The organism is Streptomyces sp. NPDC012508, assembly GCF_042902595.1.
Lineage (GTDB): Bacteria > Actinomycetota > Actinomycetes > Streptomycetales > Streptomycetaceae > Streptomyces.
Map to the genome: position 1 here is coordinate 114,766 of NZ_JBIBEO010000010.1, position 55,041 is coordinate 169,806.

At 72.2% G+C, this 55,041-nt stretch carries 54 protein-coding genes and 1 pseudogene (1 of these 55 only partly in view); 27 read left to right on the forward strand and 28 right to left on the reverse strand.

The genetic code is table 11. The features are described from left to right. Positions 1–593, forward strand: the 3' portion of a protein-coding gene (locus ACFY8U_RS30600; RefSeq protein WP_389575494.1) for a glycosyltransferase. It extends 688 nt beyond the left edge of the window; the window shows 593 of its 1,281 coding nt (coding positions 689–1,281); the start codon falls outside the window, past its left edge; the stop codon is at positions 591–593. Between the two features lie 18 nt (positions 594–611). Here the strand turns inward: ACFY8U_RS30600 and ACFY8U_RS30605 are convergent, their stop codons facing one another. Then, on the reverse strand, positions 612–1,901 hold the full coding sequence (locus tag ACFY8U_RS30605; protein WP_389575712.1) for a TerD family protein: 1,290 nt from the start codon (positions 1,899–1,901) through the stop codon (positions 612–614). A 265-nt stretch (positions 1,902–2,166) separates the two neighbouring features. Here ACFY8U_RS30605 and ACFY8U_RS30610 point away from each other — a divergent pair, with 265 nt between their 5' ends. From ACFY8U_RS30610 to ACFY8U_RS30625, 4 genes are all read left to right on the forward strand, one after another. Continuing rightward, entirely contained in the window at positions 2,167–2,637 is a 471-nt protein-coding gene (locus ACFY8U_RS30610; RefSeq protein WP_361598041.1) for a DUF6643 family protein, read from the forward strand. Between the two features lie 36 nt (positions 2,638–2,673). Further along, positions 2,674–3,498, forward strand: a complete 825-nt coding sequence (locus ACFY8U_RS30615; RefSeq protein ID WP_389575495.1) for an MOSC domain-containing protein — start codon at positions 2,674–2,676, stop codon at positions 3,496–3,498. Between the two features lie 157 nt (positions 3,499–3,655). After that, positions 3,656–4,264, forward strand: a complete 609-nt coding sequence (locus ACFY8U_RS30620) for a hypothetical protein (protein WP_389575496.1) — start codon at positions 3,656–3,658, stop codon at positions 4,262–4,264. 81 nt (positions 4,265–4,345) lie between these two features. Further along, positions 4,346–6,760, forward strand: a complete 2,415-nt coding sequence (locus tag ACFY8U_RS30625; RefSeq protein WP_389575497.1) for a right-handed parallel beta-helix repeat-containing protein — start codon at positions 4,346–4,348, stop codon at positions 6,758–6,760. On the opposite strand, the gene ACFY8U_RS30630 is transcribed toward ACFY8U_RS30625, so the two are convergent. Next, positions 6,730–9,249 carry a hypothetical protein gene (locus tag ACFY8U_RS30630; protein ID WP_389575498.1) on the reverse strand — a complete coding sequence of 840 codons (2,520 nt, stop codon included), beginning with the start codon at positions 9,247–9,249 and terminating at the stop codon, positions 6,730–6,732. The genes ACFY8U_RS30625 and ACFY8U_RS30630 overlap by 31 nt on opposite strands. A 137-nt stretch (positions 9,250–9,386) precedes the next feature. Between ACFY8U_RS30630 and ACFY8U_RS30635 the strand changes: the two genes are divergently transcribed. Genes ACFY8U_RS30635 through ACFY8U_RS30645 form a run of 3 tightly spaced genes read left to right on the forward strand, consistent with a single transcriptional unit; the run spans position 9,387 to position 11,298 of the window. Beyond that, a complete protein-coding gene (locus ACFY8U_RS30635) occupies positions 9,387–10,307 on the forward strand; it encodes a DeoR/GlpR family DNA-binding transcription regulator (RefSeq protein ID WP_389575499.1) in 921 nt (306 codons plus the stop codon). Further along, on the forward strand, positions 10,304–10,741 hold the full coding sequence (locus ACFY8U_RS30640; protein ID WP_361598023.1) for an SRPBCC family protein: 438 nt from the start codon (positions 10,304–10,306) through the stop codon (positions 10,739–10,741). Before ACFY8U_RS30635 ends, ACFY8U_RS30640 begins: the two co-directional genes overlap by 4 nt. 56 nt (positions 10,742–10,797) lie before the next feature. Beyond that, positions 10,798–11,298, forward strand: a complete 501-nt coding sequence (locus ACFY8U_RS30645) for an SRPBCC family protein (protein WP_389575500.1) — start codon at positions 10,798–10,800, stop codon at positions 11,296–11,298. Here ACFY8U_RS30645 and ACFY8U_RS30650 read toward each other — a convergent pair. Beyond that, positions 11,258–12,394 carry a PLP-dependent cysteine synthase family protein gene (locus tag ACFY8U_RS30650; protein WP_361598017.1) on the reverse strand — a complete coding sequence of 379 codons (1,137 nt, stop codon included), beginning with the start codon at positions 12,392–12,394 and terminating at the stop codon, positions 11,258–11,260. The two genes, ACFY8U_RS30645 and ACFY8U_RS30650, sit on opposite strands and share 41 nt — an antisense overlap. A 176-nt stretch (positions 12,395–12,570) precedes the next feature. Between ACFY8U_RS30650 and ACFY8U_RS30655 the strand changes: the two genes are divergently transcribed. Together ACFY8U_RS30655 and ACFY8U_RS30660 are read left to right on the forward strand one after the other, a co-directional pair. Beyond that, positions 12,571–12,930 carry a hypothetical protein gene (locus ACFY8U_RS30655; protein ID WP_361438039.1) on the forward strand — a complete coding sequence of 120 codons (360 nt, stop codon included), beginning with the start codon at positions 12,571–12,573 and terminating at the stop codon, positions 12,928–12,930. A gap of 206 nt (positions 12,931–13,136) precedes the next feature. After that, positions 13,137–13,736, forward strand: coding sequence for an ATP-binding protein (locus ACFY8U_RS30660; protein WP_389575501.1), 600 nt, complete (start codon positions 13,137–13,139; stop codon positions 13,734–13,736). Between the two features lie 118 nt (positions 13,737–13,854). On the opposite strand, the gene ACFY8U_RS30665 is transcribed toward ACFY8U_RS30660, so the two are convergent. From ACFY8U_RS30665 to ACFY8U_RS30675, 3 genes are read right to left on the reverse strand one after another with little or no spacing between them, the layout of a single operon-like run. Further along, on the reverse strand, positions 13,855–16,407 hold the full coding sequence (locus ACFY8U_RS30665) for an ABC transporter permease (protein ID WP_389575502.1): 2,553 nt from the start codon (positions 16,405–16,407) through the stop codon (positions 13,855–13,857). Next, positions 16,404–17,195 carry an ABC transporter ATP-binding protein gene (locus ACFY8U_RS30670; protein ID WP_389575503.1) on the reverse strand — a complete coding sequence of 264 codons (792 nt, stop codon included), beginning with the start codon at positions 17,193–17,195 and terminating at the stop codon, positions 16,404–16,406. Before ACFY8U_RS30670 ends, ACFY8U_RS30665 begins: the two co-directional genes overlap by 4 nt. After that, entirely contained in the window at positions 17,192–17,473 is a 282-nt protein-coding gene (locus ACFY8U_RS30675; protein ID WP_361673065.1) for an SHOCT domain-containing protein, read from the reverse strand. Before ACFY8U_RS30675 ends, ACFY8U_RS30670 begins: the two co-directional genes overlap by 4 nt. A 171-nt stretch (positions 17,474–17,644) precedes the next feature. Here ACFY8U_RS30675 and ACFY8U_RS30680 point away from each other — a divergent pair, with 171 nt between their 5' ends. Both ACFY8U_RS30680 and ACFY8U_RS30685 read left to right on the forward strand, forming a co-directional pair. After that, positions 17,645–18,208 carry a TetR/AcrR family transcriptional regulator gene (locus ACFY8U_RS30680; RefSeq protein ID WP_389575504.1) on the forward strand — a complete coding sequence of 188 codons (564 nt, stop codon included), beginning with the start codon at positions 17,645–17,647 and terminating at the stop codon, positions 18,206–18,208. A 95-nt stretch (positions 18,209–18,303) separates the two neighbouring features. Further along, positions 18,304–18,915 (forward strand): DUF4865 family protein, encoded by a 612-nt coding sequence (locus ACFY8U_RS30685; protein ID WP_389575505.1) that lies wholly within the window; start codon positions 18,304–18,306, stop codon positions 18,913–18,915. Here ACFY8U_RS30685 and ACFY8U_RS30690 read toward each other — a convergent pair. From ACFY8U_RS30690 to ACFY8U_RS30705, 4 genes are all read right to left on the reverse strand, one after another. Then, on the reverse strand, positions 18,888–19,652 hold the full coding sequence (locus ACFY8U_RS30690) for an SAM-dependent methyltransferase (RefSeq protein ID WP_389575506.1): 765 nt from the start codon (positions 19,650–19,652) through the stop codon (positions 18,888–18,890). The genes ACFY8U_RS30685 and ACFY8U_RS30690 overlap by 28 nt on opposite strands. A 166-nt stretch (positions 19,653–19,818) precedes the next feature. After that, positions 19,819–20,694: a sigma-70 family RNA polymerase sigma factor gene (locus tag ACFY8U_RS30695; RefSeq protein ID WP_389575507.1), complete on the reverse strand. Its 876-nt coding sequence runs from the start codon at positions 20,692–20,694 to the stop codon at positions 19,819–19,821. After that, a complete protein-coding gene (locus ACFY8U_RS30700) occupies positions 20,691–21,074 on the reverse strand; it encodes a VOC family protein (RefSeq protein ID WP_389575508.1) in 384 nt (127 codons plus the stop codon). Before ACFY8U_RS30700 ends, ACFY8U_RS30695 begins: the two co-directional genes overlap by 4 nt. A gap of 342 nt (positions 21,075–21,416) precedes the next feature. Continuing rightward, positions 21,417–22,643, reverse strand: coding sequence for an ROK family protein (locus ACFY8U_RS30705; protein ID WP_389575509.1), 1,227 nt, complete (start codon positions 22,641–22,643; stop codon positions 21,417–21,419). An 84-nt stretch (positions 22,644–22,727) separates the two neighbouring features. Between ACFY8U_RS30705 and ACFY8U_RS30710 the strand changes: the two genes are divergently transcribed. The 4 genes from ACFY8U_RS30710 to ACFY8U_RS30725 all read left to right on the forward strand — a co-directional run bounded on the left by ACFY8U_RS30710 (position 22,728) and on the right by ACFY8U_RS30725 (position 26,447). Then, a complete protein-coding gene (locus ACFY8U_RS30710; protein WP_389575510.1) occupies positions 22,728–23,369 on the forward strand; it encodes an endonuclease in 642 nt (213 codons plus the stop codon). A gap of 150 nt (positions 23,370–23,519) precedes the next feature. After that, entirely contained in the window at positions 23,520–24,764 is a 1,245-nt protein-coding gene (locus ACFY8U_RS30715) for an MFS transporter (protein WP_389575511.1), read from the forward strand. 181 nt (positions 24,765–24,945) lie between these two features. After that, complete coding sequence (locus ACFY8U_RS30720) at positions 24,946–25,446, forward strand: SRPBCC family protein (protein ID WP_389575512.1); 501 nt, start codon at positions 24,946–24,948, stop codon at positions 25,444–25,446. 242 nt (positions 25,447–25,688) lie between these two features. After that, positions 25,689–26,447: a maleylpyruvate isomerase family mycothiol-dependent enzyme gene (locus ACFY8U_RS30725; protein WP_389575713.1), complete on the forward strand. Its 759-nt coding sequence runs from the start codon at positions 25,689–25,691 to the stop codon at positions 26,445–26,447. A gap of 35 nt (positions 26,448–26,482) precedes the next feature. Here the strand turns inward: ACFY8U_RS30725 and ACFY8U_RS30730 are convergent, their stop codons facing one another. The 3 genes from ACFY8U_RS30730 to ACFY8U_RS30740 all read right to left on the reverse strand — a co-directional run bounded on the left by ACFY8U_RS30730 (position 26,483) and on the right by ACFY8U_RS30740 (position 28,899). Then, positions 26,483–27,148, reverse strand: a complete 666-nt coding sequence (locus tag ACFY8U_RS30730; protein ID WP_389575513.1) for a response regulator — start codon at positions 27,146–27,148, stop codon at positions 26,483–26,485. Continuing rightward, entirely contained in the window at positions 27,145–28,389 is a 1,245-nt protein-coding gene (locus ACFY8U_RS30735) for a sensor histidine kinase (RefSeq protein WP_389575514.1), read from the reverse strand. The genes ACFY8U_RS30730 and ACFY8U_RS30735 overlap by 4 nt, the downstream gene beginning before the upstream one ends. 345 nt (positions 28,390–28,734) lie before the next feature. Further along, positions 28,735–28,899 (reverse strand): hypothetical protein, encoded by a 165-nt coding sequence (locus ACFY8U_RS30740; RefSeq protein WP_389575515.1) that lies wholly within the window; start codon positions 28,897–28,899, stop codon positions 28,735–28,737. A gap of 33 nt (positions 28,900–28,932) precedes the next feature. On the opposite strand from ACFY8U_RS30740, the gene ACFY8U_RS30745 reads away from it, so the two are divergent. After that, the gene (locus tag ACFY8U_RS30745; RefSeq protein ID WP_389575516.1) at positions 28,933–29,199 is read left to right on the forward strand and encodes a hypothetical protein; all 267 of its coding nucleotides are present in this window, start codon (positions 28,933–28,935) and stop codon (positions 29,197–29,199) included. Positions 29,200–29,258: 59 nt separating this feature from the next. Here the strand turns inward: ACFY8U_RS30745 and ACFY8U_RS30750 are convergent, their stop codons facing one another. After that, on the reverse strand, positions 29,259–29,960 hold the full coding sequence (locus tag ACFY8U_RS30750; RefSeq protein ID WP_389575517.1) for a TetR/AcrR family transcriptional regulator: 702 nt from the start codon (positions 29,958–29,960) through the stop codon (positions 29,259–29,261). Between the two features lie 146 nt (positions 29,961–30,106). Between ACFY8U_RS30750 and ACFY8U_RS30755 the strand changes: the two genes are divergently transcribed. Further along, complete coding sequence (locus ACFY8U_RS30755; protein WP_389575518.1) at positions 30,107–30,568, forward strand: nitroreductase family deazaflavin-dependent oxidoreductase; 462 nt, start codon at positions 30,107–30,109, stop codon at positions 30,566–30,568. Positions 30,569–30,917: 349 nt separating this feature from the next. On the opposite strand, the pseudogene ACFY8U_RS30760 reads toward ACFY8U_RS30755, so the two are convergent. Next, positions 30,918–32,144 (reverse strand): annotated as a pseudogene (locus ACFY8U_RS30760) (geranylgeranyl reductase family protein); the annotation flags it as partial. A gap of 157 nt (positions 32,145–32,301) precedes the next feature. On the opposite strand from ACFY8U_RS30760, the gene ACFY8U_RS30765 reads away from it, so the two are divergent. Beyond that, entirely contained in the window at positions 32,302–33,666 is a 1,365-nt protein-coding gene (locus tag ACFY8U_RS30765) for a dipeptidase (protein ID WP_389575519.1), read from the forward strand. A 69-nt stretch (positions 33,667–33,735) separates the two neighbouring features. Next, complete coding sequence (locus tag ACFY8U_RS30770; RefSeq protein WP_389575520.1) at positions 33,736–34,416, forward strand: MBL fold metallo-hydrolase; 681 nt, start codon at positions 33,736–33,738, stop codon at positions 34,414–34,416. Positions 34,417–34,983: 567 nt separating this feature from the next. Here the strand turns inward: ACFY8U_RS30770 and ACFY8U_RS30775 are convergent. Next, positions 34,984–36,021: an NUDIX domain-containing protein gene (locus ACFY8U_RS30775; protein WP_389575521.1), complete on the reverse strand. Its 1,038-nt coding sequence runs from the start codon at positions 36,019–36,021 to the stop codon at positions 34,984–34,986. A gap of 359 nt (positions 36,022–36,380) precedes the next feature. Continuing rightward, positions 36,381–37,310 (reverse strand): ROK family protein, encoded by a 930-nt coding sequence (locus ACFY8U_RS30780; RefSeq protein WP_389575522.1) that lies wholly within the window; start codon positions 37,308–37,310, stop codon positions 36,381–36,383. A gap of 180 nt (positions 37,311–37,490) precedes the next feature. Between ACFY8U_RS30780 and ACFY8U_RS30785 the strand changes: the two genes are divergently transcribed. Then, a complete protein-coding gene (locus tag ACFY8U_RS30785) occupies positions 37,491–38,471 on the forward strand; it encodes a LacI family DNA-binding transcriptional regulator (protein WP_389575714.1) in 981 nt (326 codons plus the stop codon). 293 nt (positions 38,472–38,764) lie between these two features. Here the strand turns inward: ACFY8U_RS30785 and ACFY8U_RS30790 are convergent, their stop codons facing one another. The 5 genes from ACFY8U_RS30790 to ACFY8U_RS30810 form a co-directional block, all read right to left on the reverse strand. Then, on the reverse strand, positions 38,765–40,054 hold the full coding sequence (locus tag ACFY8U_RS30790) for a DUF6986 family protein (protein WP_389575523.1): 1,290 nt from the start codon (positions 40,052–40,054) through the stop codon (positions 38,765–38,767). 152 nt (positions 40,055–40,206) lie between these two features. Beyond that, the gene (locus ACFY8U_RS30795; protein WP_361437987.1) at positions 40,207–41,169 is read right to left on the reverse strand and encodes an electron transfer flavoprotein subunit alpha/FixB family protein; all 963 of its coding nucleotides are present in this window, start codon (positions 41,167–41,169) and stop codon (positions 40,207–40,209) included. A 57-nt stretch (positions 41,170–41,226) separates the two neighbouring features. After that, positions 41,227–42,012 (reverse strand): electron transfer flavoprotein subunit beta/FixA family protein, encoded by a 786-nt coding sequence (locus ACFY8U_RS30800; RefSeq protein ID WP_361437985.1) that lies wholly within the window; start codon positions 42,010–42,012, stop codon positions 41,227–41,229. A gap of 190 nt (positions 42,013–42,202) precedes the next feature. Then, positions 42,203–42,718: a flavin reductase family protein gene (locus ACFY8U_RS30805; protein ID WP_389575524.1), complete on the reverse strand. Its 516-nt coding sequence runs from the start codon at positions 42,716–42,718 to the stop codon at positions 42,203–42,205. Between the two features lie 198 nt (positions 42,719–42,916). Further along, complete coding sequence (locus ACFY8U_RS30810; RefSeq protein WP_389575525.1) at positions 42,917–43,330, reverse strand: TlpA family protein disulfide reductase; 414 nt, start codon at positions 43,328–43,330, stop codon at positions 42,917–42,919. Between the two features lie 226 nt (positions 43,331–43,556). On the opposite strand from ACFY8U_RS30810, the gene ACFY8U_RS30815 reads away from it, so the two are divergent. Further along, the gene (locus ACFY8U_RS30815; protein ID WP_389575526.1) at positions 43,557–44,279 is read left to right on the forward strand and encodes a lysophospholipid acyltransferase family protein; all 723 of its coding nucleotides are present in this window, start codon (positions 43,557–43,559) and stop codon (positions 44,277–44,279) included. A gap of 58 nt (positions 44,280–44,337) precedes the next feature. Here the strand turns inward: ACFY8U_RS30815 and ACFY8U_RS30820 are convergent, their stop codons facing one another. The 4 genes from ACFY8U_RS30820 to ACFY8U_RS30835 all read right to left on the reverse strand — a co-directional run bounded on the left by ACFY8U_RS30820 (position 44,338) and on the right by ACFY8U_RS30835 (position 48,452). Beyond that, entirely contained in the window at positions 44,338–45,030 is a 693-nt protein-coding gene (locus tag ACFY8U_RS30820) for a B3/4 domain-containing protein (RefSeq protein ID WP_389575527.1), read from the reverse strand. Between the two features lie 151 nt (positions 45,031–45,181). Continuing rightward, positions 45,182–46,261 (reverse strand): low specificity L-threonine aldolase, encoded by a 1,080-nt coding sequence (locus tag ACFY8U_RS30825; protein ID WP_361438103.1) that lies wholly within the window; start codon positions 46,259–46,261, stop codon positions 45,182–45,184. Then, positions 46,258–47,016, reverse strand: coding sequence for an SDR family NAD(P)-dependent oxidoreductase (locus ACFY8U_RS30830; protein WP_361437977.1), 759 nt, complete (start codon positions 47,014–47,016; stop codon positions 46,258–46,260). The genes ACFY8U_RS30825 and ACFY8U_RS30830 overlap by 4 nt, the downstream gene beginning before the upstream one ends. A 29-nt stretch (positions 47,017–47,045) precedes the next feature. Continuing rightward, positions 47,046–48,452: a DUF6421 family protein gene (locus tag ACFY8U_RS30835; protein ID WP_389575528.1), complete on the reverse strand. Its 1,407-nt coding sequence runs from the start codon at positions 48,450–48,452 to the stop codon at positions 47,046–47,048. A 363-nt stretch (positions 48,453–48,815) separates the two neighbouring features. Between ACFY8U_RS30835 and ACFY8U_RS30840 the strand changes: the two genes are divergently transcribed. After that, positions 48,816–49,499, forward strand: coding sequence for a glycerophosphodiester phosphodiesterase family protein (locus ACFY8U_RS30840; protein WP_361758854.1), 684 nt, complete (start codon positions 48,816–48,818; stop codon positions 49,497–49,499). A gap of 21 nt (positions 49,500–49,520) precedes the next feature. On the opposite strand, the gene ACFY8U_RS30845 is transcribed toward ACFY8U_RS30840, so the two are convergent. After that, positions 49,521–50,072, reverse strand: coding sequence for a GNAT family N-acetyltransferase (locus ACFY8U_RS30845; protein WP_389575529.1), 552 nt, complete (start codon positions 50,070–50,072; stop codon positions 49,521–49,523). 144 nt (positions 50,073–50,216) lie between these two features. On the opposite strand from ACFY8U_RS30845, the gene ACFY8U_RS30850 reads away from it, so the two are divergent. The 4 genes from ACFY8U_RS30850 (at position 50,217) to ACFY8U_RS30865 (ending at position 53,424) form a co-directional block, all read left to right on the forward strand. Further along, entirely contained in the window at positions 50,217–50,816 is a 600-nt protein-coding gene (locus ACFY8U_RS30850) for a DUF5134 domain-containing protein (RefSeq protein ID WP_389575530.1), read from the forward strand. 87 nt (positions 50,817–50,903) lie between these two features. Then, positions 50,904–51,839, forward strand: coding sequence for a M56 family metallopeptidase (locus tag ACFY8U_RS30855; protein WP_389575531.1), 936 nt, complete (start codon positions 50,904–50,906; stop codon positions 51,837–51,839). Between the two features lie 55 nt (positions 51,840–51,894). Further along, on the forward strand, positions 51,895–52,596 hold the full coding sequence (locus ACFY8U_RS30860; RefSeq protein ID WP_389575532.1) for a phosphatase PAP2 family protein: 702 nt from the start codon (positions 51,895–51,897) through the stop codon (positions 52,594–52,596). 129 nt (positions 52,597–52,725) lie between these two features. Further along, entirely contained in the window at positions 52,726–53,424 is a 699-nt protein-coding gene (locus tag ACFY8U_RS30865) for a TetR/AcrR family transcriptional regulator (RefSeq protein WP_389575533.1), read from the forward strand. On the opposite strand, the gene ACFY8U_RS30870 is transcribed toward ACFY8U_RS30865, so the two are convergent. Further along, positions 53,376–54,932 (reverse strand): LVIVD repeat-containing protein, encoded by a 1,557-nt coding sequence (locus tag ACFY8U_RS30870; protein WP_389575534.1) that lies wholly within the window; start codon positions 54,930–54,932, stop codon positions 53,376–53,378. The two genes, ACFY8U_RS30865 and ACFY8U_RS30870, sit on opposite strands and share 49 nt — an antisense overlap. Positions 54,933–55,041: the final 109 nt, after the last annotated feature.

The following is a 55,041-nucleotide window of genomic DNA, read 5'->3' on the forward strand; positions in this document are numbered from 1 at the left end:
TCCGCTGGATCAACCGCCGCCGGCGCCCGCGCGCGACCGCCGCGGCCGGAGGCTGTGTGCTCCTGCGCACCGAGACGGCCGAGCGGGCGCGGGTGCCCGAGTCCATCCGGCAGGCCGTGATCGACGACGTGTCCCTGGCCCGTGCGGTACGTCGGGCAGGCGGCCGGATCTGGCTGGGGCTCGCCGAGCGGGTGGATTCCGTGCGCCCCTATCCGCACCTCTCCGACCTCTGGCGGATGATCTCGCGCAGCGCGTACGCCCAGCTCCGGCACAACCCCCTCGTGCTCGCGGGGACGGTCGCCGGGCTCGCCGTCGTCTATCTCGCTCCCCCGGCCGCCCTCGCGGTCGGCCTGTTCGGCGGGGACGCGGTCGCCGGGTGGGCGGGAGGGATCGCGTGGGCGGTGATGGCGGGGACGTACCTCCCCATGCTCCGCTACTACCGGCAGCCCCTCTGGCTCGCGCCCACCCTCCCCCTCACCGCCCTGCTCTACCTCTTCATGACGGTGGATTCGGCGGTGCAGCACTATCGGGGCCGGGGCGCCGCCTGGAAGGGCCGGACCTACGCCCGTCCCGAGGCCGCGCCCGACCGCTGACACGCCGGACGCGACCGCTCACCCCTTGACGGCGGGGGTCCAGGTGAGCCCCCAGCCGTAGGCCTCGTCGGCCGTCTGCTGCATGGAGATTCCGGGCGCGTGCACCAGGAACCTGGCCTCGCGCCGCACGACGAGGTCGCCGTCCTCCTGGGTGATGAGCGCGAGCGCGCACGTCCGCGCGGGGACGGTGCACTCGTCGAGCGAGAACTCGATGGGGGCGCCGTCGGACGGCTGGAGGGTCACGGTCGCGTGCAGACCGGCGAAGTCGCTCGCGCCCTGGTAGATGACGACGAAGACGAGGAGCCGGCGGAACTGGTCCTTGTGGTCGAGGTTGACGGTGAGGTTCTCGCCCTCGGCGCGTGCGCCCGTGCGGTCGTCGGCGTCGAGCTGGATGTACGGCGGCTCGTGCAGCGCGCCGAAGCCCTCGAGTGCCTGCACCACACCCTTCCTGCCGTCCGCCAACTCGTAGAGGACGCACAGGTCGAGATCGAGGCCGCCCACGGCCTGTGCCGCCCCCGCCGCCCGGCGGCGGCCGAGGCCCCAGCGTCTGGCGGGGGCGTCGTCCGTCTTCTCCGCGCGCAGCTGCCAGTTGAGGTTCACCCGCATCACACCACCGGTCGTGCCGGTGTCCTTGGTGAGGGAGACCGTCGGGGACTCCTTCGTGAGGGTGACCTTGGTGAGCCGTACGGGCTGCCCGGCGGCGACGGGTGCGGGGGCGGCGGGCGCCTCGACGGCCGGTGCCGCGACCACCGCCGCCGGTGACTCGCCGACGGGCTCGACGGCCTCCGGCTCCTCGACGGATATGCCGTAGTCCGTGGCGAGCCCCGCGAGGCCGGAGTCGTAGCCCTGCCCCACCGCCCGGAATTTCCAGCCCCCGTCGCGGCGGTAGAGGTCGCCGAGCACGAAGGCGGTCTCGACGGTGGCGTCCGCGCTGTCGTATCGGGCGAGCTCCGTCCCTCCGTCCGCGTCCACCACCCGGACGAACAGTCCCGGCACGCGTCCGAAGTCGCCGCCGTCCGCCGAGGCCGCGATGACGATCCGCTCGACCTCCGGCTCCACGCCGTCCAGGTCGACGGCGAGCACCTCCGTGACGAGGCCGTCGGAACCCTCCCCCGTGCCCTCGTGCCGTACCGCCCCCGAGGCGTGCGCCGGCTGGTTGTAGAAAACGAAGTCGGCGTCGGAGCGCACTTTCCCCGACACAAGGAGTAGCGCCGACGCATCTACGTCCGGGACCCCGTTCCCTGAACGCCAGCCCAATTCCACGCGCACACCGCGCGCCGACACCGGAACATTGGCCCCTTTAAGCATGAACATGCTCGCCCCCCCAACCTGGCTTCCGCGTATCAAGATTTCTTTACGTCAAGCTAATGCCGGGCACGGCGGCGCGTCGGGCGACCCGTGGGTAACCCCCTCCTCAGCTCGCCTTTTCAAGATCGACGGCTCATCGAGGCGTCTGAGCGCGACCGTTTTTGTCACGTTCGCTCGCATTGTGGATCGACAGTCACTCAGAACCCGTCAAACAACCCTCTTATCGGGCTCCCCAACCAGCACATCGTGGGCTTAACTTATGGCCATGACCTCCCCCCGCTCCACCTACGGAGGCGGTTACTACACCGCGCCGTCGTTCCCCGACACCCCGATCTACGACTCCCTGGTCGCGGAGCGGGGCACGCCTCAGATCGCCCCGATCCGAGTGCCTGCCGCGTACGACACCGGCAACAGCTACCTGCCGGCGTTGCCCGCGGCTCTGCCCGCCCTCCCGGCGGCACCCAGCCCCGCCCCCTCCTACGGCGGCGGCGGTTCGTACGGCTACCCGCAGCCGACGCCGCAGATGGCCCCCGTGCCGCTGCAGCACGCTCCGGCGCCGTACATCCCGCAGCAGCCCGCCGCGCCGCGCGGATACCCGGGGATGCAGCAGCCGCAGCCGCAGCGGCCGATGTCCACGGGGTACGAGGCGATGCGCCCGGCGGCCGCTCGGCCCGCCCCGGCCCCCGCTCCGTACCAGGATCCCTACAACCGTCCCTACCAGGGCCAGGGGTACTGACAGACGCGTGCGCGGAGCGGCTGGCAGGATGGCGGTATGCCGAATCCTCGCCTGCGCTCCGTCCACGTCCACCCGGTCAAGGCGTTGCGCGGGTACGCGCCCGCCGAGGCGGAGGTCGAGCCATGGGGACTGGCCGGTGACCGCCGTTGGACCGTCGTCGACGCGTCGGGCAAGGTCGTGACCCAACGCCGCCATACGCGGATGACGTTGGCCTCGGCCGAGGCACTGCCCGGCGGTGGCATCAGCGTGTCCGCGCCCGGCCTGCCCGCGCTGGCGATCGAGGTGCCACGGCCGTCGGCCACGATCCGGGTGGACGTCTTCGACACTCCGGTGGAGGCGGTCCCGGCCGGACCGGCGGCCGACGCCTGGTTCAGCGCGTTCCTGGAGACGGAGGTCCGTCTCGTCCACATGGACGACCCGGCGCGCCGGCGTCCGGTCGATCCGGCCTACGCCCTGCCCGGCGAGACGGTGAGCTTCGCGGACGGCTATCCGCTCCTGGCCACCACCACCTCTTCCCTCGACGCCCTCAACTCGCTGATCGCCCAGGGGGATCACGCCGACGAGGGCCCGCTGCCGATGAACCGCTTCCGGCCGAACGTGGTCATCGAGGGGACCGCGCCGTGGGCCGAGGACGGCTGGACCCGGCTCGCCATCGGTGAGGTCATGTTCCGGGCGGCGAAGTCCTCCGGCCGCTGCGTCGTGACCACGACCGACCAGCTCACCGGCGAGCGCGGCAAGGAGCCTCTGCGGACGCTCGCCGAGCACCGCAGGCAGGGAAGCAAGCTGATCTTCGGCCAGAATCTGGTACCGGAGCACCCCGGCACGATCCGCGTCGGCGACGAGGTCAAGATCCTCGACTGACCGCACGCGTCGAGCCCACCACCACGCCACCCCCGCACGCAGCGTCACGGACACGTACGCACGAGCGATCGCGTCACACTTCCGCGTCCCGGCAGGCGGGGAACCCGCCCCCGGGGCAGACTCGTTGGGAGAAGCGGCAACGACAAGGGGGTGCGGCGTGCGCGCAGCCATCGGAGTCTGGCGCTGGCGGCACAACCCCCTGCGCCGGACCACGGACCTCGTCGAGGCATGGGTCGCGCTCGCCGCGGTCGTGCTCCTCGTCCTCGCCGTCCCCGCCACGGGCTGGATCTCCGCCACGCGGACCGACGACTCCCTCCAGCGCGCGGTCCAGGCCCAGAGCCGGCAACGGGCGGCGACGACGGCCCGGGTGATCCGGCTCGCCGACACCCCGGCCCCGGGCCTGCGGAACCCCGAGTCCGCGGGAGAGCAGCCCGCCCGCCGCGCCGTCGTGGCGACCTGGACCGCCCCGGACGGCACGTCCCGGACGGGCACGGTGGCCACCCGACGCGAACTGTCCGATCCGGGCGACACCTTCCGGCTGTGGACCGACCGCGACGGCCGCCCGGCGACCGCTCCGATGCCGCCGGAGACCGCACGCGCCCACGCGATCATCGTGGGGCTGCTCGCGGCGACCCTGGCCGCGGTCTTCGTGGAGGCGGCGAGGAGACTGGTCGTACGCCGGCTCACGCACCGGCGGTACGAGCGTCTCGACCGCGCATGGGCCAAGGCCGGTCCCGACTGGGGCCGTACGGGCGCGGGCAGCTGACCCGTCAACCCGGCGGCGCCGCGCGCGCTACGGTGGGGCATCGGATCAGCGGCACGCATGAGGCGGGGGCAGAGCACACCCATGGCACAGGGCACGGTCCAGGTGACGCACACCGGCACATCGCGGTGGCGGCGCCGCACGGGCGAGTACGCCTCCCTCGCCGCAGCCCTGGAGGCGGCCGGGGACGGCGACGTCCTCACCGTCGCGCCCGGCACCTACCGGGAGAACCTCGTCATCCAACGGGCCGTCACCCTGCGGGGCCCCGAGGGCGGGATCGGCTCCGTCCGGATCGCGCCCGTGGACGGCGTGCCGCTGACCGTACGGGCCTCGGCGACCGTCCAGGATCTGCATGTGGAGGGGCAGGACTCCGCCGCCCCGGCGCTGCTCGTCGAGGACGGCACCCCCGAGCTGCTCGATCTGCGGATCGTGACCCGCTCGGCCGCCGGCCTGGAGGTCCGGGGCGCGGCCCGCCCCACCGTCCGCCGCTGCACCGTCGACAATCCGGCGGGCGTCGGTATCGCCGTGCTCGACGGCGCGGGCGGCGTGTTCGAGGAGTGCGAGATCGTCGCGGCCGGCCAGTCCGGTGTCTCGGTGCGCGGCGGCGCCCATCCGCGCCTGGAGCGCTGCCGGGTCCATCACGCCTCCGGCGCCGGGATCTCCGTGACCGGCGAGGGCAGCGGCCTGGAGGGCATCGGCTGCGAGGTGTACGAGATCAAGGGCACCGGTCTCCAGATCGCGTCGCGCGCCACCGCGCACCTGACGGACTCCTCGGTGCACCGCACCTCGGCCGACGGCATCACGCTCGACACGGACGCGGTGCTCACCCTCTCCGACTGCGACATCCACGACATCCCGGAGAACGCGGTCGATCTGCGCTCCCGCTCGGTGCTGACGCTGACGCGCTCGACCGTGCGCCGCTTCGGCCGCAACGGGCTCTCGGTGTGGGACCCGGGCACGCGCGTGGACGCCAACCAGTGCGAGATCCACGACAGTACGGGTGACTATCCGGCGGTATGGATCAGCGACGGCGCCACCGCCGTCCTCGACGCGTGCCGGGTGCACGACGTGCCGGACGCGCTCTTCGTCCTCGATCGCGGCTCGCGCGTCGATGTCGTCGACAGCGATCTGTCGCAGGTGCGGAACACGGCGGTGTCGGTCAGCGACGGCGCGACCGCGCAGCTCGACGACTGCCGCATCCGCGAGGCGTCCACCGGCGCCTGGTTCCGGGATCACGGCAGCGGCGGGACGCTCGGGGGGTGCACGATCGACGCCGTGCAGACCGGCGTGATCGTCACCAAGGGCGCCGACCCGACGATCGAGCGGTGCACGGTCACCTCGCCCGCCGAGGCCGGGTTCTACGTGTCCGCGGAGGGGCGGGGCTCCTTCCACGGCTGCCGGGTGACCGGAAGCGGCGGCTACGGCTTCCATGTGATGGACGGCTGCCGTACGACGCTGCGCACGTGCCGTACGGAGCGGTGTGCGCGCGGCGGGTACGAGTTCCCCGAGGACGGCCCGGTCGCGGAGGACTGCACGAGCGACGAGAGCGCGGTGCGTACGCCTCCGGCCACCGGCACCGGCTCCGTGCTGACGGCGACGCAGTCGGCGGGGCTGCTCGGTACGGTTCCCACGCCGCGCGCCACCGTCGTCCCGCCGGTCGCCCCTGCCCCCGAGCCGGCCCCCGAGTCGCGCTCCTCGCAGGACGTGCTCGGCGAACTGGACGCGCTGGTGGGCCTGGAGAGCGTCAAGCACGAGGTACGGACGCTCACCAACATGATCGAGGTCGGCCGCAGACGGCAGGAGGCGGGCCTCAAGGCGGCCTCGGTACGCCGCCATCTGGTCTTCACCGGCAATCCGGGCACGGGAAAGACGACGGTGGCCCGGCTGTACGGCGAGATCCTCGCCTCGCTCGGCGTCCTGGAGCGGGGCCATCTGGTCGAGGTCTCCCGGGTCGACCTGGTCGGCGAGCACATCGGCTCGACCGCGATCCGTACGCAGGAGGCGTTCGACCGGGCGCGTGGCGGCGTGCTCTTCGTCGACGAGGCGTACGCGCTGTCGCCGGAGGACTCCGGCCGGGACTTCGGGCGTGAGGCGATCGACACGCTGGTGAAGCTGATGGAGGACCACCGGGACGCGGTGGTGGTGATCGTCGCCGGGTACACGGCCGAGATGGAACGCTTCCTTACGGTCAACCCCGGGGTGGCGTCCCGTTTCTCACGGACCATCACCTTCAGCGACTACGTGCCGGACGAGCTGCTGCGTATCGTGGGGCAGCAGGCGGACGAGCACGAGTACCGGCTCGCCGACGGCACCGACGAGGCGCTGCGGAAGTACTTCACCGAGCTGCCCAAGGGACCGGCGTTCGGCAACGGCCGTACGGCCCGCCAGACGTTCGAGTCGATGGTCGAGCGGCACGCGGGCCGGGTCGCCGCGCTCGCCGACGCGAGCACGGACGACCTGACGCTCCTCTATCCGGAGGACCTGCCCGAACTCCCCTGATCGGCCTGCTGGTTCGCACCGCCCCCCGCGTCACCGTCGCGCTGGCGCGGCAGGGCGGGCGGCAACCGGTCGAGGAGTACGGACCGTTCGGCGGCGAAGGCGGGATCGGCCTGGTAGTCGGAGTGGCCCAGGATCGGTTCGGGCAGCGGGTGTTCGGGGGTGCGGCCGTAGACGACCGGGTCGAGCAGCGCGGCGCCGTCGACGGCCGGCTTCTCCCCGGAGGCGGGCACCCGTACGGGCCCGCCTATCGGGTCGGTGGCCCGGTAGAGGTTGCTCCAGCAGTGGATCGTTCCGTAGAGGGCGCGCAGGGGCCCGGGCCCGAAGTAGGCGGGGAACCAGCGCCCGTACAGCCGCTCCAGCGGAGATCCGTACGTCAGCAGCGCGACGCGCCTCCGGGTCGCGGGCGGCAGCTGCCAGACGGCTGCCGCGGCGAGCACACTGCCCTGCGAGTGGCCGGAGATGACGAGCCGACCGCCCGTGTGCCGGGTCCAGGAACTCATGCGCCAGGTGAGGTCGGGGACCGCCCGTTCGGCGTAACAGGGCGGGGCGAAGGGGTGCGCGGCGCGCGGCCAGAAGGTGCCGACGTCCCAGAGGATGCCGATCGTACGGCGGGCGGACGCGTCCTTGTACGCACGGCGGCCCCAGGTGACGAAGAGCAGGAAGCCGAAGCCGATCATCCAGGAACCGAGGGCCTGGGCGGTGGCGGCGGCGGACGCGAGGGCGGGATGGGCGCCGTCGAACGCCCGGCCGGGGACGTTGCCACTGGCCCATGCTCCCGCCACCGAGCCCGCGCCGAGCAGCAGGGTGGCGCCGGAGACCGTGCCGACGAGCGCGGGGGCGGCGTCGGTGAGGGAGGCGGTGGCGCGGGTGGCGGCGATCCGTCCCGTACGGACGGGGTCCGGGTCCTGCGTACCGTAGTCGGCCTCGACGACGGGCCCCAGGCGGCGGGCGGCCCGGGCGGTCCGTACGACGAGGAGCACGGCGGGGGCGAGGAGCAGCAGGAGCAGGACGGGGATGACGGACGCCTGCCAGCTGAGCAGCACGGGCGGGGCGACGGTCGAGCCCGCGCCCATACCGGGTGTGGGCGGCCCGTCCAGCCAGTCGGCGACGCGCTGGGCCACACCGCCGGACATCACACCGCCCAGCGCGCAGGCGAGCATGGCGACCGCGGGGCCGCCGAGGCCGTGCAGGGCGGTGCGGGGGTCGTGGCGGCGGCGGTGCAGGAGCAGGGCGACCGCTGCGAGGGCGACCACGAGGCCGCCTTGGGCGAGCGTCAGGACGCCGAAGGTGGCGTTGCCGGGCAGTGTGCCGCCGGAGCGCCAGCCGGGGCGCGACCAGCCGGCGTGCAGGACGGCGAGGGCGAGCAGCAGCAGGGACGTGCAGGGGAGCCAGGAGACCAGGGCCCGTTCGAGCCGCAGGTCGAGGCGCTTCTCGCTGCGGCCGCGGCGGCAGACGACCCAGAGGACGACGGCGGCGAGGACGACGTAGGCCGTCTGGAGGGAGCGTCCGAGGGCGTCGAGCAGGGCGCCGGAGGCCTCACGGTCGTGGCGGGCGGCGGCTCCGGTGACGGCGGCGGCGACGGTCAGGAAGCCGGCGGCGGTGTGCGCGGCGCGGAGCCGCGCGACGAGGCGCCGGCCGAACCAGAAGCCGGGCCGCCCGAGGGCCGGGCGCATGTCGGGGGCGAGGTTCTCGGCGTCCGGGGCGTCGGCCTCGGCTCGGATGCTCTCGGGCTCGGCTCGGGCGTTCTCGGGCTCGGCTCGGGTGCTCTCGCGCTCGGTTTCGCCGGGCTCGGCCCAGCCGGTCTCGGCTTCGCCCCGGGCCTCCGCGGCCGGGTCCGCGAAGCCGTCCTCGTCGTAGCCGGTGGGCGGGCGCTGGGCTTCGTACGCGCTCCATGTCCGGTTGGAGAGGTACCAGAGCAGCCCGACCAGCGCGGCCGGGATCACGGCGGCGAGCGCGAGCCTGCGGCCCGGCTGCGACCACCAGCCGCCCCGCTCGGCCGAGAGGAAGCCGAGCCACGAACGGTCTTCCGCGCAGACGGCGGAGCCCGCGCACTGCCAGGCCGTCAGATCGAGCGCGACCTCGCAGGCGGCGGCCGTGAGCAGCACCGTGAGGGTGAGCGCCACGAGCCGCACCAGCACCCCGTACGCCCTGACCAGCCGAGGGTGTCCCTTCGCCGGCGGGCGCATCCAGTGGGCGAGGTTGGCGACCATGAAGGGCAGGAGCAGCAGCCACAGGGCGCGGGCGCCGTTTCCGGAGGTGAGGTTGGACCAGACGTACGCCTCCGGAACCGGCCGTTCGGCGTAGCGCTCGGGGTGCGCCTCGGCTTCGGCGTCGTCGGCACGGCGGTGCACCGCGGCGGTCGCGTCGCCGGTGACCCGTACCGTGCGCGGATCGCCCAGCATGTCCTGAGGCGTGGCTCCGCCCACTCCGTGCACGAGAAGCTCGAGCGCCGCGCCACCGCTCTTCGGGGCGGGTGTGGCAGGGGGCACTTCGGTGTCTCCCTCTCTGAGTGGGAGGATTCGACGGCAGGCAATCAGGATCGCGGAAGGCCGTGCGCCGGTGCACGGGCTCTCACGGAATCCGCCCTCCATTCCCCCAGTTCCCTTCGGAAGGATCGGCCCCTGTGGTGAGCGACCATCAGAATCTTCTCGCTGAGCAGCGGCGCGCACTCATTCTGGACGAGGTGCGGCGGCGCGGCGGCGTCCGCGTCAACGAGCTGACGCGGCGGCTCAACGTCTCGGACATGACGATCCGCCGGGACCTGGACGCGCTGGCACGCCAGGGCGTCGTCGAGAAGGTGCACGGCGGCGCGGTGCCGTTGGTCGGGACCAGCTCGCACGAACCCGGATTCGAGGCCAAGTCGGCGCTCGAGCTGAGCGCGAAGGAGGAGATCGCCCGGACGGCGGCCCGGATGGTGGCGCCGGGTTCGGCGATCGCGCTGTCGGGCGGTACAACGACGTTCGCCCTGGCCCAGCACCTCCTCGACGTGCCGGATCTGACGGTCGTGACCAACTCGGTCCGGGTCGCCGATGTCTTCCACGCGGCGCAGCGGGCCGGCGCGGCGGGCGAGGCGACGCGGCCGGGCGCGGCGACGGTCGTGCTCACGGGCGGGATGCGGACCCCTTCGGACGCGCTGGTGGGGCCGGTGGCCGACCAGGCGATCCGCTCGCTCCACTTCGATGTGCTGTTCCTGGGGGTGCACGGCATCTCGGTGGAGGCGGGGCTCTCGACGCCGAATCTCGCGGAGGCGGAGACGAACCGGCGTCTGATGCGCTCGGCCCGCCGGGTGGTGGTGGTCGCGGACCACACGAAGTGGGGGACGGTGGGCCTGAGTTCGTTCGCGCGGCTCGACGAGGTGGGCACGCTGGTGACGGACGCGGGTCTGTCGCCGCAGACCCGGGCGGACATGGCGGAGCACCTGCCGGACCTGGTGGTGGCCGGCGAGGACACCGACGAGGACGGCGACCGGGGCGGGAACGGGGATCCGACGGGCGGGAACGGGGATTCGGCGGGCCGGAACGGGGATCCGACGGGCGGCGAGGGGTGAGCCACTTCCGCGTCGAGCGCCTCTCGGAGCTGCCGGTGGAGGAGGTGTGGCGGCGGCTGACCGACTTCGCCGCGCACGGCCGCCTGGTTCCGCTCACGCGGAGCCGGGTGCTCTCCCCCGGGCCGACGGGGGTGGGGACACGGTTCGTGGCCCGAACCGGCATAGGGCGTCTCTCCTTCGACGACCCGATGGAGGTGGTGGCCTGGGAACCTCCCGGACCCGGACGGCCGGGAAGGTACCGCCTGGAGAAGCGCGGGCGCGTGGTGCTCGGCCGGGCGGAGATCGAGGTGTACGAGACCCCTGGCGGCGGCGCGCGAGCGGTGTGGGTCGAGGAGCTGCGCCTCCGCGGGGTCCCCGGCGCGCTCGATCCCGTACTGGCGCTGGCCGGGCGGTGGGTTTTCGGCCGGGCTCTGGACGGACTCCTGGGCAACTGACGGGATGTCAGCTAGGGTGTGCGGGCCTCAGATCCGCACCTCGGGAGGGACGGTCCATGGCTCGCCGACTCAGGCTCGTGGAGCTCGACTTCGTCGCCACCGCGCCGGTACGGCTGGTGTTCACGGCCGAGGTGGCGGCGCCGCCCTCCGCCGTGTTCCGCTCGCTCGCGGTGGAACTGGGCTCCATGCCCTCCTGGTTCAGGGCGGTCGCCTCCGCGGCCCCGACCGGCGGCGGCACGGGTCGCACGGTCCGGCTGCGGGGCGGGGTGATGTTCCAGGAGACGATCCTCGCCCAGGACCCCGACACCCGCTACGCGTACCGCATCGACGAGACCAACGCCCCGGGCGTCAGCGCCATGGTGGAGGACTGGTCCCTGTCCCCCGCCGGCTCGGGGACCCGGGTCCGCTGGACGATGGCGGTCGACGGCACGGCGCTGTACCTGTTCGCGATGCGGCTGGCCCGCCCCGGCGTGGGCAGGTCCTTCCGCGACGCGATGCGCCGCCTCGACCTGCGGCTCACTCCGGCCAGACACCCGTCGCCAGGAACCGGTCGATAGCGGCGGCGTAGGGCGCGATGTCCAGGCCCTGTCCGGCCAGCCAGGCGTCGGAGTAGTACTTGTCGAGGTAGCGGTCACCCGGGTCGCAGATCAGGGTCACGACGCTGCCGGTGCGGCCCTGTTCGACCATCTCGGCCACGATCTTCAGCGCGCTCCACAGGCCCGTGCCGGTGGAGCCGCCCGCCTTGCGGCCGATGGCGCCTTCCAGGGCGCGGACGGCGGCCACGCTCGCGGCGTCCGGGACCTTCATCATCCGGTCGATGGCGCCCGGCACGAAGCTGGGCTCCATGCGGGGTCTGCCGATGCCCTCGATCCGCGAACCGCAGTCGGAGGTGGCGTCGGGGTCGTTCTTCGTCCAGCCGTCGAAGAAGCAGGAGTTCTCCGGGTCGGCGACGCAGATACGCGTGTCGTGCTGCATGTAGTGCACATAGCGGGCGATCGTCGCGGACGTGCCGCCGGTGCCCGCCGTGGCGACGATCCACGCCGGCTCGGGGTACCGCTCGAGCCTCAGCTGCTGGTACATCGACTCGGCGATGTTGTTGTTGCCCCGCCAGTCGGTGGCCCGCTCGGCGTAGGTGAACTGGTCCATGTAGTGACCGCCGGTCCGCTCGGCGAGCGCCGCGGACTCCTCGTACATCGTGCGGGAGTCGTCGACGAAGTGACACTGCCCGCCGTGGAACTCGATCAGGCGGCACTTCTCGGCGCTCGTCGTGCGTGGCATCACCGCGATGAACGGCACGCCGATCAGCTTTGCGAAGTACGCCTCGGAGACGGCCGTCGAGCCGCTGGAGGCCTCGATGACGGGCTTGCCGGGCCGGATCCAGCCGTTGCACAGGCCGTAGAGGAAGAGGGAGCGGGCGAGGCGGTGCTTGAGGCTTCCGGTGGGGTGGGTCGACTCGTCCTTGAGGTAGAGGTCGATGCCCCACGACTCGGGGAGCGGGAAGCGCAGCAGATGGGTGTCGGCGGAGCGGTTGGCGTCGGCCTGCACCTTCCGGACCGCCTCTTTCAGCCAGGCGCGGTACGCCGGGTCGCTGTGGTCGACGTCGACGGTCGCGACCGCGACCGCGGCACGCGCCGTGTTCTCCGTGGTGCTCATACGTCCTTCTCCTCGTCCGGCCCAGCAGATCCCCCACTGCCGACGATAACTCCCTCACCTGCACAAACGTTCGCTTTGGGGCTCCATAGGAGTCCCTTGCAGCAGGGGCCTCTGGTGCCGTCGCCGCCCGCCCAGCACACTGGACGGAACAACCGGTGCGAAGGGGGCGGATCGAAATGGCGGAGCGCGAGGCGTCCTGGCCCGAGGCGACGGAGCCCGGGGCGGCGAAGCCCGAGTTCACGGCCACGGGCGTACGGATCGAGCGCTGGCCGCGCTCGTTGACGCGGGCCGGCGAGGTCCGGATCGAGGATGGCCGACTGTCCCTGTTGACGAGCTACGGCAGTGAGATCGACAGTGCCCCGGTGGCATCGGTGCGGGCCGGGCGCCCCTGGTTCGCGAAGCCGGACGAGACGGTGGCGACCGTGAACGGCACGCGCTACCGGCTGACCATGGACGGGCCCGCCCGCGGGCCCCGCGACCGGGCGTCAGGGCCGGGGGGTTTCCTCGAAGCCCTGAAGCGCGCGGCCAGGCGTTGACGATGACGCCGTGACGCGCTGAGACGTCGGTGACCTGCGGAAGGTCTCCGCGAGTTGCGGGCCGGTCACCACTGGTTCACCCTGGAAACCACCTCACTGAGGGTTCACCGGCGGTGACGCTGTGATCCAGCCCGCCGCCCTGCTGTACGCATGACAGATCCGAATCTTCGTCTTCTTCCGGACCTCAACTTCGGGGAGTCGCAGCCGTGATCAGCGAGCCAAGCAGGCACTGCACGGTGGAGCTCCAGGCCCTGCCGTCGCGGATCGGTCAGGTCCGCAGGATCGTAGCGGCGCATCTGCGCTACTGGCATCTCGATGCGTTGATCGACCATGCGGCGCTCGGTGTGACCGAGCTGCTGACCAATGTTCACCGGCACGCACAGCCGGACAAGATGTGCACCGTCGAGATCGAGCTGCTGCTCGACCGTCTCACCGTCTCGGTCCACGACCATGACCCGCGGATACCGGACATCGACTGCCGGTCGGGGCGCACGGTCCCCGACAACATCGACGATTTCGCCACCTCGGGCCGCGGTCTGGCCATCATCGAGGCCGTCAGCGAGAGCTGGGGCATCCGCCCGCACGACAGCGGGAAGATCGTCTGGTTCACCCTGCCGGCCCCCCTCCCCGCGGTCGCCGTGCCGCCCCGCTCGCACGCCGTGTACGGCGCGACCACCGACGGCCCCTTCGCCGGCCACACCCGCTTCCGCGGTGCCCACGCCACGAGCCTGGAGGGCGTCCCGTTCGGCGCTCCCCAGGAACCGGCCCGCGCCCCGGCGGTCGCCCGTTCGGCCCTGGCGGGCTGAACGGGCGACCGCCGGGGCGGATATCGGATCCTTGGTACCGGAGCTTGGATACCTGAGCTTGGATATCGGATCTTGGATCCGATATGCGCGATCGGGCATACCGGATCCGGTGTCGGTGTCACTCCGTCGCGATCGCCCGCAGCACGTCCAGGCGGGCCGCCCGCCGCGCCGGCCGCCATGCCGCCACCACGCCCGCGGCCAGACCGACCAGGGCGACGATCGCGAGTTGCGCCGGAGGGACGGCGAAGGCGAACGCACTGTCGCTCGCTCCGTCGGACGCCTTGACCAGGACCCAGCCGAGGAAGCCGCCGAGCGCGAGACCGCCGACCGTGCCGAAGGCCGCGACCAGGACGGACTCCCATCGGACCATGGCCTTGAGCTGGGCCCGGGTCTGTCCGACCGCGCGCAGCAGGCCGAGCTCACGGGTGCGCTCGTGGACCGCGAGCGTGAGGGTGTTGGCGATCCCCAGGAGCGCGATCAGGACGGCGAGCGCGAGGAGTGCGTAGACCAGGGTGAGCATCATGTCGATGCCGCCGGCCGAGGACTCGGCGTACTCGTCACGCGTCTGCACCTCCGGGTTGCCGAACGCCGTGGTGACGTCCTCCACGGCCGCCGTACCCGCGGCCGTCGAGACGCCGTCCTCGAAGGTCACGGCGACGAGCGTGTCGGAGTCCTGCGCGCGGTGCGGGGCCCAGGCCTCCCGGGTGATGACGTAGTCCCCGGCCAGTTCGGACTGCTCGTAGACGGCCTTGACGGTGAAGGTGTGCCGACTGCCGTCGGTGAAGGCCAGTTCGGTCGTGCTGCCCGGCGTGAGACCGGACTTGTCCGCCTCCGCGTCGGCGACGGCGATCCCGTCCGTACCGAGCCCGGCCAGCGAGCCCTGGATGTCTCCGAGGTCGAAGGAGCCGGCGAGCGCGGTCGGGTCGGTGACGGTCAGGGCCCGGCCCTCGCCGTCGACCTCGGCCACGCCCTGGCCGAGCCCGACGGCCGTCTCCACCTCGGGCAGCTCCGCGAGCGCGGGGGCGAGCCGCGGGCTGAGCCCGCTGCCACCGGCGCCGAACGCCGGCGTGGTGACGGCGACGTCGCCGGCGAACGACCGCGAGACCGTCTGGTCCATGGTCGCCTTCAGCGAGGCTCCGAAGACCGTGAAGAGCGAGACGACGGCGACGCCGATCATCAGCGCGGTCGCGGTCGCGGCGGTCCGCTTCGGACTGCGGAGGGCGTTGCGCCTGGCGAGGCCCCGGTTGACCCCGCGCAGCAGCCCCCCGAGGATCCGTACGGCGTGCGAGGAGGCGACCGGGCCGAGGACGACGAACGCGGCGAGCGCAAGCACGGCACCGGCGGAGGCGAGCCACAGCGACGGGGTCGCGAGGACGCCGATGAGCACCAGGGCGACGGCGGCGAGCAGCAGCCCCGTACCGGACAGCGCCCGGACGCGCGAGGCGCCGGACTCGTCCACGGCGGTCTCGCGCAGCGCGGCGAGCGGCGCGGTCCGCCCCGCCTTCACGGCGGGCAGCAGCGCGGAGCCGACGCAGACCACGAGGCCCACGGCGAAGGGCAGCGCCATGGAGAGTCCGCTGATGACCAGATCCCCTTCGGGGAAGGAGAACCCGATCGCCGGGAAGAGCGCCTGGAGTCCGGCCGCCACGCCGATGCCGCCGAGGAGCCCCGCCGCCGAGGCGACCAGGCCGACGGCCACGGCCTCGACGAGGGTCGAGCCGAGGACCTGGCGGCGAGAGGCACCGAGCGCGCGCAGCAGCGCGTTCTCGCGGGTCCGCTGGGCGACGACGATGGCGAAGGTGTTGTGGATGGAGAAGACGGAGACCAGCAGCGCCACCCCGCTGAACACCAGCAGGAACGTGGTGAAGAGGGTGAGGAACTGACCCGAGATCATGTCGGTGTTCTCCTGGGCCGACTGCTCTCCGGTGATCGCCTCGACCCCGTCGGGGAGTACGGGCGCGAGCGCGTCGACGAGTTCCTGCTGCGAGGTGCCGGGACCGGCCCTGACGAGGACGGCTGACGCGTCACCGGGCTTCGGCGTCAGGTACTTCTCCGCGTCGGCGCGGGTCATGCCGGTGTACGTGACCTGGCCCATGCCGTCCTCGCCGCCGAAGGTGGCCAGGCCCACGACGGTGACCTTCACCGGATCGGGGGCGCGCAGCACCGTCGTGTCGCCCACGGCCAGATCGCCCGTGTTCGCGGCGCCCCGGTTCACCACGACCTCGCCGGACCGCGCCGGTGCGCGGCCTTCGGACAGGGCGTAGGGGTTGAGTTCGGGATCCTGGATCCAATATCCGGCGAGCGTGGGCGGGCCTTGGCCGCCGATCGGCTTCCCGTCGGCGCCGACGAGCTGACCCGCGCCCTCGATCCGCGGGACGGCCGCGGCGACGCCGGGCACCTCGGCGATCCGGTCGGCGAGCGAGGCCTCCACGGAGCGGCGCGTGCCCTGGCTCTCCCCCTCGACCGTCACCACGCTCGTACTGCGGACCACGGCGTCCGTACCCCTGGTGGCGTTGCCGAAGAGCGAGTCGAAGCTCGACCGCAGGGTGTCGCCCATGACGAGGGTGCCGGTCAGGAAGGCGACGCCGAGCAGGATCGCGGTGAAGGTGCCGACGAACCGCCGCTTGTGGGCGCGCAGCGCGGAGAGGCTGAGCTTGAGGGAGGCGTTCATGACGGCACCGGTCCCTGACTCCGTGGCCTGCCGTCGAAGGCCTTCATACGGTCGAGGACGCGTTCGGCCGTCGGCTCCGCCATGCGGTCGACGAGCCGTCCGTCGGCGAGGAAGACCACCGCGTCGGCGTGGGCGGCGGCGACCGGGTCGTGGGTGACCATGACGACCGTACGGCCGGTCTGCCGGACGGTGCGGCCGAGCAGCCGCAGCACCTCCTCGCCGGAGCGGGAGTCGAGGTTGCCGGTCGGCTCGTCGGCGAAGACGACGTCGGGGGTGCCGGCGAAGGCCCGGGCGACGGCGACGCGCTGCTGCTGGCCGCCGGAGAGCTGGCCGGGCCGGTGGTGGAGCCGGTCGCGCAGCCCGACGGTGTCGATGAGCGCGTCCAGCCACTCCCGGTCCGGGGCGGCCCCCGCGAGGTCGAGCGGCAGGGTGATGTTCTCTGCGACGGTGAGCGTGGGCAGCAGGTTGTACGCCTGGAACACGAATCCGATCCGCTCGCGGCGCAGCAGGGTCAGCCGCCGGTCGTCGAGGGTGGACAGGTCGGTGTCGCCGATGAGCGCGGAGCCGGAGGTGAGAGTGTCGAGACCGGCGGCGCAGTGCATGAGGGTGGATTTGCCGGACCCCGAGGGGCCCATGATCGCGGTGAAGCGGCCGGCCGGGAAGTCGACGCTCACCCCGTCCAGGGCTCTGACCTCGGTGTCCCCGCCGCCGTAGACCTTGACGGCGTCCACGACCCGGGCGGCGGTACGGGTGGGGCGCGGGAGGCTGTCGGGGGCGGCGCCTGTCATGACGCCCGTCCCTTGGGTCCGGCGGTGCGGCCGAACTGCTCCTCGAGGACCGTCAGCCGGCGCCAGTACTCGTCCTCGTCGATCTCGCCCGCCGCGAACCGGTGGCCGAGGAGCGCGATCGGCGACTGCTCGTCGTAGGCGGGACGGGGTCCGGGGCCGCGCCTGCCACGCCATCCGGTGCGGCGCAGCACGGTGATCACGGTGAGGATCACGGCCGCCCAGACGAGAGGGAAGAACAGGACCCACGGGCCGGGGCCCGCGTGGGCGAGTGTGTTCATGGCTCTCAGCTCCTCATCCATAAGTGTCGCGTGTGGTGATGCTTCGAGCCTCGCCCGTGGAGGGGGTCCGGGTCGTCGTACGGTCAGCGGCTTCGTCCGTACGACGTGGGGAGTACGGAGCCGCGGGGCGGGTGCAGACCTTCTGTACCTACTGGTATGTACACTCGCCTCATGACGACGTCCGAGCGACTGATCGAGGCCACCCGGGAGCTGCTCTGGGAGCGCGGTTACGTCGGAACGAGCCCCAAGGCGATCCAGCAGGCCGCCGGAGCCGGCCAGGGCAGCATGTACCACCACTTCGCCGGGAAGCCGGATCTGGCGCTGGCCGCGATCCGCCGCACGGCCGGGGAGATGCGGGCGACGGCCGAGTCGGTCCTGAGCGGCCGAGGATCGGCGTACGCGCGCGTGGAGGCGTATCTGCTGCGCGAGCGGGACGTGCTGCGCGGCTGCCCGGTGGGCCGGCTGACTATGGACCCGGACGTCATGGGGAGCGACGAGCTGCGCACCCCGGTCGACGAGACCCTGGACTGGCTGCGCGACCGGCTCGCCGGAGTCGTCCAGGAGGGTCTGGACAGCGGGGAGTTGACAGGCCCCCTGGAGCCGGCCGACCTGGCGGCCACGATCGTGGCAACCGTGCAGGGCGGGTATGTCCTGGCCCGCGCCTCCGGCGCCCCCGCCGCCTTCGACACGGCCGTCCGCGGCCTGCTGGCCCTGTTGTCGCCCCGTACCGCCTGACCACGGACCTCCCGAGCACCGCCTCCAGCAGGCCCTGCCGGCACGTCCCCCGTGCGCACGTATCCCCCGAGCCCGCCAGAGAAACGGAGCCCCCGATGCATGCCATGCAGTACGAGATCACCCTCCCCGCCGACTACGACATGGAGATCATCCGCAGGCGGGTCGCGACCAGGGGGCATCTGCTGGACGACTTCCCCGGGCTCGGCCTCAAGGCCTATCTGATCCGGGAGCGCGCGGACGGATCGCCGGTCGACCAGTACGCGCCGTTCTACCTCTGGGCCACGCCGGAAGGCATGAACTCCTTCCTCTGGGGCCCCGGTTTCCAAGGGATCGTGAACGACTTCGGGCGGCCGGTGGTGCAGCACTGGACGGGGCTCGCGTACGACGAGGGCCCGGCGGCCGGCGTCGTGCCGGGCACCGCGACGCGCCGCAGGGTACGGCTCGGGGACGCCGACGCGCCGGGCGAGGCCGTGGCGGAGGCTCGCGCCCGGCACGCGCGCGTGGCGGGCGGGGACGGCGTGGTGGCGAGCGCGCTCGCGATCGACCCCCGCCGCTGGGAGCTGCTCTTCTTCACTCTCTGGGCGGAGGGCGCCGAGCCGCCGGCCGGCGCGGACGATCGATTCCAGGTGCTGCACGTGTCCGCGCCGGAGCGGGCGTCGCTGGTCGGCCGAACGGAATGTCAGCCGACCGGAACGAGGGTCAGGTAGGCCATGCCCAGGATGTCGCGGTAGCCGTTCAGCCAGGACGACCGCTGCCGGTCGACACGGTCGCGGGTCTCGGCGGCGAGCGGGTGGCCGGGGTACGCGGCGAGCCACACCTCCGTGTCGTGGCGGTAGCCGGACTCGAACTCCTCCCACTCCTCGCGGCCCGCCGTCTCGATCCACGCGGGCCGGAAGCCCGTCTCGATCGCGAGGTCCACGAGCGCCCCGAGGCGGAGGTGGTCGCCGGTGTGCGCGCCGGGCCACATCCCGGCGAGCTCCTCGGCCGTGGGCGTGCGCTCCCAGAAGCCCTCCCCGAGGACGACACGGCCGCCGGGCCGGACCAGGCGGCGCAGTTCTCGCAGGGCGGCGGCCGGGTCGTGGGGCTGCTCCGGGTCGTAGAGGGCCTGACTGGAGCCGAGGCAGAGAATCGCGTCGACCGGCCCACGGGTGGTGCCGAGCGCCGACTCCTCCACGAAGGCGACCCGCTCGGCGAGCCCGCGCTCCTCCGCGAGGACCCGGCCCCTGGCCAGGTCCTCCGCGCTGATGTCGAGACCGACACCGGTGGCGCTCGGCACGGCCTCCAGGACGCGGAGCAGCAACTCGCCCCAGCCGCACCCGATGTCGAGCACGGTGGCGGGCGAGGCATCGGCGACGCGCGCGACCATGCGGGTGGCGCGGGCCTCGGAGAGCGGTCCGTGGAAGGTCAGACTGCCGAGGCGGGGAGGAAGGTCGGAACCGGTCATGAGGCGGAACGCTAGTTCGCCCACGGCCGCAGGCCGAACCCATTTCGACGAGACCCGGCCGCCCGGCACCGAACCGCACGCGCACGACGGCTCATGCGCGGGCGGCGTCGGCTCGTACGCCCCCCGGCGTCGGTTCATGCGCGGGCCACGTCGCTTCTGCACCGGCTCAGTCCGGGGTGGGCAGACGGATCGAGGCGAGTTTGGCCGGGTCGACGACGATCTGGATGCCGGTGATCCGGCCTTCGCCGACGGTGAAGGCGATGACGGAGAGAGGTGTGCCGTCGGGGCGCCAGGACATGTGGCCGGGGACGCCGTTGAGCAGCACGGGTCGTTGGCGGGCGACCTCGCCGGAGAACATGCGGGCGCCGGCGGCGACATGGGTGGCGCCGAGGGTGACGACCACGCCATCGGGGGTGTCGACGGTCAGCTTCACGTTCGGGTCGAGGACACGCAGGAGCGCTTCGAAGTCCCCGCTGAGGGCGGCGGCGCCGAATGCCTGGACGACCTCTCGGTGCTCGCGGCCGGGGGCCGTCGTGCGGTCCGCGGCTTGGACCTTACGGCGGGCACGGCTGGCGACCATCTTGGTGGCGTCGGCGGATTTTCCGAGGATCTGTCCGATCTCCTGGAACGGGACCGCGAACATGTCGTGCAGGACGAACGCCAGGCGTTCGCTCGGGGTGAGTGAGTCGAGCACGACGAGCAGGGCGAGGCCGACCGAATCGGCCAGCGCCACCAGCTCGTCCGGCGCGGGGTCATCGTGGGGCGTCACCACGAGGTGCGCGAACTCTTGCTCGTAGGCGGTTTCGGGGTGGGCTCGGCGGGATCTCAGGAGATCCAGGCTGATTCGGCCGACCACGGTGGTCAGCCAGCCGGCCAGATTGCCGATACTCGCCGCATCCTGGCGAGCGAGACGCATCCAGGCTTCCTGGACCACATCCTCGGCATCGGCATGCGAGCCCAGCACGCGGTACGCGACGGCACGCAGCCGATCGCGCTGGGCTTCGAACGCCTCGGCGACGAGACCGGGCGCATGGGCGGTCACGGCTTGGGCTGCTGACGGAGCGAGATCCGGTTGCCATCCGGGTCCACCGCCTCGACGCGGACCCCGCACGGATAGTCCACGGGATCGGACTCTTCGAAGACGACGCCGCGCCGGCGCATGATCTCGAAGTCCTTTCGCAGGTCCTCGGATTCGAGGATCAGCGGACCGGGCGCGCCCGCGCCGCCCGGCTGTCCCGCGGCCGCCGGATGCGACCACAGGATGATCTGCACCGGGCTGTCGGGAACACCGACGGTGAGGAAACGCCCGTCGGGCCCCGGGAAGTCGAGCCGCTTCTCCAGACCGAGTCCCTCGGTGTAGAACTCCAGCGCGCGGTCCTGATCGGTGACGTAGATCGTCACGTGCATGATGTTGGTCAGCATCCGGTTCTCGATTCGCTCGTTGGTGCGACGACCGTTCGCATCGGGTCGTCACACCCATGACGCATGCCGACGGGCGAAGGTAACCGGGCGGTCCGCCGCAGCGGATACCGGGCGGCGGGACGGCGGCGGGGTCCATTGCTTCGAGACCCAGTCCGCGGCAGGTCAGCGGGGTCGGTGCGGACTGCTGTCGAGCCGGGTCATCAGCTCTCGGCTGGTCGCCCGAACAGCCGCCCTGCGCGGGCGGCGTCGGCTCGTACGCGGTCGGTGCCGGTACGTACGCGGACGGTGCCGGTACGTACGCGGAGGGCGTCGACCCGTACGCGGAGAGCGTCGGCGCGTACGTCAGACGAGCGGTCGGCCAAGGGCCGCCAATGGGTCGTCCAGGACCGGCTGCCAGGCCAGCTCCGCCGCGCCCACCAGGCTGTTGTGGTCGAGGGTGCAGGCGAGGATCGGTACACCGCCGCTGCGTCCCCACAGGCTGCGGTCGGCGACCACCGCGCGCAGGCGGTCCGGGTCGGCGTCGAGCAGTTCGCGGTGCAGGCCACCGAGGATGATCCGGTCCGGGTTGAGGATGTTCACCAGGCCCGCGAGGCCGAGCCCCAGACGGTCGATCAGTTCCTCCCGCGCGACGCGCACCCCCGGGTCGTCGGGGCTGGTGCGCAGCAGGTCCCGGGCCTGCTGGAGCAGCGAGACCTCCGGACCGGGGTCGCGGCCCGCCACGGTGAGGAAGGCGAGCGGGTCGGTCTCGACGTCGAGGCATCCGCGGCTGCCGCAGTGGCAGGGGCGGCCCTCGGGGTTGACCGTGAGGTGCCCGACCTCCAGGGCGAGGCCCGAACTGCCGGTGTGCAGGCGCCCGTCGAGGACGAGGGCGCCGCCGACGCCGCGGTGGCCGGTGGCCACGCACAGCAGGTCCCTGGCGCCGCGGCCGGCGCCGTGCCGGTGCTCGGCGAGGGCGGCGAGGTTGACGTCGTTGCCGGTGAAGGCGGGGCCTTCGATCCCGGCGGCCCGGACGCATTCGGCGAAGATCTCCCGTACCGGCGCACCCGCCGGCCAGGCGAGGTGGAGCGGGTTGAGGGCGGTGCCCTCGGGCTCGGCGACCGCCGAGGGGGCGGCGAGCCCGGCTCCCACGCAGCGGCGTCCGCTCTCGTGGAGCAGGGCGGCGCCCGCGTCGACGACGGCGCCGAGGACCTGCGCGGGGTCGGCGGAGACGGTGACGCAGCCGGGCGCCGTGGCGACGATCGTGCCGCCGAGACCGACGAGCGCGGCGCGGAAACCGTCGGCATGGACCTGGGCGGCGAGGGCGACCGGGCCCTTCTCGTCGACTTCGAGCCGGTGCGAGGGGCGGCCCTGGGAACCTGCGGCGGCGCCGGGGTTGGAGTCGACACGGATCAGGCCGAGCGCTTCCAGTTCGGCGGCGACCGCGCCGGCGGTGGCGCGGGTGACGCCCAGTTCGGCGGTGAGCACGGCGCGGGTCGGCGCACGGCCCGTGTGCACCAGTTCCAGCGCGGGCCCGAGCGCGCCGCGCCCTCTGTCCAGCCGTGTCTTGGTCGTGGTCGCCTTGCCGTTCATGTGGGCGAGTCTCCCATGATCGGGCGGTGGACCCGTTTGCGCGGTACGAGGGCGGGTAGCGGCGCGGCGGAATCGGGAGGTGTCATGACGCGTACCGCGACGACGGCCCGTGTGCGGGATCTGCTGGAGGACGAGAGCTCCCGGACGTACGCGCAGGAGGCCGGCATACGACTCAAGGACACTCCGCAGCCGTTGTACCAGCTGCTGGTCCTCGCCCATCTGCTGAGCGCCAGGATCCGCGCGGCGACGGCCGTCGCGGCGGCCGAGGCCCTGTTCGAGGCCGGGATGCGCACCCCGCGGCGGATGCGGGAGGCGAGCTGGCAGCAGCGGGTGGACGCGCTGGGAGAGGGCGGGTACCGGCGCTACGACGAGAGGACGGCGACGCAGCTCGGCGAGGAGGCGGAACTGGTCCTGGACAAGTACGACGGCGATCTGCGCCGGATGCGGGAGGCGGCGGACGGCGACGTGGACGCGATGCGCGAGGCGCTTCAGGAGATGCCCGGCATCGGCCCCGCGGGCGCGGACATCTTCCTCCGCGAGGCGCAGGGAATCTGGCCGGAACTGGCCCCCTACCTCGACGAACGCGTCCTGGAGGGCGCCCGCCGCACGGGTCTGCCCACCGATCCGGACGCCCTCGCCCGTCTGGTGCCCGGCGAGGACCTTCCGGTCGTGGCGGCGGCCCTGGTCCGTGCCTCGGTGGGCCGGGGTTCCGGCACCACGTCCTGATCGCGAGCCCCCGGGGCGGGCCTCCGTCCGGGGTACCCGCGCGTCGCACGCCGCGGCAGCCCTCTGCTCGTCCTCTGCTCGTCCCCTCCCCGGGCCGCGCCCGTGGCCGCCCGGTTGAAATCCGTACGGGCTCGCCCCTATCCTGAGTTTGTGCCGCTACTAAACAAAGTACGGACGGCCGTTCCGGGGGGACCTGGCGGAGACACCGCCCCCTCCCTGTCCCGCCTCCGCTCCGCCCTGACCCTCTTCTTCGCCCTCGACGGCTTCCTCTTCGCCGGCTGGGTGGTCCGGATCCCTGCCATCAAGCAGCAGACCGGCGCCTCCGCCAGCGACCTCGGCCTCGCGCTCCTCGGTGTGTCGGCCGGTGCCGTCGTCACCATGACCCTGACCGGGCGGCTCTGCCGACGTCACGGCAGCCACGCCGTCACCGTCGCCACCGGCGTCCTGCTCTCCCTCTCCATCGCCCTGCCCGCGCTCACCCACTCACCCCTCGCCCTGGGCCTCGTGCTGCTCGTCTTCGGCGCGGCGTACGGCGGCATCAACGTGGCCATGAACAGCGCCGCCGTCGACCTCGTCGCCGCGCTGCGCCGCCCCGTGATGCCCTCCTTCCACGCGGCGTTCAGCCTGGGCGGAATGCTCGGCGCGGGTCTCGGCGGGCTCGTGGCCGGCAGCCTGTCCCCCACGGCGCACCTCCTCGGTCTGACGGCGGTCGGGCTGCTGCTGACGGCTGTCGCCGGTCCCGTACTGCTCCGCCAGCCGTCGCCCGCCCCGCCGGAAGCGGTGCCGGCCACCGACCGGCCGCGGAGCAGGTCCGGCTCGCGCGGGCTCGTCGTCGTCTTCGGCGTCATCGCCCTCTGCACGGCGTACGGCGAGGGCGCCCTGGCCGACTGGGGCGCGCTCCACCTGGAGCAGGATCTCGACGCGCACCCCGGTGTCGCCGCCGCCGGCTACGCCCTCTTCGCGCTGACGATGACCATCGGCCGGCTCTCGGGCACCGCCCTGCTCGAACGGCTCGGTCAGACCCGCACCCTCGTCGCGGGCGGGGCGACGGCAGCCGCCGGCATGCTGCTCGGCGCGCTCGCCCCCAGCGTCTGGGCAGCGCTGCTCGGCTTCGCGGTGACCGGGCTGGGCCTGGCCAACATCTTCCCCGTCGCCGTGGCCCGTGCGGGCGCGCTCGCCGGCCCGAGCGGGGTCGCCACCGCCTCCACGCTCGGCTACGGAGGCATGCTGCTCGGCCCGCCCTCCATCGGCTTCCTGGCCGACTGGTTCTCGCTGCCCGTCGCCCTCACCACGGTCGCCGTCCTCGCTGCCGGCGCCGCGGTGATCGGCTACGCGGCCCGCAACGCGCAGGCAGTCGAGGCCACCCCCACGTCCTGCGCACCCCACCCGGCCTGACATTCCTACTGCGGTGGGCTGACCGGCGCCCTCGGCGCTCGCACCCACGATGACCATGACGAATCGCCAGGCGGAGGGCCATCTGTCCTTTGCTTTAGGGACAGAATGCAGTGCACTCAGTCGAGGAGCACGACGAGCAGTACAAAAGCACGCTGCCCCCACGCCTAGAAGGAAATGAACGATGCGCCCCATAAAATACACCGTCTCCATCGAGATCGCCCTGCCGCGGGAGAAGGTGGTCCCGCTGCTCGCCGACCCGGCGCACATGCCGAAATGGCTGCGGGGCCTGGTGCTGCACGAGCCGCTGAGCGGGGAGCACGGGCAGCTCGGCACCAAGTCGCGGGTCGTGATGCAGACGGGCCGGCGGAAATTCGAGTGCACCGAGACCATCACACGCCGGGAACCGGCAGACCTGCGCGAGATCCCGAGAACGAGCGTCGTTCACTTCGACCGCGAGATCGTCGGCGAGGGCATGTGGAGCGCCGCGCGCGAGCGGCTGACCGAAGCCGGCCCGGAAACGACGCTCTGGGAGAGCGAGAACGAATACCGGTTCAGCGGCTTTCTGATGAAGCTGGTGGGACTTCTGATGCCCGGCGCCTTCCGCAAGCAGTCGCTCCAGCACATGCAGGACTTCAAGGCGTTCGCCGAGGAGGGAAAGGACGTCCGCGAAGCGACGGGCTGATCTGCCGTAACTGGTAAGGCGTCTGACGACAGGGCGTGTTGATCTTCCCTGCGTTCGTAGATGACCGCTGGGGCAAGCTCTACCGGCGCTGTTGGAGATCATTGTTGCCGAAGGCGGCGACGCCGGCACTGCGGCACGCGAAATGCTCCGCAGCCGTCCGTCGGGAAGGCGGGGCGGAAACCCTTTCCGGGCCGCGTGCTCCCGGTGCACCGTACCGGGGCAGAATCCACCCCATGGGGATCATGACGATCGACGAGCACATCGGGGCACTGGACACGGCGGGCCGGGCTCTGGCGGAGGCCGCGGCCGAGGCGGGCACGGACGCGGAGGTGCCGACCTGTCCGGGCTGGCGGGTACGGGACCTCCTGCGGCACACGACGATGGTGCACCGCTGGGCGACGGGGTTCGTGGTCGAGGGGTACACCTCCTACCACCCCGACGGCGGCGAGCCCGATCTCGACGGCGAGGCGCTCGTCGCCCATTTCCGCGAGGGCCACACCCGCCTCGTCGAGGCCCTGCGGGCGGCGCCCGAGTCGCTGGAGTGCTGGACGTTCCTGCCCGCGCCCTCCCCACTGGCCTTCTGGGCGCGGCGGCAGGCGCACGAGACGGCCGTCCATCGGGTCGACGCCGAGTCCGCCCTGCCGCCGGCCGGGCGCCCCGGGCCGGTGGATCCCGCACTCGCCGCGGACGGCATCGACGAGCTGCTGCGCGCCTTCCACGGCCGCGAGCGCAGCCGGGTACGTACGCCGGAGCCGCGGATCCTGCGCGTCCGGGCCACGGACACCGGGGACGTGTGGACCGTACGACTGTCGCCGGAGGCGCCCCGCGCGGAGTGGGGCAAGGGGGATGACGGGATCACCGCGGACTGCGAGCTGAGCGGCACCGCCGAGCGTCTCTGTCTGACGCTCTGGAACCGGCTGCCCGAGGGGGCCGTGACCGTGGCGGGGGACGCGTCTCTCGCCCGGCTCTGGCGGGAGACGTCGGCGATCACCTGGTCGTGACGGGCGGCGGGGCGCAACGGGCCGCCGTACGGTCGTCAGCCCAGCCAGCCCGGGCGTACCAGGCCCGACTCGTAGGCCAGAACGACCAGTTGCGCGCGGTCGCGGGCTCCGAGCTTCACCATGGTGCGGCTCACATGGGTCTTCGCGGTCAGTGGGCTGACGACCAGGCGCCGGGCGATCTCCTCGTTCGACAGGCCGATGCCGACCAGGGCCATCACCTCCCGTTCCCGCTCGGTGAGTTCGTCGAGCCCGGAGACCGCCGCCGGGGCTTTGGAGCGGGCCGCGAACTCCTCGATGAGCCGCCGTGTCACGCCGGGCGAGAGCAGGGCGTCGCCGTGGACGACGGCGCGCACGGCCCGCAGCAGCTCCTCCGGTTCGGTGTCCTTGACGAGAAAGCCCGAGGCACCGGAGCGGATGGCCTCGAAGACGTACTCGTCGAGCTCGAACGTGGTCAGCATGACCACCTTCACCGCTTCCAGGCCGGGATCTCCGGTGATCCTGCGGGTGGCGGCGAGGCCGTCGAGCAGCGGCATCCTGATGTCCATGAGGACGACGTCCGGACGCAGTTCTCGGGTCCTGGCCGCCGCCTCCTCACCGTCGGCGGCCTCGCCCGTCACCTCGATGTCCGGCTGGGCGTCCAGGAGCGCGCGGAAGCCCGCCCGTACCAGCGACTGGTCGTCTGCGAGCAGCACACGGATCACGGGGTCTCCTTCGGTCGGGCGGGGAGGACGGCGCGTACCCGGAAGCCGCCGTCCCGGCGGGTGCCCGCCTCGATCGTGCCACCGAGCGCCCCGGCCCGCTCCCGCATTCCGACGAGGCCGTTGCCGCCGCCGCCCGCGTCGCCGCCGGTCGCCGGTCCGTCGTCGTCGATACGGAGCTCCACCGTGCCGGGCCGGTACAGGACGACGACCCGCGCGGCGCGCGACCCCGAGTGGCGGACCACGTTGGTCAGCGCCTCCTGCACGATCCGGAAGGCGGCGAGATCCGTGCCGGGCGGCAGCGCCACGGGCTCGCCCTCGGTCGCCGTCTCGACGGTCAGGCCCGCGGACGCCGCCTGGTCGACGAGCTCCGGGAGGCGGTCGAGACCGGGCGCGGGCGTGCGCGGGGCCTCACCAGGGGCGCGCAGGGTGTCGAGCACCTGACGGACCTCGCCCAGCGCTTCCTTGCTCGCCGCCTTGATGGTGGTCAGCGCGGTGCGCGCCTGCTCGGGGTCGCTGTCGAGCAGCGCGAGGCCGACGCCCGCCTGGACGTTGATCACGGAGATCGAGTGGGCGAGGACGTCGTGCAGCTCACGGGCGATCCGCAGCCGTTCCTCGTCGGCGCGGCGACGTTCGGCCGCGGCGCGTTCGGCGCGCTGCTGCGCCCACTGCTCGCGGCGGACGCGGACCATTTCGGAGGCGGCGAGGATCGCGACGACGAAGCAGGCGACGGGGATCTCCTGACCCCAGGGCGCGGCGGAGTCGCCGTCGGGGGGCAGGTAGGCGTAGAGCCAGTGGGCGAAGAGCAGATGCCCCAGCCAGAGCAGCCCCAGCGCCCACCAGGCCGACCGCCGGTGGCCGTGGACGATCGCCGCGTAGCAGGCGACGGCGATGAGGAGGAAGACCGGACCGTAGGGGTATCCGGCGGCGAAGTAGCCGAGGGTGATCGCCGCCGTCCCGAAGACCACGGGAACGGGATGGCGGTGGCGCAGGAGGAGCAGCGCCACGCCGAGGAGGAGCAGGGCGCGGCCGAGGGCGTCGAGCGACTCCCGGTCGGGCTGGTTGCGCGCCGCGAATCCGGAACCCACCGTCACGAAGACGGCGAGGAGGAGGGTGGACCGCCAGGGCAGGCCGGCGCCCGGCTCGCGGTCGGCCCAGCGCAGGGCCCAGGGCGGGCCACTGCCGCCCGGCGCGCCACGCTCCCGGGGCGGACCGCCGTACCCGTGTCTGCGCTGTTCGTCCATGCTCGCCACGCTAGACGCGGTCGGGCCGCGGGGGCGTCAGCCGGGCGTGGTGATCGCGCGTACTCCCGCCGGAGTACGTCCCGAGGCCCGGCCTGCGTGCCGCACGGACGTGCTGTGGAAAGCTCAGTGTGTTTCGAGTTACGGGGGATTGTTCGTGCGCAAGAGGCATGTGCGGAAGATGCTGCGGTCGATGGCGAGCGGTGAGACGGTCGAGCCCTCCTTGGCGATGACGACGAAGGGCTTCGCCCGACTCGCCTACATCGCGAAGCAGTTCGGGTACGTGTACGCCGACCTGCGACAGAACGGCAGGTCCGCGGTGTGGTCGCTCGAGCCCGATCCGACCCCTCAGGCCAGGGCGCGGGCCGCGGCGAACTGGGCCCGGTATCCGCACGCGAGCGACGGGGGCGAGCTGCCGCCACTCGCGCCCGAGGAGGTCGACCTCCTCTCGTCCCGGATGGTCGTGGACTTCAACCGGGAGACCACGACCGGGTGGCGCATCGCGCTGATCACCGTGCTCGTCGTTTGCTGTCCACGGAATTCGGCATGCAGTACGGCGAGGACAAGGCCGAAGGACTCGTCATCGCCGCCATCACCTTCGCCGTGGTCGCCGCCCCGTCAGCCGTGGGACTCATCCTCGCCCATCGCAGCCTCGACAAGAGGACCGCCCGATTGCGGGCCGCCGGCTTGACGCCGGTGACCGATGCGAACGGGCGGCTGCGGTTTATGCCTCCTGGCAGGCTGCTTCCCGGGCACGGCAATCCGTTCGCCCCTCTCCCCGACGGCTCCCAGCCCCCGGACCCTACGGCCTAGGCGCCCGTCCCCGGCGGCTGTCCTCCCCCTGTCACGCGGCCTGCCGCCGGGGCGGCCGGCTACGGGCGGGGCAGAAGGCCGATGTCGCGGCCGAGGCGGGCGGTGGCCGAGGTGAAGAACGCCTCGCGGTCCTCGACGACCCGGTTGAACTGGCCGAACACCTCGAAGGAGACAAGCCCGAACAGCTGCGACCAGACGGCGACCATGGCGACGGCGAGGGCGGGCGGCAGATCGGGGGCGAAGTCGGCGGCCATCCGCTCCGCCTCGGGGCGCAGGCCCTCGGGGACCGGCGGCGGGGCGATGCCGTCGGTGGTGTAGGCGTCGCGGAGGATGCCGATGAGGACGAGGGCGACGCGGGAGGCGGGGCCGACGGTGTCCTGCGGGGCGGAGTAGCCGGGGACGGGGGAACCGTAGATCAGGGCGTACTCGTGGGGGTGGGCGAGGGCCCAGGTACGGACGGCCCGGCAGACGGCCGTCCAGCGGGCGAGGTGGTCAGTACCTCGGGGTCCGGCCGCGGTGAGGGCCTGCTCGGCGGCGGCGCCGACGGCGTCGTACGCGTCGACGATGAGGGCGGTGAGGAGGTCGTCGCGGCTGGGGAAGTACCGGTAGAGCGCCGACGACACCATGCCGACCTCGCGGGCGACGGCGCGGAGGGAGAGCTTGGCGGCGCCTTCGGCGGCGAGCTGCTTGCGCGCCTCGTCCTTGATGGCGGCGGTGATCTCGATGCGCGCGCGGGCGCGGGCTCCTTGGACGCTGGTCATGGAGATCAGTGTGCCACGTTACGGAGCACTGCACTGAAACGAGAGCGGTGCAGCAGAACGAGAGCACTGCTCTTGCTTTGGAGCGCCGATCCGTGCACACTGATCTCAAGCGAGAGCACTGCTCACGGTTTAACTCGGAGGATGCGATGTCCGCTCAGCCCCACGCCCACGTCATGAAGCCCGGCTGGTTCACGGTGAACGTTCTCAACCGCAGCGTCGCCTGGCTGACCCGCCGAGGCATCAGCATCTGGGGTTCCCGCGTGCTCGCCGTCCGGGGCCGCAAGAGCGGCGAGTGGCGCACCACTCCCGTCAACCTGCTGGCCCTGGACGGCGCCCAGTACCTGGTGGCGCCGCGCGGCCACGTCCAGTGGACCCACAACATGCGCGCGGCCGGCGGCGGCGAACTGCGCCTGGGCAGGCACGTGCAGCCCTTCACCGCCGTCGAGCTGACCGACGACGAGAAGCCCGCCCTGCTGCGCGCCTACCTGAAGCGGTGGAAGGCGGAGGTCGGCATCTTCTTCGGCGGGGTCGGCCCGGACTCCTCGGACGCCGAGCTGCGCGCGATCGCCCCCAAGCACCCGGTCTTCCGGATCACTCCGACCGCGTGACCCCGGAACCCGTCGAGTCGGGAGCCTCAGGGGAATCCGGCGACTCCGGGGAGTCGGAGGAATCCGTAGACTCCGGCGACTTCGGGGAGCCTGGGAAGTCGGAGGAATCCGGCGACTCCAGGGAGTCGGGGGAATCCGGCGACTCCGGCGAGCCCGAGGCGCCTGCCTCATCCGAGGAGCCCGCCGCGTCCACGGACCCCGACGAACCCACCGAGCCCGGCACCGCACCCTCGACCGGCGCCTCCTCCGCGTCCAGGCCCTCGGCGCCGTCCGACAGCTCGGCCGGGGCCGACGACGGCGCGGACTGGGCGACTCCCCGCAGCGTCGTCCCGTCCGTCGGTCCCATGCGGCGGTCCAGGACGTCCAGCGCCCGTCGCGCGATCCCGTTCGAGCGGACCAGGCCGGCCAGCGTGGTCGAGCCCCGGGTGATGTCCGTGAACGCGTTCCACGCCGGACGGAGGCCCGTGATCGTCGCGTGCAGCAGCCCCGGCCGGCGCTCGAACAGGGCGAGCATCCGCCGCCCGACCGCCATCTCGACGCCCAGCCCCGCCTTGATGGCGAAGGCGTAGTTCAGCGCCTGGCGGCGCGCGTCGACGGCGTCGTTCGCCTCGGCGATCCGTACGGCCCACTCCCCCGCAAGCCGGCCCGAGCGCAGCGCGAAGGAGATGCCCTCCCGTGTCCACGGCTCCAGGAGACCGGCCGCGTCACCGCAGACGAGCACGCGGCCGCGCGACAGCGGCGAGTCGTCGCTCCGGCAGCGGGTCAGATGCCCGGAGGAGATCTCCGGCTCGAAGCCCGCGAGCCCGAGGCGCGCGATGAAGTCCTCCAGATAGCGCTTCGTCGCCGCGCCCTCGCCGCGCGCCGAGATGACGCCGACGGTGAGCGTCTCGCCCTTGGGGAACACCCAGCCGTAGCTGCCGGGCATCGGACCCCAGTCGATCAGGACCCGCCCCTTCCAGTCCTCGGCCACCGACGCCGGAACCGGGATCTCCGCCTCCAGGCCGAGGTCCACCTGGTCGAGCTTCACCCCGACATGGGCTCCTATCCGGCCCGCGCTGCCGTCCGCGCCGACGACCGCCCTGGCCAGCACCGTCTCGCCGTCCGCGAGCACGATGGCGACCGTGCGCCGGTCCGGCACGGCCGGGCCGTGCTGCTCGACCCGGGAGACGGTCACGCCCGTACGGAGCTCCGCGCCCGCCTTCTGCGCCTGCTCGACGAGACCGGCGTCGAACTCGGGCCGGTTGATCAGCCCGAAGAGCATCCGGCGCGAGCGGCGCGTCCGGGCGAAGCGTCCGTTGAGGGAGAAGGTGACGGCGTGCACCCGGTCCTGGAGGGGCAGTTCGAAGCCGGGCGGCAGTGCGTCCCTCGAGGGGCCGATGATGCCGCCGCCGCAGGTCTTGTACCGCGGCAGTTCGGCCTTCTCCAGGAGCAGTACCCGGCGTCCGGCGACCGCGGCCGCGTACGCCGCCGACGCGCCGGCCGGGCCGGCGCCGACGACCACCACGTCCCACACGGTCGTGGCCTGCTCCGACTCTTCCGCGCGTACCTCTTCGGCATCTGCGTTCTCGCTGCTCACGATGGGCTTCTGCTCCTGATCCGGCCGTTGATCCAAGTCTTCGGGCATCCTACGGCGCTGCCCTCGGGGACCCGCGCCGTAGGATCGGCGATACGTTCGCCGTACAACCGACATACGGCAACATCCTGACAACGTCGCACCCACCAGGAGCGTGCCCATGACCGCGAATCCGATTGCCGAGACCGTCGCCGGCCTGATGCCCCGCGCCAAGGCGGAGCTCACGGAACTCGTGGCCTTCGAATCGGTGGCGGACGAGGCAGTGGCTCCGCGGAGCGAGTGCGAGGGCGCCGCGAACTGGGTGGCGGACGCGCTGCGCGCCGAGGGCTTCGAGGACGTGGCGCTGCTCGACACCCCCGACGGTTCGCAGTCGGTGTACGGCATACTCCCCGGCCCGGCCGGCGCGCCTACGGTCCTCCTTTACGCGCACTACGACGTACAGCCGAAGCTGGACGAGTCGGCGTGGACGACGCCGCCGTTCGTCCTGACGGAGCGGGACGGACGCTGGTACGGGCGGGGCGCGGCCGACTGCAAGGGCGGCTTCATCATGCACCTGCTCGCGCTGCGCGCCCTGAAGGCGAACGGCGGGGTGCCCGTCACGGTCAAGATGATCGTGGAGGGTTCGGAGGAGCAGGGCACGGGCGGTCTGGAGCGGTACGCCGAGGCCCACCCCGAACTCCTCACCTCCGACGCCGTCGTGATCGGCGACACCGGAAACTTCCGGCTCGGGCTGCCGACGGTCACCGCGACCCTGCGCGGCATGACGATGATCCGCGTCCAGATCGACACGCTCGAAGGCAACCTGCACTCCGGCATGTTCGGCGGCGCCGCGCCCGACGCGCTGGCGGCGCTGATCCGCGTTCTGGACACGCTGCGCGCCGAGGACGGCTCGACGGTCATCGACGGTCTGCCTGCCGATGCGGTGTGGGAGGGCCTGCAGTACCCGGAGGAGGACTTCCGCGCGGACGCGAAGGTCCTGACGGGTGTGGGCCTGCCGGGCAACGGCACGGTCGCCGACCGTATCTGGGCACGTCCGGCCGTCACCGTCATCGGCATCGACTGCCACCCGGTGGCGGGCGCGACGCCGTCGATCCCGTCGTCGGCGCGGGCGCAGATCAGCCTGCGTGTGCCGCCGGGCCAGGACGCGTCCGAGGCGACGAAGCTGCTGTACGCGCACATCGAGAAGCGTGTGCCGTGGAACGCCCGGGTCTCCTTCGAGCAGGTCGGCCAGGGCCAGGCGTTCCGGGCGGACGTGACCAGCCCGGCGTACGTCTCCATGGCGGAGGCGATGGCGGTCGCGTACCCCGGGCAGGAGATGCAGACCTCCGGCATGGGTGGATCGATCCCGCTCTGCAACACGCTGGCCTCCCTCTACCCCGAGGCGGAGATCCTGCTCATCGGTCTGAGCGAGCCGGAGGCGCAGATCCACGCGGTGAACGAGTCGGTGTCGCCGGAGGAGCTGGAGCGGCTCGCGGTGGCGGAGGCGCACTTCCTGGTGAACTACGCCCGCTCGAAGCAGGGTTAAGCGTTCGGCGAAGCTCGCCGAGAGCGTAGAACGATACGGCGGACCTGCGTGGATACGTAGGTTCGCCGTATGGACTTCATCGAGATCACGCCCCGACTGCACATGCTGCACTTCTCCATCGGCCAGGCCTATCTGTGGCGGGACGACGAGGAGTTGACCCTGATCGACGCCGGATGGGTGGACTCGGCGGACGATGTCGAGACGGCGATACGGGGAGCGGGCCTGGCCCCGGCCCGTCTCCGCCGGATCGTGCTCACCCACTGCCACCGCGACCACGTGGGCTCGGCGCAGGAGCTGGCCGACCGGTTCGGGGCGCGGATCCTGGCCCACCGCCTCGACGCGCCGGTGATCCGGGGCGAGGCCCCGGTTCCCGACCCCGACCTGCTCGACTGGGAGATCCCGCTGTACGAGAACGGTCTGACCGTGCCCGACGCGCCGCCCACGCGGGTCGACCACGAGGTGGAGGACGGCGAGGAGCTGGGCTTCGGCGACGGGGCGGTGGCCGTCCACATCCCGGGGCACACGGCTGGTTCGATCGCGGTCCATCTTCCGGAGCACGGCGTCCTGTTCACCGGCGACACGGTGGCCTCGGTGCAGGGCGTGACCTTCGGTGTGATGCATGTGGACCGCGAGCGCGCCATGGAGTCGATGCGGCAGCTCGCCGAGCTGAAGCCGTCGATCCTGTGCTGCGGCCACGGCGCCCCGGTGACGACCGACACGGCCCGCCAACTGGCGGCGGCCGCCGCCTAGGGACCGCGCGGACGGGGCGTCCTCCTCCGCCGGGGCGCCCGCCCCGGCGGAGGAGGGCGCCCGCCAGACGGGGCCAGCTCGGTAGGACGACGCCTGGGGCGGTCGCCAAGCGGCTCCTGCTCGGCGCAACGGCGCCTCGGACGCCCGACAGGCGGGCCCCGGCTCGGTAGGACGACGACGCCCGGGGCAGCCGACAGGCGCGTCCGGCACGGCGCAACGGCGCTCCGGACGCCCGACAGACGGGCCCGGGCTCGGCAGGACGACGCCCGGGGCGCCCGACAGGCGCGTCCGGCACGGCGGGCGCTTCGGGCGTCTGTCAGGCGCGTCCGGCTCGGCGGGCGCTTCGGGCGTCTGTTCAGACTAGCCCGGCTCGGCAGGACAGCGCCTGGATCGGTCGCCATACGGGGCTGGCTCGGCGGAATCGCGCTTCGGGCGGGCCGGCCGAGGCCCACGCCGGCCATGCGGACCGCGCTTCCGGGTGGCCCGGGACGAGGCTCACGCCGGCCTTGCGGCGCCGCGCTTCGGGCGGCCCGGTCGAGGATCAGGCCGGCGGGCCGGGCAGGCGCCTCAGCCGACCGGGACGCCCGCCTCCAGGTTGAGCACCGTGCCTCGTTCGCGGGCGCGCAGGGCCCAGCGGAGGCGGCGGTAGCGGACGGGCGGCAGCAGTTCGGCCGCCTCCTCCTCCGTCACGAACCGCCAGCCGCGCAACTCGGCGCCGGGCAGCAGGAGCCGGTCGGCCTCGGCCGTGGGGAGCAGGCCGCCGTCGAAGAGGAGACGCAGGCCGCCGTAGCCGGGGGGCTGCGGGCGTTCCCAGTCGACGAGCAACAGCCGCGGTACGACGTCGAGTTCGATGCCTATCTCCTCGGCGACCTCGCGCATACCGGCGCGGGCGGGCGGCTCGCCGGGTTCGACCACCCCGCCGGGGAACTCCCAGCCGGGCTTGTAGGTGGGGTCGACGAGCAGGAAGCGGTCGTGTTCGTCGAAGAGGAGCACACCGGCGGCCAGCGTCTCGCCGGTGGGTTCGGGGGTCTGGACGATGCCGCAGGGGGCGGCGAGGCCGGCCCGCATGGCCTCGACGACGGCGGTCGCGGTCTCGGCGGGCGTGAGCGTCGTGTTGTCGACGGTGTAGGCGTCGGCGGACAGCCAGTCGAGAGCGGTACGGAAGGGCTCGATGTGGTCGTGGCACCACTGGCGGGCGCGCTCGGCGCTCTCCAGGTCCTCGTCGAGCGCCGCGCGGCTGTCGATCCGGGTCCGCAGGATCGTTTCATCTTGGACGAGCACCACATGGCGCACCTCGATCCGCCGCGCCGCGAGACCGCCGAAGATCTCGTCGCGGTACGCCTGCCGCGTCAGCGTCATCGGGACGACGAGGACACCGCCGACCTCCGCGAGCAGGGCCGCGGCGGTATCGACCACCATGCGGCGCCACATCGGCAGGTCCTGGAAGTCGTCGACCTCGTCGAGCCGTTTCCTGGGCAGCAGGTCGTACAGCCCGCCGCCGGTGATCTCGGGGTCGTACAGGGTGCTGTTCGGGATCAGCTCGACCAGCTCACGCGCGGTGCTGGACTTGCCCGCGCCGAACGCACCGTTGATCCAGACGATCACGATTCCCCCTCTTCGGTAGCCCACAGTGGCTTGCCCGCAACACCCTGCCATGGAAACCCCGCGCGAACGGGCGTGCGGATGACCGCGTAACACTTCGGTGCGGACTCTCGTTGGACCGGGGGCGAGGCAAGGGGGTGCGGAGATGAGCCGTACGGTATTGCAGAGGTTTCCCGCCGGAGGACCACGGGGCAGCTGGCCCGCCGAGGAGTTCGCGAGGCAACGCCGCGACGAGGGGCTCCCGGCGGAGGTCGTGATGGACCTGGAGTCGGACGCGTTCCTGGTGATCGTGGAACAGCGAACGCCGGAGAGACTGGCGGCGACGCGTGCCGGAGAGGCGGCACCGTCGGTCGACCTGAAGGTCAGGCCGCCTTCCGGGCCGCTGCCGCCGCGCCGAGCAGCCCGGCATCCGTGCCGGTGAGTGCCGGGACGACGACGAGGTCGCGGACGAAGGACAGCGTCGCGTACTCCCGCAGGCTGCGCCGGAGCGGCTCGAAGAGCACGTCGCCCGCGCCCGCCACACCGCCGCCGACGACGGCGATGTCGATCTCGACCAGGGTCGCCGTGGCCGCGATCCCGGCGGCGAGCGCCTGCGCGGCGCGCTCGAACGACGCGACGGCGATCGGCTCCCCCGCCTGCGCTGCCGCCGCCACCGCCGCAGCGGAGGTGTCGCCGTCCGGGCCCGGCCGCCAGCCGTTCTCCAGGGCACGGCGGGCGATCTGCGGCCCACTGGCGATCCGTTCGACGCAGCCGCGCCCGCCGCAGGCGCACGGGTCACCGTCCAGGTCGACGCTGATGTGACCGATGTGGCCCGCGTTGCCGGTGGGGCCGGGGTGTACGCGACCGTCGAGCACCAGACCGCCGCCGACGCCCGTCGAGACGACCAGACAGAGCGCGTTGTCGTGGCCACGGGCGGCGCCCTGCCAGTGCTCGGCCGCCGTCATGGCGACACCGTCGCCGACGAGGGTGACGGGCCGTCCGCCGGACACCCGCTGAACGCGCTCGACCAGCGGAAAGCCGCGCCATCCCGGGACGTTGACCGGGCTGACCGTGCCCGCCGAGGCGTCCACCGGGCCCGCGCTGCCGATGCCGACCGCGTGCGCCGAGTCCCAGAGCGGCGAGGCCGCCAGATCCGCCAGCACCGCTTCGACCGCCCGCATCACCGTCTCGCCGTCCTCCCGCGCGGGAGTGGGCCGCTGGGCCCGTACGAGAAGGCCGCCGGCGCCGTCCACCAGCGCGCCCGCGATCTTGGTGCCGCCGAAGTCCAGAGCGGCAACGAGGTCAGTCTGCATGTGCGCGGTGTCTCCAGAGAGGCGAGAGCGTGTAGATCGCTGTGACGTACAGTCTCTCCCGCCCTGACAACGTTGTCCAGGGCCTATGCTCGGACGAGACAGAGACGAGACCGAGGAGATTCGCGCACTGTGGCCGACACCGCCCGCCGCCCCGAGCACCGCTACGGCAATCGGCCCACGATGAAGGACGTCGCCGCCCTGGCCGGCGTCGGACTCAAGACGGTCTCACGCGTCGTCAACGGCGAACCGGGGGTCACCCCCGACACCGAGCGCCGCGTACAGGAGGCCATCGACTCGCTCGGTTTCCGGCGCAACGACAGCGCGCGCGTGCTGCGCAAGGGCCGTACCGCCTCGGTGGGTCTGGTCCTCGAGGACCTCGCCGACCCGTTCTACGGTCCGCTCAGCCGCGCCGTGGAGGAGGTCGCCCGAGCACACGGGGCCCTGCTCATCAACGGCTCCAGCGCGGAGAACCCGGAGCGCGAGCAGGAGCTGGCCCTCGCGCTCTGCGCGCGCCGGGTCGACGGACTGATCGTCATCCCGGCGGGTACGGACCACCGTTACCTCGAACCGGAGATCAAGGCGGGCGTCGCGACGGTCTTCGTGGACCGGCCGGCCGGGCGCATCGACGCCGACGTCGTCCTGTCGGACAGCTTCGGGGGCTCGCGCGACGGTGTGGCGCATCTGATCGCCCACGGGCACCGCCGGATCGGGTTCATCGGCGACCAGCCCCGTATTCACACGGCGACGGAGCGCCTGCGCGGATACCGGGCGGCGATGGAGGACGCGGGTCTCGACGTCGACCCGTCGTGGGTCTCGCTCGGACCGACGGCCCCCGACCGGGTCCGGGAGGCTGTGACGGCGATGGTCTCCGGACCGGAGCCGGTCACTGCGCTCTTCGCGGGGAACAACCGCGTCACGGTCACGGCGGTCCGCACGCTGGCGGGCCGCCCCGACCCGGTGGCCCTCGTGGGGTTCGACGACATCGAACTGGCCGACCTCCTCGGCATCACCGTGATCGCCCAGGACGCTGCGGCCCTGGGCCGCACGGCGGCCGAGCGGCTCTTCCGGCGCCTCGACGGCTTCGAGGACGAGCCCGCCCACGTCGTCCTGGACACCCGGCTGATCCCTCGCGGCTCGGGCGAGATCCCACCGCCCGCGTAGCCGGGACGCCGAGCTTGGGCGCCCGCCCGGCGCCCGCCCGGCTTGGGCGCCCGCCCGGCGCCCGCCCGGCTTGGGCGCCCGCGCGCCGGGCGACCGCAGACCGCAGACCGCAGACCGCAGACCGCAGACCGCCGGCAACGGCGCTGCCCGCCGCCGGTCCTCCGCGCCACCCCGGGTACTCCCCCGGCGGCACCCGAAGGCACCGCCGCCCCGTTCGCTCCGTACGCGTGTCGATGAACGCGTACGGAGCAAACGGGGCTGCCGGTTCGGTGCCGCTTACTGCGCTGTCGCCCTTACTGCGCCGTCGCCGTGAGGTCGCCGCGGCGCGGGGCCGCGAAGCGGTCGAGGTCCGCGCGGGACAGGCCCGTGAGGGCGTCGACCTCGGCGGTGTCGAGGGCGCCGCAGTCGATGCCGCGCAGGAGGTACGAGCTGAGCGCCTTGGCCGTGGCCGGCTCGTCCATGACGTCGCCGCCCGCGTGGTTGGCGTAGGCCGAGAGCCGCTTGGCGGCGGCCTCGAAGCCCTCGCGGTAGAAGGCGAAGACGGCGGCGTACCGGGTCGGGATGTGGCCCGGGTGCATGTCCCAGCCCTGGTAGTAGGCGCGGGCGAGGGCGCGGCGGGTGAGGCCGTAGTGCAGTCGCCAGGCCTCGTGGACGTGCTCGGTGGAGCCCACCGGGAGGATGTTGGTGGAGCCGTCGGAGACCCGTACGCCCGTGCCCGCTGCGGCGACCTGCATGATCGCCTTGGCGTGGTCGGCGGCCGGGTGGTCGCTGGCCTGGTAGGCGGCGGAGACGCCGAGGCAGGCGCTGTAGTCGAAGGTGCCGTAGTGCAGTCCGGTCGCGCGGCCCTCGGCGGCGCCGATCATGCGGGCGACGGCGGCGGTGCCGTCGCTGGCGAGGATGGACTGGCTGGTCTCGATCTGGATCTCGAAGCCCAGGCGGCCCTCGTCCAGGCCGTGGGCCTTCTCGAAGGCCTCCAGGAGGCGGACGAAGGCGGAGACCTGCTCGGGGTAGGTCACCTTGGGGAGGGTGAGGACGAGGCCCTCGGGCAGGCCGCCGTTCTCCAGGAGACCGGTGAGGAAGATGTCGGTGGTGCGGATGCCGCGGTCGCGTACGGCGGCCTCCATGCACTTCATCCGGATGCCCATGTACGGGGCGGCCGTGCCGTTCTCGTACGCCTCCGAGATCAGCCGCGCGGCGCGGGCGGCGTCGGTGTCTTCGTCGGCCCCGGCGTAGCCGTCCTCGAAGTCGACCCTGAGGTCCTCGATCGGCTCGCGCTCGAGCTTGGCGCGTACGCGGCCGTAGACGTCCTCGGCGAGGTCGTCGGAGAGCCCGAGGACGGCGGCGAAGGAGGAGGCGTCGCGGGCGTGCTCGTCGAGGGCGGCGAGGGCCTGGTCGCCCCAGGAGCGGATGGTTCCGGCGTCGAAGACGTTGCCGGGGACGTAGACGGTGTGGACGGGCTGGCGGGTGCCCGGGTCGCCCGGGTAGCGCCGGTCGAGCTCGGCGTCCACCGCTGCGAGGGAGGCGCTGATGCCCTCGCTGACCGCTCCGGCGAGGCTCGTCGACACCTTCTCCTGCTGACCCATCCCACATCCTCCTGTTTTCCGCTTCACGGAATCAACAATCCGTATAGCGAAGTTAGTAGTCCGTCGGGACCTGCGTCAATGGGTGTCCGAAACGGCCGGGGGCCGCGTGGTGATGATCACCACGCGGCCCCCGGACCGAACAGAACCGCAGGTCAGCCCTTGCGGGTCTTGATCTCCTCGGTCAGCTGCGGGACGACGTCGAAGAGGTCGCCGACCACGCCGTAGTCGACGAGGTCGAAGATCGGGGCCTCGGCGTCCTTGTTGATGGCCACGATGGTCTTCGAGGTCTGCATACCCGCACGGTGCTGGATCGCACCGGAGATGCCGGAGGCGATGTACAGCTGCGGCGAGACCGACTTGCCGGTCTGGCCGACCTGGTTGGAGTGCGGGTACCAGCCGGCGTCGACGGCGGCACGCGAGGCGCCGACGGCGGCACCGAGCGAGTCGGCGAGCGCCTCGATGATCGCGAAGTTCTCGGCACCGTTGACGCCACGGCCGCCGGAGACGACGATCGCGGCCTCGGTCAGCTCCGGGCGGCCGGTCGACTCGCGCGGGGTGCGCGCGGTGACCTTGGTGCCGGTGGCCTGGGCCGAGAAGGTGACGGCGAGCGCCTCGACGGCACCGGCGGCCGGGGCGGCCTCGACGGGGGCCGAGTTCGGCTTGACCGTGATGACCGGGGTGCCCTTGGAGACACGGGACTTGGTGGTGAAGGAGGCGGCGAACGCGGACTGCGTCGCGACCGGACCCTCGTCACCGGCCTCCAGGTCGATGGCGTCGGTGATGATGCCGGAGCCGATGCGGACCGCGAGGCGGGCCGCGATCTCCTTGCCCTCGGCGGAGGACGGGACGAGCACGGCGGCCGGGGAGACGGCCTCGTACGCGGCCTGCAGCGCGTCGACCTTCGGGACGACGAGGTACTCGGCGAACTCCGGGGCGTCGGCGGTGAGGACCTTCACGGCGCCGTGCTCGGCCAGCGCGGCGGCGGTGTCGGCCGCACCGGCGCCGAGGGCGACGGCGACGGGCTCGCCCAGGCGGCGGGCCAGCGTCAGCAGCTCCAGCGTGGGCTTGCGGACGGCTCCGTCGACGTGGTCGACGTAGACGAGAATCTCAGCCATGGGGATTCAATCTCCTGCGAACGAAAAGGGGGCGGGTCAGGTGGCTCGCGCGAGCCTTTAGACGAACTTCTGGCTCGCGAGGTACTCGGCCAGCTGCTTGCCGCCCTCGCCCTCGTCCTTGACGATCGTGCCGGCCGTGCGGGCCGGACGCTCGGCGGCGGAGTCGACCGCGGTCCACGCGCCCTCCAGGCCGACCTCCTCGGCCTCGAGGTCGAGGTCCGAGAGGTCCAGGGACTCCACCGGCTTCTTCTTGGCGGCCATGATGCCCTTGAAGGACGGGTAGCGGGCCTCGCCCGACTGGTCGGTCACCGACACGACGGCCGGAAGCGACGCCTCCAGCTGCTCCGACGCGGTGTCGCCGTCGCGACGGCCGGTCACCTTGCCGTCCTCGATCTTCACCTCGGAGAGCAGCGTGACCTGCGGAACGCCCAGACGCTCGGCCAGGATCGCCGGGAGGACACCCATGGTGCCGTCGGTGGAGGCCATACCGGCGATGACGACGTCGTAGCCGGTCTTCTCGATCGCCTTGGCCAGGACCAGCGAGGTGCCCATGACGTCGGAGCCGTGCAGGTCGTCGTCCTCGACGTGGACGGCCTTGTCGGCGCCCATGGACAGCGCCTTGCGGAGCGCGTCCTTGGCGTCCTCCGGGCCGACCGTGAGCACGGTGACCTCGGCGTCGTCGGCCTCTTCCGCGATCTGCAGCGCCTGCTCGACCGCGTACTCGTCGAGCTCCGACAGCAGGCCGTCGACGTCGTCGCGATCGACGGTCAGGTCATCGGCGAAGTGCCGGTCGCCGGTGGCGTCGGGCACGTACTTCACACAGACAACGATCCTCAAGCTCACGCCGGCTCTCCTACTGCATCGTCATAACTGGGCTGCCTTGTTGCTCGCAGCATAGGCGCCTGAAGGGCGGGTTTCCGGTCGGGGCGTCCGACCGCTCCCACCGGAATATTACTCGTCAGTACAGCCGTTCCGTTACCGCTGAGCAAGCGCTCAGGCGTGTGACCTTGCCAACGCTGCGGTAAGGGAACCCTCAGTCACGCAGAGCGTTGAAGCGTCCCTGGTGGTAGAGGAGCGGCCGGCCCGCTCCCGCGGGGTCCCCGGCGACGGCCTGGGCGATCACCAGCCGATGATCTCCGGCCGGGACACGGGCCACGACGCGGCACACCAGCCAGGCGAGGACGTCGTCCAGGATCGGGACACCCTCGGGGCCCTCGCTCCAGCGCGTCGGGTGGCCGAACCGGTCGGCGCCGCTGCGGGCGAAGGTGCCCGCCAGCTCCCGCTGATGCTCGCCGAGTATGTGGACGCCGACGTACTCGACCTCGGAGAGCACCGGCCAACTGGAGGAGCCGGTGCCGACACCGAAGGAGAGGAGGGGAGGGTCGGCGGCGACGGAGCTGAGGGAGGTGGCGGTGAAGCCGACCGGGCGGTCGCCTTGGGCGGTGATGACCGCGACACCGGCCGCGTGCCGCCGGAAGACGGAACGGAGGAGGTCGGGAGAGGCCTGCCGGGGGGCGCCGACGGTGCGGAGCTCGGGCGAAACCGTCATCGAGTCGTCCTTCTGCGAGGGGAGTGTGCGAGGGGTCCTGGGGTTCTCAGACACCCGGACAGCGCGCGCTCGCGTGACGGGCCAGGTCGACGTGGACCCGCCCGTGGAGAAGGAGTTCTGAAGGCACATCGTCAAGACTGGCGATCGGTGGCAGGTGCAGTCAAGTGCGTACCGGGATGTGGGAGATGTGTCACCGCGTCAGACCGCCCGCCCCAGAGCGGCGATCACGTCCGCGCGACGGGGCTGCCCCGAGGCGCGGACGACGACCCGGCCAGCGCGGTCGAGAACGAGCACGGTGGGGGTGCGGACGACGTCGTACTTCCGTACGAGGTCGAGGCGTTCCTCGGCGTCTATCTCGACGTGGCCGACGCCCTCGACCATCCCGGCGACCTCGGCGAGTGTGCGGCGCGTGGCGCGGCAGGGCTGGCAGAAGGCGGTGGAGAACTGTACGAGCGTGGCCCGCGCGCCCAACTCGACACCCGCCTCCACGCCGAACCCCGGCCCGCGTCCCGCGTCAGGTCCGCTCTCGGATCCGCTCCCGGATGCGTTCCCGGATTCGGTGCGCCCGGTGTCGTGTCCGTCCCCGACGGGCCTCTCGGGCTGTTCTGACATGTCTCCGTCTTCCTCTCGCCCACCACTCCCCCGTGCAGCGCCCCGCGGCCCCCGATCGATTCCCGTCACGGCCGCCGGGCGTGACGATTATCTCCCCGTACGAAGCCGTCAGGACTGGTCACGGGGGCCCACATGGGGCACGATCTGCCCAAAGCCGAAAACCTACGGCTGCGTAACTTCCGCCGGGAGAACCCTCCCCAGGAACAGTAGAAGGGGTTCCTCTCAGATGGCAGAACTCGTGTATCGGCCGGTCATCGGTGCCGCCCTGACCATGTTCAAGGCACTGGACCTCAAGATCGACACGCAGGGTTCGGAGCACATCCCGCGCACCGGTGGCGCTGTGCTCGTCAGCAACCACATCAGCTATCTGGACTTCATCTTCACGGGCCTTGCCGCGCTGCCGCAGAAGCGTCTGGTGCGCTTCATGGCCAAGGACTCGGTGTTCCGGCACAAGGTCTCCGGCCCGCTGATGCGCGGCATGAAGCACATCCCGGTGGACCGCGCGCAGGGCGAGCACGCCTACAAGCACGCGCTGGAGTCGCTGAAGTCCGGGGAGATCATCGGTGTCTTCCCCGAGGCGACCATCTCGCAGTCCTTCACGCTGAAGAGCTTCAAGTCGGGTGCGGCGCGGCTGGCGCAGGAGGCCGGGGTCCCGCTGATCCCGATGGCGCTCTGGGGCACGCAGCGCGTCTGGACCAAGGGCCGGCCGCGCAACTTCAAGCGCAGCCACATCCCGGTGACGATCCGGGTGGGCGAGCCGATGGAGGCTCCCTCCGACCAGTACGCGGGCGCGATCACACGGCGCCTGCGCGAGCGCTGCCAGGAGCTCCTGGAGGCCGCGCAGCGCGCCTATCCCGTACGACCCAAGGACGCGAGCGACACCTGGTGGGTGCCCGCGCACCTCGGGGGCACGGCGCCGACCCCGGCCGAGGTGAAGGACGCCGGCTGACGTCGGCCGCGCGTCACGCACGGCCACGGGCACGGGGACGGGTACGCCGACCCCGTTGCTACTCCGGGTCGCCGACGGTGATCCGCGCCCCGGGGCTCAGCTTCTCCAGTGACTCGGCGAGCTCCGTGCCGGCGGCGATGAGCTCGTCGCGCGTCATGGGGGTGAGCGACTCCAGCAGGAAGACCGCGTTGACGGTGTCGTCGTCGATCCGCGTCCGCGGTCCCTGGCGCCAGTTCCAGCGACGGCAGGTGACGCCCGCCTCGTCGCGCCAGACGATCTCGCCGGGCTCCGGGTGCTCCACCGTCTCCTCGCCGCCCGCCACGGTCACGAACGGCTCGTCCCCGGTGGCCCGGACGAGAGTCATCGCGCCCTGGATGCGGTCGAGATCCTCGCCGCCGGCCGGGATGAGGTGCGCGACGCTGATCGCGTTGTAGGCGTCGACGAGCCGGTTGATCCGGGGCAGCCCGCCGTCGGCGAGCGCGCGCCTGGCCAGCGCCTCCGCGGAGTTGCGGGTACGGGAGGGCTTGGCGCCGAACGCGGAGTACGCGGCGCGCCAGGCCGCGATGTGCGGGTCCTTGTCCGGGGTACCGCCCGCGAGCCGCTCGGCGAGACGGCAGGCGGCGTCGTCGAGGAGCGCCGAACTGGCTTCGTCGCTGGGTCCGTTGACCAGTCCATGGGCCTCGATGGCGAGGTGGGTGAAGCCGGGCACGAGGGCACGCACCTCGTCGGACACCGTCAGGGTGAGGGGCATTGTCGTCCTTGCGTCGGAGGTCTCCCCCCATGGTGCAGGATACGGCACTGCGAAGTCCATTCCATTGGACCGCAGGGTGCAGCGAAACGGCCGACCGGAAGTCGCCGACTTCCGGTCGGCCGCATGCTCATGACCGCTGCTCAGGAGGGCGCTAGCGCGCCATCTCCTCCTTCAGGGCCTGGAGGAAGGCGTCGACGTCGTCCTCCGTGGTGTCGTAGGAGCACATCCAGCGCACGTCGCCCGCGGCCTCGTCCCAGAAGTAGAAGCGGAATCGCTTCTGCAGCCGGGTGCTCACCTCGTGCGGAAGCCGCGCGAAGACCGCGTTCGCCTGCACCGGGTAGAGGATCTCGACCCCGTCCACCTCCCGCACGCCGGCTGCGAGGCGCTGAGCCATCGCGTTGGCGTGCGAGGCGTTGCGCAGCCACAGGTCCTTGGCGAGCAGCGCCTCCAGCTGCACCGACACGAACCGCATCTTGGACGCGAGCTGCATCGACAGCTTGCGCAGGTGCTTCATGTGGCTGACCGCGTCCGGGTTCAGGACGACCACGGCCTCGCCGAACATCATGCCGTTCTTGGTACCGCCGTAGGAGATCACGTCGACGCCGACCGCGTTGGTGAACGCGCGCATCGGCACGTTCAGGGAGGCGGCCGCGTTGGCTATCCGGGCGCCGTCGAGGTGCACCTTCATGCCCTTGGAGTGGGCGTGCTCCACGATGGCCCGGACCTCGTCCACGGTGTAGACGGTGCCCAGCTCGGTGTTCTGGGTGATCGAGACGACCTGCGGCATGGCGCGGTGCTCGTCCTCCCAGCCCCAGGCCTGCCGGTCGATCAGCTCGGGGGTGAGCTTGCCGTCCGGGGTGGGCACGGTGAGCAGCTTGAGGCCGCCCATCCGCTCCGGGGCACCGCCCTCGTCCACGTTGATGTGCGCGGACTCGGCGCAGATCACCGCGCCCCAGCGGTCCGTCAGCGCCTGCAGGGCGGTGACGTTCGCGCCTGTGCCGTTGAAGACCGGGAAGGCCTCGGCGCTCGGACCGAAGTGGCTGTGCATGATCCGCTGGAGGTGCCCGGTGTAGTCGTCCTCACCGTAGGCGACCTGATGGCCGCCGTTGGCGAGCGCGACGGCTGCGAGCACTTCCGGGTGGACGCCGGCGTAGTTGTCGCTGGCGAAGCCCCGGACGGACGGGTCGTGGTGACGACGGGCGTCGGTCTTCGGGGGCAGGGCCGTGGTCACGGCTTGGGGGTCAGCCACAGACGCTGTCCATTCACTTCCTGTGCGGGCCGGTCCCAGACGGCGGCGATCTCGTCGGCCAGATCATTGACGTCGGTGAAGCCCGCGAACTTCGCATTCGGGCGCTCGGCGCGCATGGCGTCGTGCACCAGTGCCTTGATCACCAGGATGGCAGCCGCGGCCTTGGGGCCCTCGTCGCCCCCCGCCTTGCGGAAGTCGTCGCCCATGGCGAGCGTCCACGCCTCGGCCGCCGCCTTGGCCGCGGCGTAGGCCGCGTTGCCCGCGGTGGGCTTCGAGGCGCCCGCGGCGCTGACCAGCACATAGCGACCGCGGTCGCTGCGGCCCAGGGCGTCACGGAAGGCGAGGGTGGTGGACTGGACCGTGCGGATCAGGAGCTTCTCCAGGAAGGTCCAGTCGGCGAGGTCGGTCTCGCCGAAGGAGGCGCTGCCGCGCCAGCCGCCGACGAGGTGGACGAGTCCGTCGATCCGGCCGAACTCCTTCTCCGTCTTGTCGGCCCACTCCCGGGCCGCGCCGAGGTCGAACAGGTCGACCGTGTCGCCGACGACCGTGGCGCCGCCGTGGGCGTACCGGGCGGCGTCGACCGCCTCGGCCAGGCGGGCCGGGTCGGCGTCGGAGCCGACGACGATGGCGCCGGCCTCGGCGAGGCGCATCAGCGTCGCCCGCCCGGCCGGTCCGGCCGCTCCCGCGACCGCGATGACGGCACCCTCCAGCGGCCCGCCGTTCCCGTTGCCGTTCATGGTCGTCCCCTCCTCCTCCGTGACTGGGTTCACGCGGCAGCCTGCTCGGTCCGCGAAGCGTTCGCGGCGGTGATGCCCTTGGTGGAGGCGATCACGTCCTTCAGCTTCTTGGACAGGGCCTCATAGAACATGCTGAGCGGAAACTCGTCCGGAAGCACGTCGTCGACGAGCTTGCGGGGCGGGAGGGTCAGGTCCAGGGCGTCGGGGCCCTTGGCCCAGCGCGATCCGGGGTGCGGGGCGAGGTAGGTGGAGACGAGGTCGTACGCCTTGAACCAGTGGACCAGCTTCGGGCGGTCGATGCCGTCGCGGTACAGCTTCTCGATCTCGGCACAGAGCTGGTTGGTGACCTCGGGGGCCCGCTGCCAGTCGATCTTCAGCTTGTTGTCGGTCCAGCGCACGACGTCGTGCTTGTGGAGGTACGCGAAGAGGAGCTGGCCGCCCAGGCCGTCGTAGTTGCGGTTGCGGTCACCGGTGACGGGGAAGCGGAACATCCGGTCGAAGAGGACGGCGTACTGCACGTCACGGCCGTGGGCGTTGCCCTCGGCCTCCAGCTTCACGGCCTCCTTGAAGGCGGTGAGGTCGCACCGCAGCTCCTCCAGGCCGTACATCCAGAACGGCTGGCGCTGCTTGATCATGAAGGGGTCGAACGGCAGGTCGCCGTGGCTGTGGGTGCGGTCGTGGACCATGTCCCACAGCACGAAGGCGGCCTCGCAGCGCTTCTGGTCCTCGACCATGGCCGCGATGTCCTCGGGAAGCTCGATGCCCAGGATGTCCACGGCGGCCTCGGTGACCTTGCGGAAGCGGGCGGCCTCGCGGTCGCAGAAGATGCCGCCCCAGCTGAAGCGCTCGGGGGCCTCGCGCACGGCGATGGTCTCGGGGAAGAGGACGGCCGAGTTGGTGTCGTAACCGGCGGTGAAGTCCTCGAAGGTGATGCCGCAGAACAGCGGGTTGTCGTAGCGGGTGCGCTCCAGCTCGGAGAGCCACTCCGGCCAGACCATGCGCAGCACGACCGCTTCCAGGTTGCGGTCCGGGTTGCCGTTCTGGGTGTACATCGGGAAGAGCGCCAGGTGCTGGAGCCCGTCCTGACGGTCCGCGGCGGGCTGGAAGGCCAGCAGGGAGTCCAGGAAGTCCGGCACCTCGAAGCCGCCCTTGGCCCAGGTGCGCAGGTCGGCGACGAGCGCGCGGTGGTACGCCGCGTCGTGCGGGAGCAGCGGGGAGAGCTGCTCGACCGCGTCCACGATCCGCTCGACCGTGCTCTCGGCCTGGGCGCGGGACGGCGCGCCCTCGGCCTCGAAGTCGATGGAGCCGTCCTTGCTCTGCCAGGGGCGGATCTCCTCCACGGCATCCTTGAGCTCGGGCCAGGCAGGGTGGTCGATCACCGGAGCAGCGGTGAGTATCCCCCCACCGGTCGCGTCCTGCACAAGAATTTCCGTCATGTCACTTCCTCCACAGGAGAACCTCGCGTCAAGACACCGTATCCGTCGGCGGTTCCCCCGGACAAGAGGAGCAAGAGAAATTATCCTGTGCGACCCCCATGGTCACCGCTGAATTTCCTGCGCGATGGGGTTTAGGCGCTCGCATCCCCCGCTTCGGGACCGTGGCCTGGCCGACCGGAGCGCCCCGGACGCCCTGGGGGCTCCCGGGGGCGGCGGAGACGGAAACCATCCGCCGGAGGGGGGCCTTCCGACGGCACGCGCGCATGCGCTTCCTTCTTGCGGTGAAGTCATTAGGCTGCGCCCCGAGCCGCACCGGGAGCCCGGAGGGACCTGGGCCCGGACATCGACGGAAGCGAGAAGATCTTGAGTTTCCTCACCATCGGTCACCGCGGAGTCATGGGCGTCGAGCCCGAGAACACCCTGCGTTCCTTCGTCCGCGCCGAACGGTCCGGCATGGACGTCATCGAGCTGGACCTGCATCTGAGCAAGGACGGCGCGCTCGTCGTCATGCACGACGCCGACGTCGGCCGGACCACCGACGGCAGCGGCCCGATCGCCGAGAAGACCCTCGCCGAGCTGCGCGAGCTCGACGCGGGGCACGGGGAGCGCGTCCCCGTCTTCGAAGAGGTCCTGGACGCGGTGACGTCCCCGCTCCAGGCGGAGATCAAGGACGTGGCGGCGGCCAGGACGCTCGCCGAGGTGATGAACCGGCGCGACCTGGTCGGCCGAGTGGAGGTCCTCTCCTTCCACGACGAGGCCCTCGCCGAGGTCGCCCGGCTGGTCCCCGGGGCCCGTACCGCGCTCGTCGCCGAGGAGTGGGGCGCGGACATCGTGGACCGGGCGAAGGCCGTCGGTGCCGGCGCGCTCGTCCTGAGCATTCAGCACCTGACCCTGGAGACGGTCGAGCACGCCCACCGGGAGGGGCTGCGGGTGATCGGCTGGGTGGTCAACACCCAGGACCATCTGCGGCTGGTCCGCGCCCTGGAGCTGGACGGCGCGACGACCGACTATCCGGAGATCCGCCGCACCGGCCGCTTCACGGCCTGAGGGCGGCGGGTCGGAGGCCCCTCAGACCAGCGGCTTCACCAGGAGCTCGAACTGCAGGTCGTCCCGCTGCGGGACGCCGAACCGCTCGTCGCCGTACGGGAACGGCGTCATCCGTCCCGTACGGCGGTAGCCGCGCCGCTCGTACCAGGCGATGAGCTCCTCGCGTACCGAGATCACGGTCATGTGCATCTCGCTCACGCCCCAGATCTCCCGCACCCGGCGCTCCGCCTCCTCGATGATCCGGCGCCCGAGGCCCGAGCCCTGGAGCTCGGGGCGGACGGCGAACATGCCGAAGTAGGCGGCCTCGCCACGGTGTTCGAGCTGGCAGCAGGCGACGAGCTCGCCGTCCCGCTCCACCACCATCAGCCGGCTGCCCGGCGTGGTGATGACGGCGCGCACACCCTCCTCGTCGGTCCGCTGCCCCTGCAGGATGTCCGCCTCGGTGGTCCAGCCGGCCCGGCTGGAGTCGCCGCGGTACGCCGATTCGACGAGCGGCACGAGGGCGACGACGTCGTCCTCGACCGCGTCGCGGTAGGCGATCCGGTCGGTGTCCTGGGGCGTGGCGGTGTCCATGCGGTTCGGGTCTCCCCTCGGAGGCGCTGACGATCCCCCCGAGCGTAGCGCCCCGGCGTGTGCTCCCCCACGTACGCCTGTGCGCTCGCGTGCGCCCGGCCGGGCGCGGGCATCGACGGGGAGGGAGACCTCGGGAGGTGTGCCGTGCACGGACCGGCCTTGTCGGCCTGGCTGCTGCTGACGCTGTGCGGGGCGAGCGGGGCGTACTGCCTGCTGCGCGCGCGTCGATGCACGGGAGAGGAGCGCAGGACGGCGGCGGGCGAGGCGGTGATGGGCTTCGGCATGGCCGCGATGGCGCTTCCCGCCGCGGTCGTGACGCCACCGTCGTGGTGGTGGGCGGTGTACGCGGCGGTGTTCGGGGCGGCGGCGCTGCACGCGCTGGTGTCGGTGCGGCGCGGAGGTCACCATCTGCACCATCTGGTGGGGTCGCTGGCGATGGTCTACATGGCGTGGCCCGTCCAGGGCGCGGCGCACGGCACGCACGGGAGCGGCGGGGGCGGGGGAAGCGTCCCTCTGGTGACGGCGGCGCTGCTCATGTACTACGTCGCGTACGTGCTCCGCTCAGGAGCGCGCCTTGTGCCGGTGACGGGCTCGGTCGCGGCCTCGATGGCGGCGCCGGTGACGGCCTCGATGGCTCTGACCTCGGGCGGTACGGCGCCGGCGTGGGCCCTGCGGCCCGAGTTCACGCTCGTGTGCCGGCTGTCGATGGCCCTCGCGATGCTGGCCATGCTCGTCACGCTGTGAGCCGGGCGCGCCGAGCGGCGCCGTGGCGTACGTCACTTGCCGCGCCTGGCCGTACCCGCGCGTAGGACGGCCTCATAGGCTTGCGTCATGTTGGTCTCCCTCGCGTTGCTCGCGCTCGGCGTCCTGACGGCCGCCGTGGCCCCGCGGCTGTTGTCGCGGTCGGACTGGGCGGAACGCGAGCCCGTGGTGGCGCTGTGGATGTGGCAGTGCGTCGTGGCAGCGGTGCTGCTGAGTTTCGCGCTGTCGATGACGTTCAGCGCGGCGGCCGCCTGGCAGGGCGTGCGGGGCCACCTCTTCCTCGGCGCACCGCGCGGAGTGATCGAGGCGTACGAACTGGGCACGCACCAGCCCTGGTCGGGGGCGCTCGCCGTGATCCTCGCCTGCGGCGGGCTGTGGACCGGCGCGATGCTGACCCGGGAGATCCGCGGGGCGCGGGCCCGCCGTCGGCAGCGGCGTTGCGAACTGCTCGTCCGCTCCCCTCTGTTGCCCGGAGAGGAGCCGGATGGCGAGCGGCTCGTCGTCCTGGAGGGCGAGCGGGCTGACGCCTGGTGGCTGCCGGGCACCACACCGCAGTTGGTCATCACGACGGCGGCGCTGCGCCGGCTGAAGGGGCGCCAGCTCGATGCCGTCCTCGCCCACGAGCAGGGACACGCCCGGGCGCGCCACGACTGGCTGCTGCACTGCTCGGGCGCGCTCGCGGGCGGGTTCCCCGGGATTCCGGTGTTCGCGGCCTTCCGTGACCAGATGCACCGGCTGGTGGAACTGGCGGCCGACGATGTCGCCTCGCGGCGGTTCGGGCGGCTGACGATCGCGCTGGCGCTGGTGGAACTGAACGAGGAGCGCGGGGTGTTCGGCCCGGGTTCGACGCCCGGCGCGGACCTCCCCGGGCGGGTGAACCGCCTTCTGACGGCCACGCCCCGGCTCACCGCGGGACGGCGGCTGCGGCTGACGGCCGCCGCGGCCCTGGTGCCGGTGGTGCCCGTCCTGGTGGCGTTCGTGCCCGCGCTGAAGGCGCTCGGATAGCGCGGACGGCGCGGACACGGGGTGTGCCGGCGCGAACGTCGGGGAAGATCGGCCCATGCGTTCCTCCGCCCTGATCTCCGGTGCTCTGGCCGTGCTGCTGCTCGTCTTCGTGGCGGTGGGCTGGTCCCCGCTCCTCTCCCTGGACCGGTCCGTCGCCGACGCGCTGCACCGCAGCGCTCTGGCCGAGCCCGGCTTCACACATGCCAACCGGCTCCTGTCCGACTGGGTGTGGGACCCATGGACGACCCGCGCGCTGATCGCCGCCGCGGTCCTCATCCTGTGGTGGCGGCGCGAGCGGTGGCTCGCCCTGTGGGTGACGGCGGCGACCCTCCTCGCGGCGGGAGTCCAGCAGGGGCTGAAGGCGGCGGTCGGCCGGCCGCGGCCCGGGTGGCCCGATCCGGTCGACTCGGCGCACTACGCGGCCTTCCCGTCCGGACACGCGATGACCGAGACGGTGGGTTGCGGGCTGCTGCTCTGGGTGCTCGCCCTGCACTGGCGGGAGACCTGGCGCGGCTGGAGCGTGCTCGCCGTGGCCGCGCTGATGTCCGTGCTCGGGGTCGGGTGGACCCGGATCTACCTGGGCGTGCACTGGCTGTCGGACGTGGTGGCCGGCTGGCTGCTGGGCTGGTGCGTCGTCGCCGTGTCGATCGTCACGTACCGCCGATACGGCGACCGCTGGGACGAGAGGGACAAGGGGAGCGCCGGTCGGGCGGATCCTCGGGGCCCGGACGGGAGCAGAATGGGAGAAACAACGTGAAGCCGCCTGTTCTGGACGATCCCCCGCGTCGCCCAGAACAGACGGCAAACCCACTGACCAGCCACGAAGGCGCGACAGCAGACTGCGCTGAGTATATTGGCTGCGAGCCAGTCAACGCAGGAGTCCAGCATGTCCCCGCGTAGCCCAGAGGTCAATGAAGAGCTTCGGCGACGCTCACGTGAGCGACTTCTCCAGGCCACGGTCGAGCTCGTGTCGGAGCGCGGGTACGAGGCGACGACGCTGGGCGACATCGCCGAGCGGGCCGGTTCGGCGCGCGGACTGATCTCGTACTACTTCCCTGGCAAGCGCCAGCTCCTGCAGTCGGCGGTGCACCGGCTGATGCACCTCACCCTGGAAGAGGCCCTGGAGCGCGAGCCGCGCACCGAGGACGGGCGCGAACGGATGGCGCGGGCCATCGACGCGGTGCTCGGTCTGGCCGTGGACCATCCGGTGCTGATGCGGACGCACATGGCGGGCATCCTGCAGGCGGAGGGCTTCGTGCAGTGTCCGGAGCAGCAGCGGCTGGCGTTCCTGCTGCGGGACACGATGACGCGCTACGGCTCGGCGAACGTGGACGCGGACTACCCGCTGCTCCGGGCGCTGCTCATGGGCGCGGTCGTGGCGGTGCTGCTGCCGGGGGCACCGATGCCGGTGACGCGGCTGCGGGCGGAGCTGTTCCAGCGGTACGGGCTGGACTGGGAGCAGGGCATGCCGCCGGACGGGGGTCCGCCCGACGGCATGCCGTTCACGGCTTCGGTGTTACCGGTCCGTGTGCCACGTCAGTCGTCGTCCCAGTCGCCCCAGTCGTCGTCGAAGTCGTCGAAGTAGTCGGGCTGGGTCTGGACGTTGAGCGCGTCCATCCGGACCCGCTTCGCCGGGTCCGTACGACGGTCGTCGAGCTTCAGGACGTCGAAGCCCTTCGCGATGTCGTTCGAGTAGATGTAGCCGTTGTAGTAGTACGCGGACCACGAACCGCCCGTGCTGATGGTGGTGGCGGAGAGCGGACCGCGCTCGAAGTAGGCGATCTCCTTCGGCTTACGGGAGTCGGTGAAGTCCCAGACGGAGACACCGCCCTGGTACCACGCCTGGACCATGAGGTCCTTGCCCTTGACCGGGATCAGCGAGCCGTTGTGGGCGACGCAGTTCTCGGTGTCGGCCTGGTGGCGGGGGATCTTGAAGTAGCTGCGGAAGACGAGCTTGCGGTGCTTGCCCTTGCCGACGATGTCGTAGATGCCGTCCGCGCCGCGGTTCGGGCCCACGGCCTCGTTGCAGGTGGCCGCGCCGCCGCCGCCGAGCTCGTCGGTGAAGACGACCTTGTTCGCCTTCTGGTTGAAGGTCGCGGAGTGCCAGAACGCGAAGTTCACGTTGTCCTGGACGCGGTCGATGACCTTCGGCCGCTCCGGGTCCTCGATGTCGAAGAGGATGCCGTCGCCCATGCAGGCGCCGGCCGCGAGGTCCTTGCCCGGCAGCACGGTGATGTCGTGGCAGCCCGTGGTCTTGGAGACACCCGGGTTGGTCGGACCACCGGGGTTGCCGCCGCCGTCCGGGCCCTCACCGGGGAAGAGGACGGGGAAGGAGACGATCGCGGACTTCTCCGGTGCCTTGCGCGGCACCTTGATGACCGAGATGCCGTCATGCGGGGGCTGGCAGTCCGGGAACGCCGCGTTGGGCGAGTAGGACGAGACGTAGACGTACACGTCCCGCTTCTCGGGCACCAGCGTGTGGGTGTGCGATCCACAGGCGGTCTCGACGGCGGCGACGTACTTCGGGTTCCTGATGTCGCTGATGTCGAAGATCTTCATGCCCTCCCAGGAGGACTTCTCCGTGGCCGGCTGGCTGACGCTGGCACAGGAGTTGTCGCTGCGGGAGGAGTCGGTGGAGAGGAAGACGAGGTTGCCGGAGACGGAGATGTCGTTCTGCGAGCCGGGGCACAGGACCTGGGCGACCGTCTTCGGGGCGCGCGGGTTGCTGATGTCGAAGATGCGGAAGCCGTCGTAGTTGCCCGCGAACGCGTACTTGCCCTGGAAGGCCAGGTCGGAGTTGGTGCCCGCGAGCGCGTCCTTGGGGATGTTCACGAGGTGCTGGATGTTGTCGCTGTGGACGATCTCGTCCACACCGGGTATCTCGCCGCTCTGGATGGCGGACCGGGCCTCGGCCGCCTGCTCCGAGGAGACGGCACCCTGCGACGCGGGGGCGTCACCCGGGTCGGGCGTGGCGGCCGCGGGGCCGGCAGCGAGCAGGCTGACCAGCAGTCCGACCGCGGCGGTCGCCACACCCAGACCTCTGATCCGAGCATGCGGGGTACGCGTGATGCGGGTGGTTCGCAACGAAGTCACTCCGTCCTCCCTTGTATCCGTTCGTAGTTGAACGGTTGATGGACCCCGGCAGTATCGTCCTTAGCGTGCACATCTCAACAGATGGCAACACACATGTCATGAGAGTTTT

Excerpts from the sequence above, each read along its gene's own strand:
- ACFY8U_RS30605 (WP_389575712.1), bottom strand. The coding sequence starts at position 1,901 with ATGCTTAAAGGGGCCAATGTTCCGGTGTCGGCGCGCGGTGTGCGCGTG.
- ACFY8U_RS30610 (WP_361598041.1), top strand. The coding sequence starts at position 2,167 with ATGACCTCCCCCCGCTCCACCTACGGAGGCGGTTACTACACCGCGCCG.
- ACFY8U_RS30615 (WP_389575495.1), top strand. The coding sequence starts at position 2,674 with ATGCCGAATCCTCGCCTGCGCTCCGTCCACGTCCACCCGGTCAAGGCG.
- ACFY8U_RS30625 (WP_389575497.1), top strand. The coding sequence starts at position 4,346 with ATGGCACAGGGCACGGTCCAGGTGACGCACACCGGCACATCGCGGTGG.
- ACFY8U_RS30645 (WP_389575500.1), top strand. The coding sequence starts at position 10,798 with ATGGCTCGCCGACTCAGGCTCGTGGAGCTCGACTTCGTCGCCACCGCG.
- ACFY8U_RS30650 (WP_361598017.1), bottom strand. The coding sequence starts at position 12,394 with ATGAGCACCACGGAGAACACGGCGCGTGCCGCGGTCGCGGTCGCGACC.
- ACFY8U_RS30655 (WP_361438039.1), top strand. The coding sequence starts at position 12,571 with ATGGCGGAGCGCGAGGCGTCCTGGCCCGAGGCGACGGAGCCCGGGGCG.
- ACFY8U_RS30665 (WP_389575502.1), bottom strand. The coding sequence starts at position 16,407 with ATGAACGCCTCCCTCAAGCTCAGCCTCTCCGCGCTGCGCGCCCACAAG.
- ACFY8U_RS30670 (WP_389575503.1), bottom strand. The coding sequence starts at position 17,195 with ATGACAGGCGCCGCCCCCGACAGCCTCCCGCGCCCCACCCGTACCGCC.
- ACFY8U_RS30675 (WP_361673065.1), bottom strand. The coding sequence starts at position 17,473 with ATGAACACACTCGCCCACGCGGGCCCCGGCCCGTGGGTCCTGTTCTTC.
- ACFY8U_RS30680 (WP_389575504.1), top strand. The coding sequence starts at position 17,645 with ATGACGACGTCCGAGCGACTGATCGAGGCCACCCGGGAGCTGCTCTGG.
- ACFY8U_RS30685 (WP_389575505.1), top strand. The coding sequence starts at position 18,304 with ATGCATGCCATGCAGTACGAGATCACCCTCCCCGCCGACTACGACATG.
- ACFY8U_RS30690 (WP_389575506.1), bottom strand. The coding sequence starts at position 19,652 with ATGACCGGTTCCGACCTTCCTCCCCGCCTCGGCAGTCTGACCTTCCAC.
- ACFY8U_RS30700 (WP_389575508.1), bottom strand. The coding sequence starts at position 21,074 with ATGCTGACCAACATCATGCACGTGACGATCTACGTCACCGATCAGGAC.
- ACFY8U_RS30705 (WP_389575509.1), bottom strand. The coding sequence starts at position 22,643 with ATGAACGGCAAGGCGACCACGACCAAGACACGGCTGGACAGAGGGCGC.
- ACFY8U_RS30710 (WP_389575510.1), top strand. The coding sequence starts at position 22,728 with ATGACGCGTACCGCGACGACGGCCCGTGTGCGGGATCTGCTGGAGGAC.
- ACFY8U_RS30720 (WP_389575512.1), top strand. The coding sequence starts at position 24,946 with ATGCGCCCCATAAAATACACCGTCTCCATCGAGATCGCCCTGCCGCGG.
- ACFY8U_RS30725 (WP_389575713.1), top strand. The coding sequence starts at position 25,689 with ATGACGATCGACGAGCACATCGGGGCACTGGACACGGCGGGCCGGGCT.
- ACFY8U_RS30735 (WP_389575514.1), bottom strand. The coding sequence starts at position 28,389 with ATGGACGAACAGCGCAGACACGGGTACGGCGGTCCGCCCCGGGAGCGT.
- ACFY8U_RS30745 (WP_389575516.1), top strand. The coding sequence starts at position 28,933 with ATGCAGTACGGCGAGGACAAGGCCGAAGGACTCGTCATCGCCGCCATC.
- ACFY8U_RS30750 (WP_389575517.1), bottom strand. The coding sequence starts at position 29,960 with ATGACCAGCGTCCAAGGAGCCCGCGCCCGCGCGCGCATCGAGATCACC.
- ACFY8U_RS30755 (WP_389575518.1), top strand. The coding sequence starts at position 30,107 with ATGTCCGCTCAGCCCCACGCCCACGTCATGAAGCCCGGCTGGTTCACG.
- ACFY8U_RS30765 (WP_389575519.1), top strand. The coding sequence starts at position 32,302 with ATGACCGCGAATCCGATTGCCGAGACCGTCGCCGGCCTGATGCCCCGC.
- ACFY8U_RS30770 (WP_389575520.1), top strand. The coding sequence starts at position 33,736 with ATGGACTTCATCGAGATCACGCCCCGACTGCACATGCTGCACTTCTCC.
- ACFY8U_RS30780 (WP_389575522.1), bottom strand. The coding sequence starts at position 37,310 with ATGCAGACTGACCTCGTTGCCGCTCTGGACTTCGGCGGCACCAAGATC.
- ACFY8U_RS30785 (WP_389575714.1), top strand. The coding sequence starts at position 37,491 with ATGAAGGACGTCGCCGCCCTGGCCGGCGTCGGACTCAAGACGGTCTCA.
- ACFY8U_RS30790 (WP_389575523.1), bottom strand. The coding sequence starts at position 40,054 with ATGGGTCAGCAGGAGAAGGTGTCGACGAGCCTCGCCGGAGCGGTCAGC.
- ACFY8U_RS30795 (WP_361437987.1), bottom strand. The coding sequence starts at position 41,169 with ATGGCTGAGATTCTCGTCTACGTCGACCACGTCGACGGAGCCGTCCGC.
- ACFY8U_RS30805 (WP_389575524.1), bottom strand. The coding sequence starts at position 42,718 with ATGACGGTTTCGCCCGAGCTCCGCACCGTCGGCGCCCCCCGGCAGGCC.
- ACFY8U_RS30810 (WP_389575525.1), bottom strand. The coding sequence starts at position 43,330 with ATGTCAGAACAGCCCGAGAGGCCCGTCGGGGACGGACACGACACCGGG.
- ACFY8U_RS30815 (WP_389575526.1), top strand. The coding sequence starts at position 43,557 with ATGGCAGAACTCGTGTATCGGCCGGTCATCGGTGCCGCCCTGACCATG.
- ACFY8U_RS30820 (WP_389575527.1), bottom strand. The coding sequence starts at position 45,030 with ATGCCCCTCACCCTGACGGTGTCCGACGAGGTGCGTGCCCTCGTGCCC.
- ACFY8U_RS30830 (WP_361437977.1), bottom strand. The coding sequence starts at position 47,016 with ATGAACGGCAACGGGAACGGCGGGCCGCTGGAGGGTGCCGTCATCGCG.
- ACFY8U_RS30835 (WP_389575528.1), bottom strand. The coding sequence starts at position 48,452 with ATGACGGAAATTCTTGTGCAGGACGCGACCGGTGGGGGGATACTCACC.
- ACFY8U_RS30845 (WP_389575529.1), bottom strand. The coding sequence starts at position 50,072 with ATGGACACCGCCACGCCCCAGGACACCGACCGGATCGCCTACCGCGAC.
- ACFY8U_RS30855 (WP_389575531.1), top strand. The coding sequence starts at position 50,904 with ATGTTGGTCTCCCTCGCGTTGCTCGCGCTCGGCGTCCTGACGGCCGCC.
- ACFY8U_RS30860 (WP_389575532.1), top strand. The coding sequence starts at position 51,895 with ATGCGTTCCTCCGCCCTGATCTCCGGTGCTCTGGCCGTGCTGCTGCTC.
- ACFY8U_RS30865 (WP_389575533.1), top strand. The coding sequence starts at position 52,726 with ATGTCCCCGCGTAGCCCAGAGGTCAATGAAGAGCTTCGGCGACGCTCA.